Below are 57,671 nucleotides of genomic sequence, written 5' to 3'. Positions count from 1 at the left end.
TCTAACTGAACCAAAGTAGCGTGTATTTTACGCAATAATGTTTCTGTTGTCTGCCAGTCAATGCACGCATCAGTAATAGAAACACCATATTGCATATTTTCTTTTGCTTGTTCCGCACTTTGATTGCCCGCATTGAGATGACTTTCTAACATAATTCCAGTAATAGAGCGATTACCCGCAACAATTTGTTGCAAAACATCTTCAGCCACAATCGGTTGACGGCGATAATCTTTATTAGAGTTACCATGGCTACAATCCACCATAATAGACTGCTCTAAACCTGCTTTTTCTAGTTCTTGCTCACTTTGTTTAATAAAGTCTGCTTGATAGTTTGGTGTTTTTCCACCACGTAAAATAATATGCCCGTCAGGATTACCACCTGTGTGCAATAAATTTACTTGTCCTTGTTGATTAATCCCAATAAAGCTGTGTGCTTGTGAGGCTGCCTTTAATGCATTAATTGCCGTGGCTAAACTACCGTCAGTTCCATTTTTAAATCCAACTGCCATTGATAGACCAGACGCTAATTCACGATGTGTTTGTGATTCGGTGGTTCTTGCGCCAATCGCCGACCAGCTAAATAAATCAGCTAAGTATTGTGGTGTGATAGGATCTAAAGCTTCCGTTGCTAAAGGTAATCCCATTTCCCCTAAATCCAGCAATAACTTTCTTGCTAAGTGTAAACCTTTCTCTACATCAAATGTGCCATCTAAATTCGGATCATTAATTAACCCTTTCCAACCAACAGTAGTTCTTGGCTTTTCAAAATAAACCCGCATCACAATATATAGCTGATCTTTGACTTCATCTGCTAACACTTTTAGTTTTTGTGCATATTCTAGCGCAGCTGGTATATCATGGATTGAACAAGGTCCGCATACCACTAATAAGCGTTTATCACGACGATGTATAATATCCGCAATTTCTTGGCGATATTGCTCGATATTTTGTCTAAGTGGATTTTCTAACGGCAATTTAGCTTTTAACTCGTCTGGCGTGATTAATACCTTTTCATCAATAATATGAACATTATGGATACTATCTTTTCTCATTTTAAAACACCTTGTAAATTTTTATATACATAAAATGTAACGATAAAATTACACTCTTTTATTCCTAGATACAACCCCAAATTTTGTAACTTTTTACGCTTTCCATTCTATCGCTCATTTTTTTATCAATTAAGCAAAGCTTATATAAAATACGCTTGCACAATGTTAGCTAATCTTATAATATGCACGCCGTTGCTTTTAGCACTGGTTGCTAAATTAAAGTTTTACTTAAACGTGTGATTAACAATGTATCAAGTTCTTTTAATTATTTATCCACTTATTGCGATTGCTTTAATCGGTTTTATTCTTATCCAACAGGGTAAGGGTGCTGATATGGGCGCATCATTTGGTGCTGGTGCATCAGGAACAGTATTTGGTGCAGGTGGTGCAGGAAATTTTTTAACGCGCACTACAACTATTTTAGCCATTATTTTTTTCGCAATTAGTTTATTATTAGGTAATTTAACTGCTCACACAGCAAAACCAAAAGGAACTTTTGACGATCTTTCTGGTGTTGCTCAAGAAGTACAAAAAGAAAATGCGGTTAAACCTGCAACTGAATTACCTTTAATCCAAGAACAAAATCAAGATATTCCAAAATAAGAATTTCGCTCTGGTGGTGGAATTGGTAGACACGCTATCTTGAGGGGGTAGTGTCTGTAGGACGTGCGAGTTCAAGTCTCGCCCAGAGCACCAACTAACTTTTCAAAGCCTTTCGTAATTACCCGAAAGGCTTTTTTAATGCCTGTACTATCAAGAGCTTATCGCTATTTATTCTCCGTAACACTCCGTATTATTCCGCTTTAAACTGCATTTTGTTGTAACCACCAATGTAATCATGCTTTATAAAAGACCATAAATAAAATATAGTCTTTTTTATGTTTAAAATTATTTATCTTTTCACTCTTTCCCTGCTCTTTTAATCATTCTTAGGTATCTAAGCAGATGGAAACTTATCTATACTCTCTGACTCAGATCAAACTACTGTTCTCTTTTTATCGAATTACCTCTTTTCCATTATTGTACTTTTATGCGAAATTTTTTCTAATACTTCCATACGTTATTCTGTTGTATCTATATTATGCAAATCTTTAAAAATACTTTCTTAATCACAACACTATTTTACTCTTTCTCAACAATAAGCGTCGCAGATAAACTAAATATTGCAGCGTACAATTTATCCGCTATTCAATATCAACTTACCTCATTAGAAATGACTAATATTTTTACAAATAAACATTGCATTGACTGTCATTCTGTCGCAAATAACAGCCAGAATAATGATCCTATAATGCAACGTCATATCGAAATAGGTCGCAAAAGTTTTCTCACCCAGCAAATTACAGACTATCTGATGCAGCCTGAGAAAATTACGCTTGCCGATATAGCAAAGCTACAATATTTTTTAGTACATCAACAGCAAGATGAGAATGTACATAAAAATTTACCTTACCAATTAAATCAAGCAGAAATTGAGCTGTTACAACAATGGACGAACCAACAACATCAGCAAAAACTGCCTAACACAGATCCACAAACCTTTATTCAACCTATTCCAACCATGTTACCTATTGATTTTCGCAAAGTAATGATTGGTGGCATGTTGTTTACTGATAAACGGTTATCTTTGGATAATTCTATTAGTTGCTTTAGTTGTCATCTATTGGATAATGGAGGTGTAGATGGATTAGCAACCTCCAATGGAATCAATGGTCAAAAAGGTGTTATCAATGCACCCACTGTGTATAACGCTGTTTTTAATACTTGGCAATTTTGGGACGGCCGTGCAAAAACATTGGCTGAACAAGCCGCCCAGCCACCAATTAATCCGATTGAAATGGGGTATCATAACTGGCAAGAAATTGAACAGAAATTTGCACAAGATCCGCAATTTCTTGATCTATTCTTACAAGTTTATCCTGAGTTAACACAAGCCAATATGACAGATGCGATAGCTGAATTTGAAAAACGTTTAATCACACCAAATAGCCCTTTTGATCGCTATTTAAAAGGCGATGCCACTGCTCTCAATGCGCAACAACAACGTGGCTACCAATTATTTCAACAATACCGTTGTGATACTTGTCATAGCGGTATCAATATGGGCGGCAATTCTTTTGAAGTCATGGGAATTTATACAAATTATCTTCAAGATCGCAACACACCTGAAACAGCTGCCGATTTGGGGCGATATAATCAAACAAAACAAGAGATTGATAAATATCGTTTTAAAGTGCCAACCCTACGCAATATTGCGTTAACAGCACCTTATTTTCACGATGCAAGAACCAATGATTTACATGAAGCCGTTAGAATCGTTTTAAAATACCAATTAGGCAAAACGTTACCTGAAGAGCAAATTGATGATTTGGTTGCCTTTTTACAAGCATTAACAGGTGAAGTCAGGGGAAAACCTTTAACCAAGAAATTACAATAATCTAAATCTGACCTGCATTATTTAAATCAATAGTACGTATAAATAGCGGGTCAGATATTGTTATGTTGATAAGAAACTATTGTTGAATAATTCTTACTTCTAATGATTCACCTTGTTTTAAGGTTTCATCAACCCTTGCAGTTTCAACACAAAGCATAGTTTTATGCCCCTCAGTAGTCATCGCACTCGTTGTTGCTGTCCAAGGATTCCAAACGACGACATTACTTGCATTATTATGCTCTACTTCAATAAAGCGTTTATTCACTCTATCTTCAATATGATTAATACGATTTTCACCTGAATAAACATAATCAGTTTGTTTATTAATGGTCAGTGGCGATGATACTTCTATAACTTGATTTGCCACTTTATCTATACACTGTTTTGGCAAGCCAAAAATCGTCGTTTGAGCTATATCGCCAACATTAAAATAAGTATGTAATGCCGCCTGTGCCTCACTATTCTCTAATTGTGTAAATTTTACTCGACAATCTTCAGCAAAAATCATTCTAACACGCGCTATCGCAATATTATTTTCTGAATATAAGCCAAAAATTAATTTCACTTCATGTTCACTCACTTGCCAATCACTTAACACCCATTGGCTGGTCCGCGCAAAACCGTGAGCAGGCTGTTTCGCCGTGCCAAACCATGGATAACAAATTGGTATTCCTCCACGAATAGCAGTACCTGTTTTAAACGGTTCAGCTTCACTTAACCATAATAAATCTTGCAAAGCAGATTTTGGCTGCCAACTTAGTAATTGGGCACCTTGCAAAGAAATAATTGCTCGTCCTATTTCGTGTTCAATCACAATCATTGGAATTTCATTATAACGTTGCAGGGAAATATTAGAATGAATTTGTTCAACAAATTCCATTTTATTAAAAAGTGAAAAAGTCATTATCGTTAACCTCAAATATTACATTAAAATATCTGTGGCTAGGATAGATCGATTACTCATTGAAAAAAAGTTATAATCTTAAAATCCTCCCTTTTATTGAGATAGTTAAAATTTTCTTAAAAAATAGCTTGTAAAATGTCAAAACAACTACAATTACAAAAAATCTTCTCCGCTGATGGATTATTAAGCCAATCTATTTCTCAATTTCAGCCTCGTGCAGAACAAATTGAAATGGCAAATGACGTATTAGAAACGATTGAAAATCAAGCTCAATTAATTGTTGAGGCAGGAACAGGCACAGGAAAAACCTTTGCATATTTGATTCCTACCTTATTAAGTGCACAAAAAACCATTATTTCCACTGGCTCAAAAAATTTACAAGATCAACTATTTCAACGAGATTTACCTACTATCCAAAAAGCAATGGGCTTTAATGGCAAAATTGCCTTACTCAAAGGACGAGCAAATTATCTTTGTCTAGATCGATTAGATAGAATTTATCATCGTGGTTTAATTGGCGATCAAAGCCTACTCAAGGATTTTAAAGCTATTCAAAAGTGGCGTAACCAGACCAAAGTGGGAGATTTAAGCGAATGTACCGCTTTACCAGAAGATAGCGCGCTAATTCCTCAAGTAGTAAGTACTACCGAAAGCTGCTTAGGTGCAGATTGCCCTTTCTATGAAGCGTGTTTTGTACTAAAAGCACGCAAAAAAGCTTTAGATGCCGATATTGTCGTGATTAATCATCATCTCTTTTTTGCCGATATGGCAATTAAAGAAAATGGTTTTGGTGAACTCATTCCAAACGCCAAAGTGATTATCTTTGATGAAGCACATCAATTACCATCGATTGCGTGCCAATATTTTGGGCAAACATTAAGTTCTCGCCAGCTATTTGATTTATGTCGCGATTTGACTCTAGTTTATCGCACAGAATTAAAAGATATGAGTCAATTAGGCAAAGCGACCGATATTGTGCAAAAAGTAGTACAAGATTTTCGGTTAGCCTTGGGTATAGAAAATCAAAAAGGCGATCTTCGCCAACTTTTTTCACAAGAAAAAGTCCAGCAAGAGTTTCAAATTTTATACGATAAACTTGCTTTATTATTAGATGTTGCCAAAGTGGGAGAAAAACGTTCAGATACTTTAGATAAATTAATTGAACGCATTCAAGATCTCCTGCAACTCATTGCGCGTTTGCAACAAACTCAACAAGTCGGTTATTGCTATTGGTATGAAACTTTTGGCAAACAATTTAGCTTACATATCACGCCATTAACGATTGCCGATAAATTCCAACAACAAATAGAAAAACAATCTGCTGCATGGATTTTTACCTCCGCAACGTTAGATTCTGGTGATAATTTTACACATTATGCAGCAAATTTAGGAATTCATGAGGCAAAAAAGAAAATTCTACATAGCCCATTTAACTATCCAGAACAAGCGTTACTCTGTATTCCCCGTTATTTACCGCCAAGCAATCATAAAGATACCTTAGTACAATTAGGACAAATGTTATTACCAGTAATTGAAGCCAATCAAGGGAACTGCTTTGTTTTATGTACCTCTAATTTTATGATGAAAGGCTTTGCTGACTATTTCCGTCAACACAGCAAATTAAATATTTTATTGCAAGGTGAAACCAGTAAAACGCAGTTACTACAACAATTTATTCAAAATCAACATAGTGTATTAGTCGCAACCCAAAGTTTTTGGGAAGGTATTGATGTCCGAGGTGATGCGCTCTCTCTGGTCATTATTGATAAATTACCTTTTGCATCACCTGATGATCCACTACTCAAAGCACGCTTAGAGGACTGTCGCCTGCAGGGTGGCGATCCCTTTAATGACATTCAACTTCCTGAAACGATTATTACATTAAAACAAGGTGTAGGACGTTTAATTCGCGATGTTCACGATCGTGGAGCGGTAATTATTTGTGATGCAAGAATGGTTATGCGTCCTTATGGAGAACTTTTTGTGAAAAGTTTACCACCAGCTAAACGGACACGAGATTTAACAACCGTTATTCAATTTTTACAACATATTAGGAATAAACAATGACAAAACCGACTCTATTAGCGTTAGATACTTCAACGGAAGCCTGCTCTGTCGCCTTACTCTATCAAGATGAAGTAACCTATTTAGAAGAGATTGCTCAACGAACACATACGCAACGGATATTGCCGATGGTTGACCAACTGTTACAACAATCTGGTTTGCAACTCACGCAACTTGATGGTTTAGTTTTAGGGAGAGGACCTGGTAGTTTTACTGGTGTGCGGGTTGGCGTATCAGTGGCACAAGGATTAGCATTAGGCGCCGATTTACCAATCTATCCTGTTTCCACTTTAACCGCTATGGCACAAGCCGCATACGAAACTGAACAAACCACCACAGTATTGAGTGCGATTGATGCCAGAATGAATGAAATCTATTTTTCACAATTAATCTATCAACCAGTCCAACGAGAAAATATTGAATACCCTGCTTGGCAACAACTACTAGAAGAACAAGTTATTGCCCCCGAAAAATTAATTCCACAATTAAACAATACCAATGATTATTTGAAAGTAGGGACTGGCTGGGCTGCTTATCCTGTATTAGCACAAATACCAGGCAAGTTATCACAAGTAACTTTACCAGCAGCACGTTATATGCTTCCGCTGGCTCAACTCGCTTATGTAAAAAATGAAGCACTTTCAGCCACAGACATTGAACCAATTTATTTGCGTAATGAAGTAACATGGCAGAAATTACCTGGTAGAGAATAAAGTGAGTTTCTTTCTGAGCAAAAAGGGCTGTTTCTACAGCCCTTTACTTTTACTCTTTCTAGTTAATCTACTGATTTTTCTCTAAACTTAGTAAATCACTTGCCGATAATGCTGATTTATCCTCAATTCTCATCGTATCTTTTAAGCATTGTTGGCGAATTTGTTGTGCTGCTGCTATATCATCTGCTTTTTCTGCTAGATAGGCTGCTACAGTGTAATCTTGAATATCAATACAAGATTTATCCTCAGAAGCTAATACGTTACTAAAGGCTTCACGTGCCTTATCAAATTGGTTAGAACGTAGCAATAAATAACCTGTAGCGCGCGCTAAGGCAGTTGAAATTGCTGCAGACATATTATTCTTGCTCGTTTTAACTAACCATTTAACCACTTTCTCACTATTACTAACTTGTAAGCGTGCAACTTGATTAAGGAATGCCAACAAATCCTGCGATCCTATTTTTTTCATCGAGTCTAGTATTAAGGTATAGGCAGAATCATGATCATCACTATCAATTAATCGACGTACCATACCAATCACGGCATAACTATCTTGGCGACGAGAACGAGGTTGCTCTTCCCACCATTGAAGCAATCCATCTACGCCCTCTTCATTCATTTTTTCATCTAACAAGCCATCTAACACTTGTTGCTGTAATGCTTGATACTCATCGTCATTGTAAAGATCGCTTTTGGCAATTTGTGGTAATAAATTATCTAACGCAGTATAAGCATGAGAGCGTAGATAGATGGTAACAGCCAAACGTAATACTTCTATATTTTGTGGTGCTAATACCAATAAACTATCTACAGATGTTCTTGCCGTTGGTAATTTATTTTGACGCAATAAAATACGAGTTCGCGCAAGTTCTACAATCAGATTGTCAGATCCAGCTAGTTCAGTTGCTTCAATCAAATATTTATTCGCACTAAACTCATCACCACGTTGTTGCGCAGCTTCTGCTGCTTTAACAAAATTAAGAATTGGCTCAGAAGAGTGCTTTGCATTTTTACCAATGAGTTTTTCAGCTTTCGCATAATTCCCTTCGTCCATTTTTACAAAGCCTTGTAAAATTTGTTGTTGAGCTTTGCGTCTTTTACGCACTGAAAACCAATTATAAGTCCCACTACTCAAACGCATAAAACGAGTAATTGACCATTCAATGCCATAAATAACAGCAAGTGCAATCACGAAGAATACAACAAGCATGGTAATACTCATTTCAATACTATAAGTATCAGTTAAGATTCGCACATAACCCTGTTTACCTGAAATATAGGGTCCAGCAATAAAACCCACCAACAAGATAATCGCTAAGAATAATACTCTAAACATAAGCTTTTTCTCCTATTATTCTGTTTTTTCTGGTTGGTTAGCACTCGCTGCATCTATAGCATTTGGTTGGTTTTCTACAGGTGTTTGAGTTACTTCGCGCGGTTCTGTTGTTTGTTCTACCGTCGCCGTCTCTTTTGTTTCCACTTCCGCTTTATTCTCTTGTAAAATTTGAGGATTTGCTTTCATTTCAATCTTTTCAATTTTATGCGATTGTTTATGCAACATTTCATCTAAGATCGTTAAACTTTCAAAAGCGCTCGGCACATCAATAAAAATTGAAAGTTCAGATAACTCATCTAACTGCTGTAAGAAGCGCTGTACTGAAGCACTATCCGTATTAAAATAACTTCTTACCCACGAAGTTACTGCTTCCAATGAAGTTTTATATAGCTCGTTTTGTTGGCGTGGTACGGCGAGTAAAGCAATTTGCAAACGTAAGCGAATATTTTCACGTAAATAAATATCTTGATTTGGGGCTAACAGTGCTTTTTCTGTTCGTTCTCTTGGTTGAATACGAATAAAATGATTTAAAAAAGAAGTTGCCGACTTTTTCACATTGCTACGCCAATCACTAATAGAGTCAGAAAGTTCATCACTTTCTTCCACAACACTCTCAGAAGAAAGATCTAACACATCTAAATCATCAACAGAATTCGCTAATTGTGATAATTTTTGCATGATTGTATTCTGATCTACATCATTTATCTCCGCTAAACGCTTCAAATCTTTTGCGATTGCTGCTCTAACACTAATAGCTCTTGGATCAGAAACATCATTCAACACAACATCTGCATCTTTCAAAAGTAAAATTGCGGTACTTAAATCATTATCAATGAGTAATTTACGCTGTGCATTACTTAATAAAAAATCCGCTTCTGACAACAACCATTCATTTGGTTGACTTTCTGCTTTATCCGTTACAATTTTGTTAAGCTGTGATTGCAATGCAATAATCTGTTGTTCGGTAATGCCTTTATTTTGTTCTAACGTACTAAGCACATTTTTTGTTGACGCTAACTCAGTAGTAACATTTTCTAACGTAGCTTTTACAGCATCAACATCAGTGTTATTGGTATTCTCTACTGTTACGGTGTCTGCCGCTTTTAACTTTTCTTCTAATGTGGTAATTTTTTGTTGTAATTGGCTAAATTGTTGTTGCCCTAGATAATAACCTGCACCACCAACGCCTAGTGCCACCAATAACGCCAACAGAGCAATGCCTTTGCCAGTTGAGGATTTTTTCATAGGTTGAGCTGATGATGTCTCCACTGTTGTTTCTACTGTTGTTGTTTTTACAGTTTCACTCTCTTTCACGTTTTTCTCAATTTCCTCTGCATTAGTTAGAGGGTCGGATTGAACCTCTACCGCTTTTTCTGTTCGCTCGCTATCCTCTACACTCGGAGTAACCTCTTCACTTATCTCGGTATGTTTTTGAATATCAGTTTCATTATGTTGTTTTTTCATTGCTACTCCTAGTATTTATCTCGTAAATGAGGATAAAAAGACAATATTGTTTTCAACAAACTCAAATTATCTGCTTTTTCAGTAAGAATAATCTTATCTTCTTGCCAACCTGATTGCATAGCAAGTTGCGCGATACGCTTACTCACCACCAACAACTTGCAATTTAATAGCCAATTATGTTCACTTTTAGGAATAAAATCCAGTAAATACCACAAAATTTCGCCACTTGTTACAATGATAGTATCAATACCTGCACGAGAAAAAATCGTTAACTCCCCGTTATCTAATTTTTGCCAATCACGATGATAACACGCTAACTGTTCAATTTTTGCACCACGTTTTGCTAACTGTTCCGATAACAGTTCTCTCCCTGATTGTCCGCGCAAAATTAATATTTGATAATCTTGACAATTTTTTAATAGCGGTAAGTTTAATAATCCCTCACTACTTTCATGCAAAAAAGGATAAGATACTGGCTGTTGTGTAGCTTCACTAAGCAACATTGCCGTTTTACGCCCAACTGCCATATAGGCTAAATCTGAACGCCAAGTAAAACCAGTATTTTGTAATACCTGTTGAGCATAGTACACAGCATATTGTGAAACACAAATTACTTTATCAAATGGGTTTAATTGTTGCAGCTTTTTAGGAAATTGATCTAATTGCGCTCCCTTAGTAATTTTACACAAAGGAAGATGAATAGCGGCAATTCCCTCTTGGTTTAACATTGCCGTTAGCGCCTGACCCGACTCCTCTGGGCGTGTAACTAAAATCCCCATGAATTTATTCCGACATTTGTGCTAATAATTTTTCTGCACCTTGAGCCAATAATAACTCAGCAACATGAATGCCTAATTGCTCTGCTTGCTGACGAGGTGCTTTTGCCTCTGCATGTAATATCTGACTACCATCTAATGCCCCCACTAATGCACGTAAATATAACTCTTCTCCTTGCAATACAGCATAACCTGCAATAGGCACTTGGCAGCCTCCTTGTAAGCGATTATTCATTGCTCGCTCAGCAATCACGCGCTCCCAAGTCTCTTGATGTAATAATGGACGCAATAATTCATTTACCCAAACATCATCAGAACGACACTCGACACCTACTGCGCCTTGTCCAACTGCAGGTAACGATTCTTCTATCGCAATAAAGCCTCGAATCCGTTGAACCTCACCTAAACGGATCAATCCTGCTGAAGCTAAAATAATCGCATCATACTCTCCCTCATCTAACTTTTTCAATCGAGTACCAACATTCCCGCGTAAAGTTTTTAATTCAAGATCTGGACGCAAGGCTTTTAACTGACATTGGCGACGTAAACTTGATGTGCCCACTATTGCATTTTTTGGTAAATCTCCTAATGACGCGTAGTGATGAGAAACAAACGCATCTCGGGGATCTTCTCGCTCACAAATCACACTTAAATGTAATCCATCAGGAAATTGCATTGGCACATCTTTCATTGAATGAACGGCAATATCTGCTCGATTTTCTAATAGCGCAAGTTCAAGTTCTTTAACAAATAATCCTTTACCACCGATCTTAGCTAGCGGCGTATCTAATAACACATCACCTTTGGTTACCATCGTAACTAATTCAACGTGTAATTCTGGATATAAAGATACTAGCTGCTGTTTAATAAAATTAGCCTGCCATAAAGCAAGGGGACTTTGTCGAGTGGCAATACGAATAACCTTTTTTTGCATAATTGACTCTAGATTGGATTTCTTTATATTTTTATTAATTGAAAATGTCGTTATATCCTATCATTGTTGCATCATATTGTCAGTGATTAGAAAAACAATCTTCATTGAGTTTGATCAAAATTTTAACATCTCTCACCGTTTGAATATTTACCTAGTAGATGTTAAATGTTAAAGTTCCTCCACTGTAAATGAGATTGAAATATTTATCGTGGCAGAGATCGTACATCACTAATGAACAATCTAGAAGTTGCTAAGAAAAAAATTGAACAATTAGATAGTATTCGTTTAGAACGTGCTTTAGCGGGCGCGCCAAATGAATTTCAATATGTTCTTAATTTAGTTTGTGTCTTATTGCACCACAACATTCCTGAACTACCTGGTTATGTTGATGGGTCGCCTTTTGGTATTGTTAATTTTCAGTACAATCTTTATCAAAAAAATTATCTTTCATCTACACTCTCAAATACGACCTTATTTGCACTAGAACACCAACCTCAACCCCATCTGAGCTTATGTGGAGTTTATGCCATGGGCAGTTTGGGTTCTATTACACAAACCTCTTGTTCCGATTTAGATTTATGGGTGTGTGCTTCTCGTACATTAACACAACCTCAACTCGATAAATTACAACAAAAATTTAATCTTATTTGTCAATGGGCAGCTAATGTCGGTGTTGAATTAAACCTTTTTCTCGTCGATCAAGATCGCTTTCGTTCTGGTCAAGCTGTTGATTCATTGTCTAGTGATAATTGTGGTTCAAGTCAATATTTGTTGTTGCTTGATGAATTTTATCGTTCAGCTATTCGCTTAGCGGGTAGACCGCTATTATGGCTACATCTCGCTATTGAAGATGAAACACAATATGACGATACCGTAAAACAGTTAGTCAATGAAGGAAAACTTAACCCTAATGAATGGGTTGACTTTGGCGGATTAGGGGATTTGTCAGCAAATGAATATTTCGGCGCAACCCTATGGAATCTCTATAAAGGAATTGATTCCCCTTATAAAGCCGTCATTAAAATTTTATTATTAGAATGTTATTCTTGGGAGTTTCCTAATACACATCTTATTTCACATCAATTTAAATTGGATTTATTGCTCGACCGCCCTGTACATCATCAATTTGATCCTTATATCGCAATGTTAGATAAAGTAACTCATTACCTAACCCAAATGAATGATTTTGAGCGATTAGATAATGTACGACGTTGTTTTTATATTAAAGCAAGTGAGGATATTGATAAAACAGAATTAACGGGGAATTGGCGCCTTACTTTATTAATGAAATTAACACGTCAATGGAAATGGGATAGCAATACAATTCAAGAACTAAGTAAAAGAAAATATTGGAAAATTAAACAAATTCGTCGTAGTTATAATAGTTTAGTTAATTTATTAATGTGTAGTTATCGACAATTAATGGATTTTGCACGTAAATATAATATTTCTAGTGGTGGCATTATTCCTGAAGATATTAGTATTCTCACACGAAAACTTTATGCGGCATTTGAAGAACTACCAGGGAAAGTTACATTATTTAATCCTACAATCGCTACTAATATTGCAGAAGAATCACTCACATTTATTGAAACAAGTGGTCATTCTGCTATGAAAAAAGGGTGGTATTTATTAAATCAATCACCAAAAATATCCTCTTTATCCAAAAATCGTCATGTGGAATATAATCCTAATCTGAATAAATTAGTTTGTTGGGCATATTTTAATGGGCTTTTAACCACTGAAACTAAATTACATATTATTAGTCATTCTGTTTCATTAGAAACGCTGCAACAATTTGTACAAGATTTACGAAATACTTTTCCAACGGAAGTTTCTCCCGCAACAAATAATGATCTTTATCAACCATGTGAAATTTGTAATTTAGCTATCATGGTAAATCTAGTACAAGATCCAACCAAAGATGAATCATTGATAGATCACCATTTTCGTTTACAGCCTAAATATTTATTTAATAATTTAACAACGAAACAAACTAAACTGATTGGTAGTATTGATTTTACTTATCGTAATTTATGGAATGAAGTGCGCACACTCCATTTTGAAGGACCAAGTGCTATTTTTCGTGCGTTAAAAGTATTATCAAATAAAATTTATCGCAGTTCTATCCCGCTTGAATCTGTTAATGTATTTTGTTACAGCCATCGCTATCGCAATATTATTCGACGTTTTACAAATGAATTAATTGCTCGTTGTATTAATATTCAAACGAGCAACTTGATTAACAGTAATCAATTAAACACGCTGTATGTCGCAAGTGAAGTTTGGAATAATTTTTTTAACCGTGATGAATTAAAAATTACCGAAGAATTACTTTCTGAAACTGAATTAAAACCAATTTCCTGCAATGATGAACTGAAATACCCTCAGGCTATTGAATACTATTCTAATGAGGGGTTTTTACAGTTTTTCTTTGAGGATAATCCAGATAAAACATTTAATATTTACATTCTAGATGAGAGTAATCAGTTAGAAGCGTATTACCATTGTACAGGCATAAAAAGCCAGAAAATCGAAGAAATTAACCGAATCTATCGTGCAGCAACAAACGGTGAAAATAGTACACCTTTCCAAGTCTCAAAAAATAATTTTAACTACCCTCAATTTTATCAAATTAATCATATCCAAGAAAAAACTACCGTTACGCCTTATCATTCATCGATATAATTGACAACGCTTCATAAGTTAATAATTTTTAATCTAAATCAAATTTTTCTCTCACTTATTAGCAAATTTCTATATTAAAAAACATATTTTTCTTTTGCATATGGTAGTATGTGCGAGTTTTTTTACTATTCTTCCAATGGGACAAAATAATGAACAAAACAACTATTTTAATCATTGATGATCACCCTCTTATGCGTAGAGGGATTACCCAACTTTTAGAATTAGATAATTCATTTGAAGTATTAGACGAAGCCAGTAACGGTACTGAAGGTTTAGTGCTTGCTCAAAAACTTTCTCCTGACATGATTATTCTTGATTTAAATATGAAAGGTATGTCTGGTTTAGATGTATTAAAAGCCCTTCGTTTAGCTGAGATTGATGCAAAAATTGCCGTACTTACTGTTTCTGATTCACGTTCTGACATTTTTGCCTTAATTGAGGCTGGTGCAGATGGTTATCTCTTAAAAGATACTGAGCCAGATATGTTATTAATGCAGCTAAAAAAAATTGCTGAGGGGCAAGTTGTGCTTAGTGATGCAGTAAAACAACGTTTATTAGAACAACACGCTGAAAATGACCCGCTACAACTCCTCACCGATCGCGAGATGGACGTATTAAAATTAATTGCTACTGGTCTTTCTAATAAACAAATTGCTAGCCAATTATTTATTTCCGAAGAAACCGTCAAAGTCCATATTCGTAATTTATTACGTAAACTCAATGTCCATTCTCGTGTTGCTGCAACAGTACTCTATTTAGAGAATCGTAGTTTAGATTAAATCAATAGGTAGCAGATAAGATGATCTCTTGTTGTAAAAAATAAGCAAACTAGAGATCATCTCAATTAAGAAAACATTTTTTATTTGTTATAATGGCTTGCCATAACACCATAATTCCATGAGTGAGTAAAAATAGATGAAGTTTTTCTCTTTTTGTTTAGGCTTAATACTATCGTTATATGTACCGTTCTCTTCTGCGAATTGGCAACAGGTAGGTAAAGCTGAATATAATTGGGGTCCATTCCATATTTATACCGTATCACTTTTTACAGAAAATGGTACTTATAACAGCGAACAACGCCCATTATTATTACGCATAAAATTTGCTAAACCCGTTGAAGGGAAAAATTTTGCTATCTCTATGGTAAAAGAGATGGATATTGACAAAATAAATCCTAAAGAAGTTGATCAACTCAGAAAACGCCTGATTAAAAACTTCCCTGACTTCAAGCCTAATGATGTACTAAATTATATTGCATTAGAGCAAGATGGCTATTTTGTTCTTAACAATACTATTTTAGTAGAACATTTTGATCGCGCTTTTAATCATCAATTCATATCTATCTGGTTAGATTCTGAAAGTAGTTTTAAAAAACTACAACCGCGCCTCTTAGGAGAAGATAAAGATTCACAAACAAATATAGCAAGTAAACAAAATATGCCTACAAATAATACAGAATCTCGCGCTTCTGCTAATCCTCTTCTTGTCGAAAATAAAAACAATACTGAAAATAATGCAGATCTTATTGATAAAAATAATGAGAAAAAACAATCTGATAATAAAAAAACATCTCATGAAATTACAACAACAATATCACCAAGCCCAATGCCTGAAGTCAGCGCAGAAAATATGATGACAAATTCTGATAAAACAGAAATGATGAATGAACAAGCACTATTAGAGAAAAAAGTATCTCCAGTAATCAACACACAACACAGCGACACAAAACCTGAACCAACAGTATCAATTAAACAAACTGAAATGGATTCACCACAGCCTATTGAAAAAGATAAAGAAAATAATCGCAATAAACAAGAAATCGAAAAACAGTCTGAGTTAGATCAACCTACTGAACCTGCCATTGAGATTGATCCAATTATGCCCTATCAAAAACAATTTTATTGCTAATAAATTCATTACAACCCAGCTCCCTCATTACATTAAGCTAATGAGGGCGTTATTTTTTCTTTCAAAGATTTAAAATAAAAATCATCAATAAAATCATTTCGTTATAAAATTAAATTATTATTTATATCCTTTAATCAAATTTAAATATTTTTATACATTCTCTTTATTAAAACCAATATCAAATTTATAGACTCACAAAAAGTTCTTATTAAATTATCTTTTTTTGATTTTTATCAAAAATTACACACCTCAAAAGAGGTATCTTGAATATGTTATACGATAAACAATAACACAGAGTACTTATTCAAGGAGAATGATATGAAAAAATTAGCACTAGCGATTGCTACTTCTACAGCATTATTAGCAGCCTCAACCTCTGCAATGGCTCACCAAGCAGGTGATATTTTTGTGCGTGGTGGTCCAATTTTAGTCGTACCAAATACCTCTACTCATAATTATGCAGGCAATGCGCTTAATTATGATTTTGATGTAAATAGTAATGCGCAACTTGGTTTAACTGGTACCTATATGATTACTGATAATCTTGGGGTTGAGTTATTAGCGGCAACGCCATTTAGCCATGAAATCAAATTAGGTGGCACAACTATTGCTAAAACTAAACATTTACCACCAAGCCTTTATCTCCAATACTATTTCTTAAATGCTGATTCTCCTGCTCGCCCTTATATTGGTGCAGGTCTTAACTACACCACTTTCTTTGGTGAAACAGAAAAACTTAATGGTCTTTCAGATCTTAAATTAAAAGATTCTTGGGGACCTGTAGCGAATGCAGGTATTGATATAAAACTCACCGATAATTTATTCTTAAATACCTCTATTTGGTGGGCTAAAATTAAAACTAAAGCAACCTTTAAACTTAATGGAACAGCTCAAGAAACACGTGTAACGTTAGATCCAACTGTATTTTTTGTTGGTTTAGGTTATAAATTCTAATGTAATAAATTTCCTGACTATCAAGCCATAGTTTTTACTATGGCTTTCTTTTTACCTAAACAACAGTAATTGATTCTCAGCAAAATCAGCGTATAGTGATCGCTACTTTTTATCATAGTCGTTATAATAAAAGGAATAATCATGGGGAAAATTCTCTTTGTAAGCGGAATTGATACTGATGTAGGAAAAACTGTTGCAACGGGTGTTTATGCGAAAAAACTAATGGATCAGGGGTTTACCGTCATTACGCAAAAAATGATTCAAACGGGTTGTGAAACATTTTCTAACGATATTCTTGTGCATCGAAAAATTCAACAAATACCACTGACACAAGATGATCTAGATGGTATTACTTGTCCTTATCTATTTCATTACCCTTGTTCCCCACATCTTGCTGCAACATTAGAGAAGCGTCAAATTGACGATCAAATCATTACCGAAAAAACGCAACAACTTGCCAGCCGTTATGATGTTGTGTTGTTGGAGGGCGCGGGTGGTTTAGCTGTTCCCTATACGCACCAAGCAACAACATTAGATTTTATTGCCAAACATCACTACCCTTTAATTCTTGTAACATCGGGGAAATTAGGCAGCATTAACCACACACTATTAAGTTTAATGGCCTGCAAAACATATAACATTACTGTACATAGCGTGATTTATAATCGTTTTCCTGAAAAAGATCCTTTAATAGAACAAGATACCCAACACTATTTACAACACTACTTACAACAACATTTTCCAACGACAGAATTTATTTTATTAGAAAAGTTTAATTTTTAAAATTTTAGTTGACATTTTTATGATTAAACGGTATTTCTATACACGTTTTGTAGCGCAAGCTACAACAGGAGAGGCGCGGAACTCAGGTCGTTATTTTTAGGTCTGGAACCAGTGAGAAATAATCAGGGGAGTTTCGCCGAGGTAAGTAATTTTCCAGAGAATTATTTATCGGCTATTAGGGCTGAATCCCTAAGGTTGTCATCGATAAACGATGGAGAGCTTCTGAATAAGTTTTCTTAATATTTCAGTTCTCTTCTCGCTTTTCTTTCTCTTCTGTAACACACGCTTTTTTCACAACATTATTATTTAAGGAAATATTTATGTCTCATTTATCTGTTGCAAAATTTGGAGGAACTAGTGTAGCCAATTACGCGGCAATGCAGGCTTGTGCCAAAATCGTTATGGCAGATCCAAATACCCGTGTCGTGATATTGTCTGCCTCTGCTGGCGTAACCAATTTATTAGTTGCTTTAGCTAACGGTTGTGAACAAACCAAGAGAGAATCACTTCTTGCTCAAGTTAAACAGATTCAATACAACATTTTAAATGAATTAAAAAATGCCGATATATTACGAGAAGAGATCGATCGCTTATTAGACAATATTGCCTCCCTCTCTGATGCTGCTGCCTTAGCAACCTCTCCTGCATTAATTGATGAAATTATCAGTCATGGCGAAATGATGTCTACCTTAATTTTTGTTGAGGTATTACGTGAGTTAGGTGCAAACTCAACTTGGTTTGATGTAAGAACTCTCGTTGCTACAAACGATCATTATGGCAAAGCTGCACCAAATGATGAACTTACCCAACAAAATTGCGATCAGATCTTAAAACCATTAATTGAACGTGGGGATTTAATCATTACACAAGGTTTTATTGGTCGTGCGCCAAATGGTAAAACTACCACACTAGGTCGCGGTGGGAGCGATTATTCTGCGGCATTAATTGCCGAGGTCTTACATGCTAATGACGTATTAATCTGGACTGATGTAGCGGGAATTTATACAACTGATCCTCGTATCGCTCCAGCCGCACAAAAAATTGACACCATGAGTTTTGCCGAAGCCGCTGAAATGGCAACTTTTGGCGCGAAAGTGTTACACCCTGCAACACTATTACCTGCTGTTCGCAGCAATATTCCTGTATTTGTTGGATCAAGTAAAGCGCCAGAGCTTGGGGGGACATGGGTAACCCGCGATCCACAACCTCGCCCACTTTTCCGTGCGATTGCATTACGTCGCGATCAAACATTATTAACGCTGTCTAGTTTAAGTATGCTACACGCGCAAGGCTTTTTAGCAAATGTATTCAATATTTTAGCGAAATACAAAATTTCTGTTGATACTATTACGACTTCTGAAGTTAGCGTAGCCCTCACTTTAGATAAAACAGGTTCGGCTTCTTCTGGTGCAGAATTGCTTTCTAATGAATTGTTGGCAGAACTCAGTGAAACATCATCAGTAAAAGTGGATACAGGCTTATCATTAGTCGCACTAATTGGTAACGATTTACACATCGCCGCAGGCGTAGCAAAACGTATTTTCAACACGATTGCAGAATATAATGTTCGTATGATTAGTTATGGTGCAAGTACTAATAACGTTTGCTTATTAGTAAAAAGTGAACATGCTGATGAAGTAGTGCGTAAACTTCATCAGGAACTCTTTGAATAATATGATAATTAACCTCAATTAAGACTATTGCCCTTGTCTTCACAAGGGCTTTTTTATTTTTATATGGTGATTAAAATTTAATCTCACTTCATAAATTTTGTGATTGATCTCTCAATAATGAAATAAAACTTCATTTATATTTAAAAAATGATGTATAGTAATCATCAGTAAAAAGTGCTTGCTTTATACAATCATATGTATGACTTGCTACTTTTCCCAACAATCTAACTCTTATAGGAGAAACGCAATGAAATTCAAAAAGTTACTACTTGCTACACTATGCATGGGCATCTCTGCAGCAGCATTTTCCGCAGAATTTGATTTGAAAATGGGTTTAGTAGCTGGCCCAACTTCAAATGAATATAAAGCAGCAGAATTCTTTGCTAAAGAAGTAAAAGCAAATTCTAATGGCAAAATCGAAATTTCTCTTTATCCAAGTGCACAACTTGGTGATGACCGTTCAATGATCAAACAACTTGGTGATGGTGCCTTAGACTTCACTTTCGGTGAATCTGCACGTTTCCAATTATTCTATCCTTCTGCTGAAGTGTTCGCTTTACCTTATATGATTCCAAACTTCAAAGTTGCTAAAGAAGCATTATTTGATACTAAATTCGGTCAATCACTAATTCAAAAAGTGAACAAAGATTTAGGTATCACAATTTTAGCCGATGCTTATAACGGAACTCGTCAAACAACATCTAACCGTCCAATTAATAGCATCAATGATATGAAGGGCTTGAAATTACGTGTGCCAAATGCAGCAACTAACTTAGCTTATGCAAAATATTCTGGTGCATCTCCAACACCAATGGCATTCTCTGAAGTTTATCTTGCATTACAAACTAACTCTGTAGATGGACAAGAAAATCCATTACCAACTATTCAATCACAAAAATTTGAAGAAGTGCAAAAATACTTAGCTTTAACCAATCATATCCTGAATGACCAATTATATCTAGTTAGTAATGCAACACTTGAAGAACTTCCACCAGATCTACAAAAAGTGGTAAAAGATGCAGCAGTTAAAGCCGCTGATTACCATACAAAACTCTTCGAAGAGGGGGAGAATAATCTTATTGCTTACTTTAAACAAAAAGGTATGACAGTAACTCAACCTGAACTTGCTCCATTCAAAGAAGCAATGAAACCATACTACGATGAATACATCAAGAAAAATGGTAAAGAAGGTGAAGAAGCTATTGCTGAAATCAATGCTTTAACTAAATAATCTTTCCCTGCCTTAGCATTTAGCTAAAAATGCTAGGGCTTTTTTTTAACCTTAGTAAAAGATGTTATGAGGTTACCATGAAATATTTTAATAAACTTGAAGAATGGCTAGGTGGTATTCTATTTTTGATCATTTTTGTCATTCTCATTGCACAAATAATTGCAAGACAAGCCTTTGATTCCCCGTTAATTTGGAGTGAAGAGTTAGCCCGTTTACTATTCGTTTATGTTGGTATGTTGGGAATTTCAATGGCAATTCGCTCACAACAACATGTATTCATTGATTTTCTTACCAATATGATGTCAGATAAAATGAAAAAAGTGATAATATCTATCACGCAAACTCTCACTTTTATCTGTATAATTCTTTTTATTCATTTTGGTATCAAACTTTATGATGGTGCATCATTTGAGCTTGTTTCATTAGGAATTTCTGAAAAATGGTTATATGCTTCTTTACCAGTATTATCTGTCCTAATGTTAATTCGCTTTTTACAAGCCCAAGTTGAAAACTATAAAAGTAATCTTAGCTATATTCCTGCAATTGTTTTTTTAATTTTGGCAGTCGCATTAATTGGTTTAATTCTATTTGCACCTGATGTTTTCAAAGTACTACGTATCACTAACTATGTAAAATTTGGTAGTTCATCTGTTTATATTGTTCTTCTAGTCTGGTTAGTGATTATGTTTATTGGTATGCCAGTAGGTTGGTCACTATTCATTGCAACCATTCTTTATTTCGCAATGACTCGCTGGAATGTCGTAAATTCTGCTTCGGCAAAATTAGTCGATAGCTTAAATAGCTTCTCATTACTCAGTGTTCCATTCTTTATTCTTACTGGTATTTTGATGAATACCGGTGGTATTACGACTAGAATTTTCGAATTTGCTAAAGCATTACTTGGTCATTATCGTGGTGGTATGGGGCATGTAAATATTGGTGCAAGTTTAATTTTCTCTGGAATGTCTGGTTCTGCACTGGCTGATGCTGGTGGCTTAGGTCAACTAGAAATTAAAGCAATGCGTGATGCTGGTTATGATGATGATATTTGTGGTGGAATTACCGCGGCTTCTTGTATTATTGGTCCACTAGTTCCACCAAGTATCGCCATGATCATTTATGGTGTTATTTCTAACCAGTCTATTGCAAAACTTTTTGTTGCTGGCTTTGTTCCTGGCGTACTTGTTACGGTTGCATTAATGATTATGAATTATTTCGTATCAAAAAAACGTAACTATCCTCGTACTCCAAAAGCCTCAATGGAAGTCCTTTGTCGTAAATTTAAAGGTGCACTTTGGGCATTACTCACACCAATTCTAATTATTGCTGGTATCTTCTCTGGTCTATTTACACCAACAGAAGCAGCAGTTGTTGCAGCACTTTATTCAATTATTATTGGTAAATTTGTTTATAAAGAACTTACTCTTCAAACTCTTTTTAAAGGCTGCGTTGAAGCGGTTGCCATTACTGGTGTAACAGTATTAATGGTAATAACAGTAACATTCTTCGGTGATATGATCGCACGTGAACAAGTTGCGATGAAAATTGCTGAATTCTTCATTACTTTTGCAGATTCACAATTAATGGTATTGGTCATGATCAATCTACTTCTCCTCTTCTTAGGAATGTTTATTGATGCATTAGCGCTCCAATTCCTTGTATTACCAATGTTAATTCCAATCGCAATCCACTTTAATATTGATCTTATCTTCTTCGGTGTTATGACAACGTTAAATATGATGATTGGTATTTTAACGCCACCAATGGGAATGGCACTTTTTGTCGTTGCTCGTGTAGGTAATATGAGTGTAAGTACCGTAACAAAAGGAGTATTACCATTCCTTGTTCCAATCTTTACAACGCTCGTATTGATTACCATATTCCCAGAAATCATTACATTTATTCCTAACCTGTTGCTACCAGGGTAATAAACAAAGGTAAAATAAGTTACCCTAAAAAATAAATGGGTAACTATATGTAGACATAAAAAATCTGCACCTATATAGTGAATAATTAGCTCAACTTATAGGTGCAGATCATTAAAAAATAGGTATTTTTCTACTCTTTATTGCTTATAAAATAAAGCGACTTAAATCTTCATTTTCTACCACATCACCTAATGCGGCTTTCACATAGGCTTGATCAATCACGACTTTTTCACCACTCATATCTGACGCTTCAAATGAAATTTTATCCATTAAACGCTCTAAAACAGTATGTAACCGTCTTGCACCAATGTTTTCAGTTTTTTCATTCACACGGAATGCAGCTTCGGCAATCGTTGCAATCGCATCATCTGTAAACTCAACTGTAACGCCTTCAGTTTGCATTAATGCTTTATATTGTTCAGTTAACGAAGCATTTGGTTCCGTTAAGATACGCTCAAAATCTTTTGCAGTTAACGCGCCTAATTCGACACGGATTGGCAAACGTCCTTGTAATTCAGGAATTAAATCTGATGGACGAGCGACTTGAAATGCACCTGAAGCAATAAACAGAATATGATCTGTTTTCACCATACCATGTTTAGTATTAATCGTTGAACCCTCTACTAATGGCAATAAATCACGCTGCACGCCTTCGCGAGAGACATCTGGTCCACTTGTTTCACCTCGCTTACAGATTTTATCAATCTCATCAATAAACACGATACCATGCTGCTCAACAGCTTCAATCGCTTTTAATTTCAACTCTTCTGGATTAATTAATTTTGCCGCTTCATCTTCAATCAACACTTTCAACGCATCTTTGATTTTCATTTTGCGTTTTTTCGTTTGACCGCTTGATAAATTTTGGAACATTGATTGTAATTGACTGGTCATCTCTTCCATTCCAGGTGGTGCCATAATTTCTACCCCAACGGAACTGCCTGCTGCTACATCAATTTCAATTTCTTTATCATCTAGCTGACCTTCACGTAGTTTTTTACGGAAAATTTGTCGAGTATGTCCATTTGAATCCGTATTTTCCGTATTTCCCCATTGATCTTTTGCTGGCGGTAATAACACGTCTAAAATACGTTCTTCTGCGGCTTCTTCTGCACGATAACGGTTCTTATTGATTTCTGTTTGACGCACAAGTTTCATCGCCACATCAGCGAGATCACGAATAATAGAATCTACTTCTTTCCCAACATAGCCCACTTCAGTAAATTTAGTGGCTTCGACTTTAATAAATGGCGCATTTGCCAATTTAGCTAAACGGCGTGCAATTTCGGTCTTCCCTACCCCAGTTGGTCCAATCATCAAAATATTTTTTGGCGTAACTTCATGACGGAGAGGTTCTTGTAACTGCATACGACGCCAGCGATTACGCAGGGCAATCGCCACAGCACGTTTTGCATCTGCTTGCCCAATAATATGTTTATCTAATTCAGAAACTATTTCACGAGGAGTCATTTCAGACATATGCTTTATCCTTTTATTTTATCTATATATAACCAACATGATGAAGGTTATATGGAACGAATTTACCATCTATTGCGTTTTATGATTTATGATTATGGCAACTCTTCAATAGTGAAATTGGTATTGGTAAACACACAAATATCACCCGCAATTTTGAGGGATTTTTCTACAATTTCTCTTGCCGAAAGATCCGTATTGGCAACTAAAGCGCGCGCAGCTGCCATTGCATAATTTCCACCTGATCCAATCGCAAGAATTTGATCTGCTTCAGGCTGAACAACATCGCCCAACCCCGTAATAATTAATGATTCTTTAGCATCAGCAACAATTAACATTGCTTCTAATTTACGTAATGCACGATCTGTTCGCCACTCTTTTGCTAATTCAACAGCACTCTTTAATAAATGACCTTGGTGCATTTCTAATTTACGCTCAAATAATTCAAATAGTGTAAAGGCATCAGCGGTACCGCCAGCAAAACCAGCCAATACTTTATCTCCATATAAACGGCGTACTTTACGCGCATTACCTTTCATCACAGTATTACCTAATGAAACTTGCCCATCGCCACCAACAACCACATGACCGTTACGGCGCACACTTACGATTGTAGTCATAATGTTTTCCTTCTTACTCTACAATAAATCCAATGTTTCCCAATATGGGTACGTTCGACAAGGTTTCAAGTTAAAAACACAAATAAAAATATCGCCTGCAAATTGACAGGCGATATTTCTTCAATCATGATTTAAGCTATTTAGCTCTTCTTGCTTTTACTGCAGCAGCTAAATCATAAAGGACTTTTTCTGTGTCTTCCCAACCAATACACGCATCGGTAACACTTTGTCCATATGTTAATGCTTTTCCGTCAATAATATCTTGGCGCCCTTCGACCAAATTACTCTCTACCATAACGCCAAAAATATGTTTTGACCCTTGACTTACTTGGCGACATACTTCGCTACATACATCTAATTGTTTCTTGAATTGTTTCGAGCTATTGGCATGGCTAAAGTCAACCATCACATGAGGAATACGCCCACTCTTTTCAATGTCTTTGACCGTTTTCAAGACATCTTCTTCTGAATAGTTAGGACCTTTATCACCACCACGTAAAATGATATGGCAATCTGGATTTCCTTTTGTCGCCACAATCGCTGAATGACCAAATTTGGTAACTGATAAGAAATAGTGTGCTGCTTCGGCTGCACCAATCGCATCTAACGCAATTTTTACACCGCCATTCGTCCCATTTTTAAAGCCAACTGCACAAGAAAGCCCTGATGCTAATTCACGATGCACTTGTGATTCAGTTGTTCTCGCACCAATCGCCCCCCAACTCATAAAATCAGCGATATATTGTGGGGTAATCATATCTAAGAACTCGCCTGCAGATGGCACACCTAAATCATTAATATCTGATAATAATTTACGCGCCATGCGTAAACCATCATTTAACGCATAACTATTATCTAAATGGGGATCATTAATTAATCCTTTCCAACCAACCGTAGTACGTGGTTTCTCAAAATAAACTCGCATCACAATTTCTAGCTCGTTTTTTAGTGCTTCACGTAATACTTTTAACCGTTTCGCATACTCTATCGCAGCGTCTGGATCGTGGATTGAGCAAGGTCCAATCACCACTAAAAGGCGATCATCTTCTTGGTGTAAGATTTTGTGTACCGCTTGACGCGTTTCCTTTACCACTTTTGCAGCAATTTGGCTTGCTGGATATTTTTCTAATAAGGCGATTGGTGGTAATAATTGTTCTACTTTTGCAATACGAACATCATCATTTTCGATTCTAATATCTTTTTTAATTACAGCCATTGATTCACTCTCTTTTTGTATTTATGTACTACTAAAGTAGTTCAAATGCTAACATATGAATTTTTTATTTCAACTACTATTTAGTGATTATTCAAAACTTTTGCTGGTTGTAAGCGTGCTGCACGACTTGCTGGATAAAGTGAAGCTAACAAACTTAATAGTAATGTTGCGACAAAAACCAAACCAACATCACTCAGATGTAACTCACTAGGCATAAAGTCAATAAAATAAACACCATCAGATAAAATCTTGGTATGAAAAATTTTTTCAATGAGGTAAATAAGATTTGTCAGGTTTAATGCGACCAAAATACCCAATACTATTCCCCAAACACCCCCTTTCATACCAGAAAAAAGACCATACCACAAAAAAATATGACGAATAAAACGGCTATCTGCGCCTAATGTACGTAAAATTGCAATATCGCCTTGTTTATCTTTCACCGCCATCACTAATGTGGAAATAATATTAAAGCACGCAATCCCAATCACTAAAACCATCGCTAAATACATCACTGTTTTGATTAATGAAATATCTCGGTACATATAACCAAAACTATCAATCCAAGTATTTGCCATCAAACCTTGTGGATAGGTTGATAACGCAGAATAGTCAAACTGATTGACCAAAAATGGCGAGTTAATCGCCAATTCAACACCTGTTACTTGCATCTCCGTATAATTGAGATATTGCTGTGCAACGGCTAATGGAATAAATGCATAACTGTGATCGAGTTGTCCATCTAAACGCAAAATACCTGTAACTTGTAATCGATGACGTTCTGGTTGCGCCATTTTGCTCACATCATGTTCAGTTTGATCAGACACCAATAACGATACCCAATCGCCTACCTCAACGCCTAGATCTTGCGCGATTCCATAGCCAAGAATAATCCCTTCTTTTTGTTGTGAAAAGGTTTGCCAGCCCTGATTCAACACAAACTGCCCCATTGCACTAACCTGTTCCAACAACGCAGGTTCAACCCCTTTTACTTGAATAACTTTAAGCTTAGATCCTGATTCCGCTAGGGTGGTAAAAGACACATAGGGCGAAAAACCTTTCACTTCAGGATTATTGTGCAATGTTTGCTGTAATTGATGCCAATCTTCAATCGGCTGACGATCATATCCTGTAATACTAATATGAGGCACCACCGCTAAAATTCGTTGGTCAAGTTCACGTTGAAAACCATTCATTGCACTTAAACCAATAATTAACACCGCTACACCAAGCGCAATCCCTAACGTAGAAAACCACGCAATGAGCGATACCAAGCGATTTTTTTGTTTACCCCGCTGATAACGCCAACTGATTAAAAATGGTGTATTCATATATTTGCCTCCGCAGTCAATACACCATCACGCATCTGATAACGCTTTTGTAATTTTGCCGCTAAATTCAGATCATGGGTTACCAATAGAAACGCAATCTGTTTCTCGGCATTGAGTTGTTGAATCAATTCAAAAATGTGTTCCGTTGTTTTTTGATCTAAATTGCCTGTTGGTTCATCGGCTAACACTAAATCTGGGTTATTCACTAACGCTCTCGCAATCGCTACTCGTTGTCGTTCGCCACCTGATAAAGCTGATGGGCGATGCTGCAAGCGGTGTGCTAAGCCTACTGCATGCAACATCTCGGTTGCTTGTGCATACGCAGACTCTTTTTTCTCACCCGCAATTAACATTGGCATAGCGACATTTTCCAATGCAGAAAAATCTGCCATCAAATGGTGAAATTGATAAACAAATCCTAAATGCCGATTGCGTAATTTAGCCACTTGCTTATCAGACAAGCGTGATAATTGTTCACCATTTAACCAAACCTCGCCACTGGTTGGCTTATCTAAACCACCTAAGAGATGTAATAAGGTACTCTTTCCTGAACCAGAACTCCCTACAATCGCGGTTAAATCGCCACGTTGTACGGCAAAAGAGATCGCATTTAACACCGAAGTTGCTTTATCTCCCTCTTGGTAAACTTTTGATAATTGTTCACAAGCCAATAAAGCAGATGAATGTAAATTAGACATAGAATTACTCATAACGCAACGCCTCCGCAGGCTCGATCTTTGCTGCTCGATAAGCAGGATAAAGCGTAGAAATAAAAGATAAAGTTAATGAAAAGGCAATAATAAAAATAATCTGCTGCCAATCAATTTCACTTGGCAAAGCAAATCCATGTGGATTTAGCCAGAGTAATAATGGCGTTAAATAATGGGTGGCGACAATGCCCAATACTGTCCCGATCAATGTACTGAGGATACTGATCACCATACCCTGATAAATAAAAATGCGCATAATTTGCTGACGCGCTAAACCTTGCGTCTGTAAGATAGCAATTTCTCCTTGCTTATCCAAAACCATTAAACTCAATGAAGTAACAATATTGGCAATCGCCACTAAAATGATCAAGCCAACCAGTAAAGACATCATATTTTTTTCCATTTTAACTGATTGGAAAAATTCCCCTTTTTGCGCTCGCCAATCACTGATTTTCCACTCCTGATTTGAAAAATACTTCGGTAATTCAGTAATTAAAAAAGGATCTTGCAAAAATAGCCGTACGCCTTGCACCTGATCTGGTTTTAAGCGTAATAAACGCCCGACATCTTGTAAATTAGCAAAAATTTGATCATCTAAACTCCATTCTGGATAAATCGCACTGATTGTAAATAGGCGTTGTACAGGGATTCTCCCCAATGGGGTATAAACACTATTTTCAGGAATTAATAACCGAACTTTATCGCCGACAGTTAATTGATTTTGCTGTGCTAAACGTTGTCCAATAATTAAATTAAACTGATTAGCAGGCAATAGCTGCGCTATTGGTTCAATTAAAGAAGCTAATAACAAGTCATCTTGCTGTTGTCGCACACCAATTAACTGTGCAGCACTTAAACCGTTTGTACCTTGCAAAATCACTGGTGCTAGATTAATCGGTACTGCTTTATTCACAAAGGCTGGCAAATTTGGCAAGGTATTCTGTTGTGAAGAAAAAGGGTGATCTTGTGGTGTTATTATAGCTTGGGGAATATGCGATAACACATTCTGCTTTTGATAACTTTCTAGTCCGTTCATCACAGATAACACAATAATTAACGCCATAACGCCCAATATAATACCAATACTAGCGAGGCGTGTAACAAGGCGTCCGAAGCGATCACCACTTTTGGAACGCCAATAGCGTAATGCCACCATCAGTGGAACATTTACTGACATAATTTTCCTTATAATTTGTAATCAAATAACAGAATAAATCCGCTCATGCAACGTGAACGGATTTTCTATAATTCCCAATATATCAACAACCAATTACTTACCTGTTGCCACAAATTCTTCAATATTTTGCGTAACTTTATTGACTAAAGTAGTTACTGCCGAGTCAGATGCCCAAGCAATATGAGGAGTAATTAATAAATTTGGTAAACGCTTTGCCGCTTCCATTAATACATTACCTTTTTCTGGTGGTTCTTGACGCATCACATCAATCGCTGCACCAGAAAGTTTTCCTGACGTTAATGCGTCTAATAACGCTTGCTCATCAACTAATGGGCCTCGCCCAGTATTGATCAAAATTGCACCTTGCTTACAAAGTGCCAAAGTATCACGATTAATTAAATTTTGTGTTGTTTCTGTTAATGGGCAATGTAAGGTCAAAATATCTGCTTGTGCTAATACATCTTCAAACTTTGTGTAGCCTTCACGCACAATAGCTGCGCCACGATGTTCAGCATACAATACACGCATACCGACTAATTCGGCTAACCGCCCAATCTCACGCCCTAAATTCCCTCGCCCAACAACACCAAGCACTGAGCCTTTCACATCTTTAATTGGATAAGCAAAATAACAAAATTGTGAATTTTCTACCCACCGATCGGTTAATTGATCTCGATACCACCCCATCAGGCTATGGCGCAACGCATAAATCATTCCTAATACGTGTTCTGGCACCGTAACCGATGAATAACCTGTTACATTTTTTACAGTAATACCGAGTTCTTTTGCTGCCACTAAATCAACATTATTTGTTCCTGTTGCAGTAAGAGCAATCAATTTTAATTTTGGCAGTTGTGCCATGACTTCACGACTAAAAATGACTTTACTGGTTACCGCAATTTCTGCATCTTGCATTCGCTCAATGACTTGTGCTGCGGAAGTGTGTTCATATTCCACCCATTCATGTGCAAATTTCGGACGAGGAATTGAGATATGTTTTGGAATGGCTGTGCTATCTAAAAAAACAATTTTCATTACAGTCTCCTTATATCAATTTAGTAACAAAAATGCTTTCAAGATAACAATAAAACAGAGGGTTGCAAAGTAGAAATTATTAAATCAATCACTGCTGCTCAATTTCTCTTCCGTCCCTCTATTACTTGAATAAACATTAATTTGCTGTATCTAATTCAGCAAAACTTTTGACTAAATCATCTACCGCTTTCATTTGAGCAATAAATGGTTCTAACTTATCCAACGGTAGTGCTGATGGACCATCACACTTCGCTTTATCTGGATTTGGGTGCGCTTCTAAGAATAACCCTGCTAAACCAATGGCTAGCCCTGATCTTGCTAATTCTGTAACCTGCGCTCGGCGTCCACCAGACGCCGCGCCAAATGGATCGCGACATTGTAATGAATGAGTAACATCAAAAATGACTGGGCAACCTTTAGACACTTGTTTCATAATGCTAAACCCTAGCATATCCACCACTAAGTTATCATAACCAAAGTTTGTCCCTCGATCGCAAAGAATGACTTTGTCATTACCACATTCATGAATTTTCTCCACAATATTTCCCATTTGTCCAGGGCTTAAAAATTGTGGCTTTTTAACATTAATCACTGCACCAGTACGCGCCATTGCTTCGACTAAATCGGTTTGTCTTGCTAAAAATGCGGGCAACTGAATAATATCGACAACTTCGGCTACGGGTTGACATTGGTACACTTCATGCACATCAGTAATAATGTTTACCCCAAATGTTGTTTTTAATTCTGCAAAAATTTTTAGCCCTTCTTCCATGCCTGGTCCACGATAGGAATAAATTGAAGAACGATTTGCTTTATCAAACGATGCCTTAAAGACATAAGGAACATTAAGTTTTTCGGTTACTTTGACATACTGCTCACAAACTTGCATTGCCATATCTCGGCTTTCTAATACATTCATACCGCCAAATAGGACAAATGGCTTATCATTTGCAATATCAATATTGCCTAATTTAATGGTTTTATTCTGCATAAATTTTCCTTTAATTTATTGAAATGAATAAGGAATTTCTTGTAAATCTTGAAGTTGCAATTTTACTAATGGTACAACAGGATCTTCTGGGCATTGCTCAACAAAATATTGTAAATCGTGCACTGCCAAATGAAAACACTCCATATTGCCATACACCACTCCGCGATCGCGAATCTCATAAGGGTCCTCTGGCTCTTCACGTAAACGATGCTCAATTAGCGCGAGAGCTTGCTCATTTTTTCCCTCACGGATTAGCGCATTTTTCAACACTTGATAAACACGATCTTCTAGTTCCACAATATCAGCACTATCTATATATTCCGTAGTTAATTGTGTTCCAAAACCTAAATACCCTTCTAACCACGTTTTTAATAAATCATGCGACACATACTTGCCGTCCCATGGATTAATAAATGCCACTTCATCATCTACATCTGCTCTGAGTAAGAATTGTGTTGGAAAGTTGACGCCTGTAATCGGTAAATCATATTGCCCCGCTAAAAATAACACCATTGATCCTAACGCAGCTGGTGTTCCCTCTTTTGATTTAAACACACTTGATAACATCAAATTAGATGAGTAGAAATAAGTTTCTCGATCACAAAAAAACCCTTTTTCTCCATAAAAAAACTGCAATAGCAAATGAATCCGCATTTTCACATCAGTTTCACCATTAAAAAATAGCGCTAACTCTCTCGTTAAATGCCCCATTCGTCCATAAATACTGCTTTTTTTAAAATTAGGATCAACGATCTCATTTAAACGTACAATTTGTTGAAAAAGGTATTTTTTGCTTGCGACTCGGCGCTCATATTCTAATGCAATTTCTTCTGGCATTTTTTTATTCATTCTTGTTATTATCCATTCCATTGTGCAAAGGTAACACGTTGATTACCACCATAGTCTTTGATTGTTTGCACATTTTGCCAATGATATTGTTGAAATAATGTTTGCACTATCTCGGCTTGTTGCCAACCATGTTCAATCAACAACCAACCCTGTTGCTGAATAAATTCACTCGCTGTTTGAATAATATGCTCAATATCTGCTAAACCATCATTTTCTGCTACCAATGCCGATAATGGTTCAAAACGCACATCACCCTGCTGTAAATGAGGATCATCTTTTGCAATATACGGTGGATTACTCACAATAAGATCAAACTTCTTATTCTTAGATAATGCAGCAAACCAATTACTTTGGATAAATTCGACTTGTGATAACTGATTTCTCGCTGCATTTTGTTTTGCTAACTCCACCGCTTCGACAATCCTATCTACACCAAGTATTTGATATGTTCTATTTTGCTGTTGCAATTCATAGGCTAAGGCTAACGCTATCGCCCCTGTTCCTGTACCTAAATCCAATATTGCTAACTTTTCTTCTGCAGTAAACTGCTGAGCGATTAACGCCAATGCAGTTTCAACTAAACACTCTGTATCTGGACGAGGAATAAGCGTCTTATCTGATACCGCTAAATCTAATGTCCAGAAGCCTTTTTCACCAACGATGTAAGCAATGGGTTCCCCTTGTAAACGTCGTTGGACAAATTGATTTAAGATTTGTAATTGCTCAACAGATAATAATGTCTCCGCAAAAGCCATCAGTTGAGCCGATGACTTCTGTGTAACAAATTGTAATAACATTTGTGCATCAATCTTAGCATCAGGTACCGTTTCAATCACACATAGTTGTTGTATCGCCTGCTGTAGCCAATTTTGATAACTTAAGGCAGAATTACTCATTTTCTGACAAAGCAGCCAGTTGTTCTGCTTGATATTCCGTAATAATAGGTTGAATTAAATCATCAATTTTGCCGTTCATCACTTCGTCTAAACGATATAGCGTTAAGTTGATACGATGATCCGTTACTCGACCTTGTGGATAGTTATAAGTACGGATTTTATCTGAACGATCGCCAGAACCTAATAAACTACGGCGTGTATCGGCTTGCTCAGCTGCTTTACGCTCCTCTTCTGCCTGTACTAAACGAGAAGCTAACACAGACATCGCTTTTGCTTTATTTTTATGTTGTGAACGTTCATCTTGGCACTCCACTACGATCCCTGTTGGAATATGAGTAATACGTACTGCAGAATCCGTAGTATTAACGTGCTGCCCACCTGCACCAGATGAACGATAAGTATCGATCCGTAAATCAGCTGGATTAATTTCTGGTAAAGCAGATTCTGGTAATTCAGGCATCACAGCAACCGTACAGGCAGAGGTATGGATACGCCCTTGTGATTCCGTTTTTGGTACACGTTGCACACGGTGTCCACCAGATTCAAATTTCAACTGTCCATAAACACTCTCACCACTGATTTTTACAATGATTTCTTTATAACCACCTTGCTCACTCTCATTCGCGCTTAGCACTTCTGTCCGCCAGCGTTTGCTTTCTGCATAACGGCTATACATTCTGAATAAATCACCTGCAAAAATACCTGCCTCATCACCACCTGTTCCTGCACGAATTTCTAAATAACAGTTATATTCATCATTAGGATCTTTAGGCAGCAATAAAATTTGTAATTGCTGCTCGCTTTCCTCAATTCCCACAGTACAAGAAGCGATCTCTTCTTCCGCCATCTCTTTCATACTCGGATCATCAAGTAAAATTTTCGCCTCTTCTAAATCGTTATTTAACTGTTTCCAACGAGAAAAACATTTCACGACATCTTCTAGTTGCGCATACTCTTTTGAATATGCACGAAACTTTTCTTGGTCATTGATTACTGAAGGATCACCAAGCAGTGCTTGCAACTCTTCATAACGTTCATCTAAGGTTTCTAATTTACTAATAATTGAGGCTTTCATCATGCACCTTTGTTGTTATTGTCAATATATGCTTCAGTCAAAAATCCGCTTATTCTAACGAAAAACCTAACAATGAAAAAGACGATAGAAAAATTTATTTTTTCCTAACTAAGAATGATTATTGTATAACTTGATTGAATATTATCTTCATTAACATTGAATTGCCCCTTATTGATTCACCCTTTATTGTTCTGTCATCTCTAATCAAACGATCTTCTCACAGCTCGTAATCTTATGACGAAATAGTTACTATTGCGCGCAAAAAATGAGCTATTGGTCTAAATATAGACTTAAAGTGTAAAAAAAGGATTACATTGTAAAAGGTTTTTTATAGAATTTGCCCGTCATTCACAATTAGCGAGACATTTATAATGAAAAACAAAACGTTAGGCAGTTCTCTCATTGTTGCGGGAACAACCATTGGAGCAGGCATGCTAGCAATGCCATTAACCTCTGCCGAAATGGGGTTTACTACCACTTTATTATTGCTCTTTATTTTATGGGTATTACTTTCTTATAGTGCTTTACTCTTTGTAGAGGTTTATCAAAAAGCAGCACGCAAAGATGCTGGAATCGCAACCTTAGCCGAACAGCATTTTGGTCTCATCGGTCGGCTCTTAGCAACCCTTTCTTTAGTCATCTTTATGTATGCTATTTTAACCGTGTATTCACTTGGTGGTGGTGATCTGTTCACGCCTTATTTCACTTTTGCTGGAGAACACGCTAACACCTTAGCTATTCTTGTATTTGTGGTTTTATTTGCCATTATCGTTACTATTGGAACAAGTGCCGTTGATGGTTTTACACGCCTCTTATTTATTGCAAAATTAATTGCGTTTGGATCGGTATTATTCTTAATGTTACCAAAAGTTACAGTAGCTAATCTTGGCGCAATGCCGTTACATCATTTCTTAATTATTTCTGCAAGCCCTGTCTTCTTTACCTCTTTTGGCTTCCATGTGGTTATTCCAAGCATTAATAATTATTTAGATGGCGATATTCGCCGTTTACGTATTGCCATTATTGGTGGTACTGCTATTCCTTTAGTTGCTTATATTCTGTGGCAAATGGCAACACATGGTGTATTTGAACAATCACAATTTGTGCAAATTATTCGTAATGATCCAACATTAAATGGCTTAGTTGAAGCTACGTATCAAGCAACAGGTAGCCTCTTTATTAGCTGGATTGTGCGTACATTCTCAGTACTCGCTTTGATCACCTCATTTTTAGGTGTTTCTTTAGCATTAGTAGATTGCTTAGACGATCTGTTAAAACGCATTAATATTAAGGCTTCTCGCATTAGTCTAAGTTTGCTTACTTTTGTGCCAACTTTGTTATTTGCAATCTTCTATCGTGATTTTTTAGCTGTACTCACTTACGCAGGGCAAATGTTCACGTTTTACGGTCTAGTGCTACCAGTCGGTATGGCTTGGGTCTTACGTAGAAAATATCCTGATTTACCTTATCGTGTCATCGGTGGTAATCTCGGATTATTCATTGCATTATTATTAGGACTGCTCATTATGAATGTGCCATTCCTAATTTCCGCTGGTTATTTACCACCAGTTGTAGGCTAGCCTATTCATTGCTTACTAGCATTTTTGCGATAACAATATTTATCACATTTAGTAATAAATAATGAAATAAGAAACCACTTTTTGACATGATTGACGCTAACTAAGCATCAAAAACAAAAAGTGGTTTATTTATTTTTCAACTCGCTAAGGCTAACAACTCTTTTGCATTGGCTAATGAAGTTTGTGTAACTTGACTTCCACCTAATAAACGTCCAATTTCCTCAATTCGCTCATCATTATTTAATAGCATCACTTTGCTTTCTGTCTTACCCGCTTTGCTAAACTTCTCTACTTTATAATGTTGATGCCCATGTGAGGCAACTTGTGGCAAATGCGTAATACATAAAATTTGTACTTTTTCACCTAATGTACGCAGTAACTTTCCAACAATACTTGCCGTTGCACCACTAATTCCCACATCAATTTCATCGAAAATAATAGTAGGTACAGCACTTTTATCTGATGTTAATGTTTGTAACACTAATGCAATACGTGATAATTCACCCCCAGAGGCATTTTTATGTAATGGTTGCGCTGTCTGCCCTAAATTACTCATCAGCATAAAGGTTACTTGATCAAAGCCATTTACCGTAACTTTTTCTCTATCTATTGAACATTGAATATCAAACTCAGCATTTTCCATTGCCAACTGTTTAATTTGTTGAGTAACCGATTTTGCTAATAAAATTGCCCCTTGTTGGCGACGCTCAGATAATTGTTGTGCAATTTGTAATACGTTTTGATAGGCTTGCTGCTCTATCGCAATTAAACATTCTTCACCATCAATATAATCAGCTAATTGAGTATATTCTTGTTTCAGTTGTTGATGGTGATTCACTAACTCAGTTACCTCAACTCGATGTTTTTGAGCTAACTGCAATGCTTGCTTAATACGCATTTCAGTGTGGACTAATAACTCAGGATCATCTTCAATACGATAAGCTAAATGTTGTACTTCTGAAAATGCCTCTTGGATATAAATTTGCGCTTGTTGTAACAGCTGTTGTGCATTATTAAACTGCTCATCAGCTTCAACTAATTCATCTACATAATGGGTTGCTTTATTTAATAAATTCTCAATATTGGCAGTTTCATTTTCTGCAAGTAATTGCAAGACAGCTTGTGAACCTCGATTTAACAGATCACTATTCGCCAACCGCTTTTGTGTACTGTCTAACTCTTCAAACTCACCTGCTTTTAAAGCAAATTCATTTAACTCTTCAATTTGGTAATGTAACAACTGTTTTCTTGCTTCATTTTCCGCACATTTTTGCCGAAATTCGGCTAAATTACGTTGCTGTTTTTTCCAATGATAAAACCGATCAGATAATTGCTGTAACAAGCTCTGATTATGACAAAATGTATCTAATAACTGTAATTGATATTCTGGTTTTAGTAGCCGCTGTGAAGCGTGTTGCCCACTAATTTGAATTAATAATTCTCCTAATTCTCTTAATTGTGCTGCAGGAACAGGTTGATTATTAATAAAACCTTTCGAACGTCCATCTACATTAATAGTACGGCGTAAAATACATTCTTCTGGATTATCTTCATCATTCAATTCATGCGCTTTTAACCACTGCTGTGCAGCGGGATTATCTTGAAGCGAAAAAACCGCACTAATATCAGCTCTTCCTTCACCAGAACGCAACATACCACTATCAACACGCTGCCCTAAACAGACTTCTAACGCATCTAATGCAATAGATTTGCCAGCCCCTGTTTCTCCTGTAACCACAGACATACCACAGGCAAAATCAAGTGTAAGCCGATTTACAATCGCAAAATTATTAATTTGTAATTGAGTAAGCATAAGAAACCCTCCAATACTGTATAAATATCAGTATATACTGTTTTTTTATACAGTAAAGTATTTCTTTGCTAATTTAGAATAATTTTTTTAGCCAACCTAATTTCGAACTCAAGATGTTGTAATAATTATAATCTTCTAAATGCAATAATTTCATGCGTAGATCACTCTTCTTTACCACAATCACATCATCAATACAGAATGGAATATTGACTTGACTATCACAGCTCACTTCCAGTTGTCGGATATTATATTGAGCAAAACGGAAATGTAATTTACTGTCGCCATCTACCACTAATGGGCGAGAGGAAAGCGTATGCGGAAACATTGGCACTAAAGTAATCGCATTTAATAATGGCGTCAAAATTGGTCCACCAGCAGACAGAGAATAAGCGGTTGAGCCCGTTGGCGTGGCAATAATTAGCCCATCTGAACGTTGTGAAAAACAGAATTTATCGTTGATATAAACTTGGAAATCAATCATATGCACAATTTTTGCTGGGTGAATAACCACCTCATTAATCGCTTGATTTGCGGCAATCACTTCTCCATTACGCACCACATTCACATCTAACAAAAAACGCTCTTCAACAAAAAAGACTCCTCGATCTAAACAAGCAGAAAGTTGTGCATATACTTGGTCTGGGTCAATATCAGTAAGAAAACCTAAATTGCCTCGATTGATGCCGATTAATGCCGTGTTATAACGTGATAATACTCTTGCTTTCCCGAGCATATTGCCATCACCACCAATCACAATTACAAGCTCCGCCGCGGCACCAATTTCCTCTAACGTTGCAATATGTTGCGCATCTAACTTGAGTGCTTGTCCCACTTCTGGCTCAACTAAAACGTGATAACCTCGATGACGAAGCCAGATAAATAAATCTTGATGCATTTGCAAACGATCATCATGGCGTGGTTGTCCAACCACTCCAATCGTTCTAAATGAACGGTGCAATGAATGACGATGCTCCTTTATATTAAACTCTTGCATAACAATTACCCAGTTGATACTGTTTCAATCCTTGAATTGCGCCAAATGAGGCATATATTAGCACAACTTTTGTCGATAAATTTGACTTAATCACTATCTGAACGTGAATAATTAGCGGCAATAGTGTTTTTTTGTTAAACTAGCTGATGTTAAAGCATCTATTTGATTTTGGAGAAAACTATGTCTGAACAACAAACAGCAAATGAAGAAAAAGTAATGGCAAACGAAGAATTACAAGATACAACGACTGAAAATCCTCAACCAGAAAACATTGCTGAAGAAACTGATCCATTAACGGAAGCCCTCGCGAAAATTCAAGACTTAGAAAGCCAATTAGAAGAGGCAGCAAAAAAAGAACAAGATATTTTATTAAGAACACGTGCAGAAATTGATAATATTCGTCGTCGTACCGAAGCAGATGTTGAAAAAGCACATAAATTTGGGTTAGAAAAATTTGCTAAAGAAATTTTAAATGTTATCGACAACTTAGAACGTGCAGCCTCTACCCCCAATACCTCTGAAGATGAAAGTGTAAAAGCACTATTTGATGGCGTAGAACTTACCTTAAAAGACCTACTTTCTACCGTTGCTAAATTTGGCATTGAACCTGTTGGTGTAGTTGGTGAAACGTTTAACCCAGACCTACATCAGGCTATTTCAATGCAGCCAGCAGAAGGCTTTACCACCAATCAAATCACCACAGTATTGCAAAAAGGCTATTTATTAAATGGTCGGGTTATTCGCCCTGCAATGGTGATGATTGCAGCATAATTATATAATTTAATTAGGAAAAATAGAGGATTGGGTAGTACTTGCTCAATCCTTTTAATTTTCTATCAAGAATTCAGCATTTCTCCATCTAAAAAGGTTTCTTTTACCCTTACTATCTTCCCCTCCTCTTTCTTCTACCCCCTTTGCCCTTTGCCCTTTGCCCTTTACCTTTCTTCCCTTGCCGTAAGGCGCGGGTTTGAACGGCAAGACTGGTGGCTGTTTGGGGAGGATATGGTGTGTTTAAAAATTGAGGTTTTTTAAGCATGTCCTTTCTTATAGGCACATCGCGTGTACATATAAGAAAGGACAGCTTTCGCTGTCCTTGTTGGTTTAGTAGTCAACACCTCTTAAACTTTGGATTAATCTGTCTTTGCGGAGGACTCTATTTCTGTCCTTTCCTGCGACATTCTCTATCCCGTTTAACTTACTACGCTCTTTGAAGAATGCAGTGATTGCCTCAGCATCTTTGATGTTGAACTCTGCATACGGTATTTCCATCCCATGCTCAAACTTCCACTTCCCTGTAGCTAATGCCTCTGGGCATGGAAAAGATACCTTGTCAGGGTTTATCTTACCTTTCGCCTTTTTTGCCTCGTCGTCACGGATTCTATCCTCATTTCTGAGATTCTCCTGTTCCATGAATCGGAGTAAGTTTTTGATGGCAGGTGCACATTTATCACGCACCGCTTTCTTGGTTTCGAGCAATTCATACTCTTCTTTCAGAGCATCTATTTGCTCTGAAAGTTTTCTTATATCGTTCGCATATGGGCGTTCGTCCGGATTCGCTGGGTTTAGTCTTCTAAACTCTTCTTCCTCTAAATCACGAAGCTTTCTCCACCCATATCCTTGAGTTGTTACGCATACCGCATAACCATCTTTTTGGTAAACCTCTTCGGTTTCCTCACCGAACTTGAATTCAGTGCTTAATATTTCCGCGTTCAAGCGTTTCCATGCCTGTGTCGCGGTTGATTTCTTATGGAATACGACCGCGTTGATACAGTCCTTGACTAACCCCCATGCCTTGAAACGATATAGCGCTGGGATGTCCACGTCATCAATGGACGCTTTTCCTCCATTTACCACCGGCGCATGACCTGTATGGTCTGGGAGTAGGACTACATCTAATGTTGGATACGCCAGTTTGTACCAATCTTGTCCCCCTTCCGGTGTCCCGAATAAGGCTACTGAATATATATCGTCGAACACAAATTCGATTTTTCCATTGGCTTTTCGCAGCCATTCAAGGGCATTTGACACATTGTCCATAGCTCTTTCGATGTCTCCGCCTACTATGGCGATGATGTCATCATCACTCAAACCCTCATAGAGGATGCTATTAAACCCTTCTACAAGTTGGGTACGGTAGATGTCCCGTACCTCTTTTTTGGCTTGTGTCCAGCCATCTCTATCTACGTTGCGTTGTTTGAACGCTGCATCCAAGTGGTTTAGAAGCTCTATCATGTGCTCTTTGTTGTTGACAGGGTTGTTGAATTGGTTTATTGTGTTCATAGTTGATACCTCGTTATTTAATAAATTATTTATTGAATGTGTATTGACTGTTTGTTCACCGCTAGGTGCAACTAGCGGTGAACTTTTAATTTCAGTAGTCATATAAAACTCCTTATAGATTACCTAAGTTGAGCTGGAGTAGTTCCCAGCTTTCTTCTTCTCTCATCATGTCGATAAGAGATTCCATTGACACCTCACACCCGAATTCCCATTCAGGTTGATTGTCATACTCGCCGTCTCCGAATTGATAGACGGCACCGTATTCACTGACAAATTCCATGTCAGCGTCAATCTCAACAGCGTTGTTGCTGTTAATCATTAATTCGATTTCGTTATTGGTTTTCATATTTGTTTCTCCTATAAAAGTGAAAACCCTGCACGGGATTGCGCAGGGTTACGTTTTCAATTACAATCAAAGGTATCAGTGGGGTGGATGGCTACACCCCACTGGTCTGATTATCAATACATCTTAATCAAGATGTATCCTGTTATAATCAGGGCTATCAGGATTCGCAACGTTTCGTCCATGATAGTCTCCTTTGGTTGTTGCCCTACGCTTAACGGTGTAGGGCTTCCCGTTGTTTAGCACGTTGCTAAACACATCAGCTACTGCTATGGCTGGCAGTAGCAAAGACATAAGGCATAGGCGACAATAGCAAAGACATACACATACTGACCTATGCCTTTATAATTTTTGGCAGTAGGTTCAAAAGCCTAAATTTGACTTTTTGTACAGAAAAAGCAAAAGGAACAGGCACCCACTTTTCTGCGCGCCACCCATATAAAATGAAATATTTCCCCTGACACATTTCAAACGACATTCTTCAACCGTCATTTTTCAAATGGCATTTGTTGACTTACTAATGTCATATGTCGGATAATCTATGAAAACGGAGGGTAAATTATGAAAAAGACAGTGATAAGCGCTGCATTGCTTGCTACGGCGGTAGCAGGACACTCTACGGCTGCAACACCGCTACGAGATATTACAGAAAGCATCACATCTGTTCGCCAACTCCTTGACTACAACGCTGATATTGAACAAATATTTATCGCTGTTGACCGCCTTACACAATCACTCGGTACTGTAAACGCCAAACTAAAAGCGAGTGGGTATAGAATCAACGACGAAAGGTTTGAGTTACTATTATTAGCAAGAGAGCTTATCAAGGTATCATCGAAGTCGGTTGTTGATAAGTATGAAGAAGAAATATATACCATCTACAATAAACGTTATCGTGCGTTCTCTAGTGCGGTATTCCAATTTGACACTACGATATATAAAATCCGTGAAAAGAAAGGGTTAATAAAGACCGTCAATGTTGAAGGGCTATCATTAACAGAAGAAGATTTACTAGAAGTATCCAAAGCGGCTATCGAGAACACAAAACGGTATGAAAATCATCACGCTTAACCAGCATTTAACCTCGTTCCCCAAAATAGATGTTTTTGCACGTGGTTTGGCATTGTTCGAGGAATCTGGTAAGCAAACATACCCTAGTTTTCTCGGGCATTATGGTGATTTGAACAATAACGCTGGTGCGAAAGACAGTCAAATTGAGAAACTGCATATTGCACTATCCGATGCTGACTACAATCTAAAAACATGGCGCTCACCTAACGGTTATCACCGCACTTGTGATAATTTTCTTGTTTATGTTCGTCATTACTTCCACGATGAGTATTACCAAATATTAGACATTGTTACACCTAATGCGCATACTAAAATTGACAGTATCGTACATGTCATCATCGATTACGCAGAAAAGTTCCATTCACTAGAATTGAGCAGTCTCAAAACGCTCCCGTTCTATACCGTTAAAGGGTATAATTCGACGAGTAGCATATGAAAGAATTCAATCATTTCTTGAAAGGGTTTGGTTCAATAATTAACCTCACACCTGCGACATCTAAAAAGACCTTAGTCGGTAATAAACCCGACCCATACAAATACACCTATGAAGCCTGGAAAATGACAGGTGCCCTCATGCGCCAAACGATGTCACAAATCGACCAAGAAAAAGACAATCCGAATTTCAAATAACCCTTTTATGTGATCGAAGTCTGGTTTTAGAAAAACAAGAATTGATTTCCCGAAAAATTTTTATAAAAATTTCTCTGAGGACTTTTACTTATGGAGAGATTTTATGGGTCTTTTAGGGTGGTTAAGAAACACTCTTGGTTTTGATGACCTAAAGAAACAATCAGATGCCGCTATTGCAGCATGCGTCGATGTCATACACGATCTTGAGAAAATAAACAAAGAGCTAAAAGAAAAGGTTGAACATTACGAGTCAGTCACACTACCCCATCTAAAAAATAGGATAAGCGGATACACAAACCGTGATATACCCGAGCTGCAAAGTAAAATTAAAAAATACGAAGAACAGATAATACCCGACATGCAGAAAAAAATAGATGAATATTATAGTAATATGAAACGGTATGAAGATGGTGTTGACGGAATTATTGATTCTTATGTTGAAGATAATAAAAAGCTAACACACGACCTGTATATTGCAAACTGTAAAGTTTCTTCACTCGAGACAAAGCTAGCATCTATGCAAAGGCGTTTTCAGCGTGCTCTCCTACTTCTTGTTACTGGAAAAACGAAAAATCAGGTAGACGAGATTGAAGAATTCATAAATTCCCCACTAAACCTGAATGATGTGAATGAACCGTACATCACAACACTTGCTCATGTCAATACTAGAACAGCATTTAAGATGCGACATGATAGAAGACCCCTTCACATTGATTATCCGTATAACAATGAATACGAGGATGCCGATTCTGATACTTATTCTGTATATAACACTGATGAAGATTCGCATTACGAGTTCGGAAAATACGAATTGTATTTGTGTGTTCTTGGTTCTGACTATATCGACTGTAGCTACGCTCAATACGCAGAATACATTGATGAAATATTTTATATACCTTCTGATGTTTATGAAAACGGTTATGAGGCGATTAGATATGAAATACATAAACAGATAGCTGATTGCGATTCTGATTTGGGTCTTCCAGAAGACTTGAGAATAATGAATGAAGACGATTTTAAAAACGCGTACTATTCAAACTAAAATACTGAAGGAGATTCTATGGAATACATAAGCACCTTACTGCTCGATGACATATACGATTTTATTGATGAGGTATTCGACCCCTCTGATAAACTGGTATTTGCCACCCTTGTCGACAACGAAAAACTTGAGAATGTGCATAGGGTGCAGAAAATAGAAACTGGCGATGATGGTGTTACCAAATATATCATCGCAGAAGATGGTATTCGTTTCACATTAGACAATTTTCTACTCAGTAAAGACCCTATTGCCGGAGTATCAGCAGAAGCACTTCCTAAATATGAAAAGAAACGGGCTGAGTTAGCAGCGATGGGGTATGACAAACGCAAAAATAAGCGGTTTACACTCGAGGATGAATTGGATTTTAAGGCTATGGAGGAAATCGAAGAGGCAAATAGAGAAGCTGAACGACTGTTAGAAGACTCTATGTACGACCAGATATACGGGCCAATCGACCGTAAAATCAAAGAATATGAAGAATTGTGTGATAATGCCCCCCCAAAATGGTCTCCCAGACGATGAAATTGATGAAGGGCTTAGGGCTCTTGATGATGACTTGTTCATAAAAGACGGCGAAGTTATAGTCAGAGTTGAAGATATTACTGATAAATATAAACATGAACAGTCGCTTTGGAGGTTTAGTATTCCGAAAGAAATATACGAGCAGCCTGACAAATCCAAAAAAGTTGAGTATATAGAAAGTCGCATCATGGACCGTTTCGCGTATGAAAGTGATGTCGGAATAACGATCCGCCGTTTTTGTCATGCTTTTTTCGTTAGGATAGCAACAAAGGTTAAAGTGAATGATGGTTTCGATTATTTATTCGATGACACCATAGACGATAGCTTTACGTACAGCAAAGAATTAAAGCAGTGCATAAAAACATATTTTAACAACCATAATACACCCATAACGAAAGACAGGATTAACCATATAGCTTGGTATCTAAAGCTCTTACATCCGTCGTCATACGATAAATTATATGAACACATATACTTGACTCCGCCGTATGACATGATAAGGCTTGACGAATAGAACAACAACCCCATTGCTAAATAGCAGAGGTGTATTATAGTCGACTAACCCCACATAAACAAAAACCCCGCTAAATGGCGGGGTTTCCGTTTCTTATTACCGCAAAGTAATGTAATCGCTTTTGATTTAACACATTTCAGTGTTCATCTTTTCAACACACAGAGCCTTTTATCGGCTCTGACATATTGATTGGATTCATCTTGCTCTACTCTTTAACGGAATGTCAATAAAAAGAAAAACCCTCATCTGTTGCCAGTGAGGGGGGGGGGGAGTATTTATTTATATCTAAAGTCATTTAGTTAGTTAAAAAGTAAAATTATTCTTTTTGCTTTTCTCTTTTTCACAATACTTGCACCACAACCAATATCCATTAGAATAGAACCTCTTTCTTACTCAGCTAGGAACCTATCGTGATTAATCAAACAACTTTACGCCTTGCGCTAATTTCAGGAGTAACGCTATTATTTGTTGGTTGTGCAACAAATGAGCAATTTACTGCGCCAGAAGTTACGCTACCGCATTCCAGTCCTGTCTGGCAACAACACCAACAAGCAGTAAATGCTATCAATCATTATGCGGCAGATGGTCAATTAGGTTATATTGGTAACAATAAACGTTTTTCTTCTTCATTTCATTGGCAATATCTTGGTAAACAGCATTACCGCCTATTTTTCTCTTCCTTACTTAGCCGTAGTACATTAACGATTGAAAAAACAGCTAATAATACAGTGATTTTTGATAATAACGGAAATCACTACGCCAACCAAGATATTCACCAATTATTACAAGATGTGATTGGCTTTGATTTTCCTGTGGAAGAGTTTCCAAATTGGATCAAAGGTTTACCGAGTGGAACACAAAACTATGTAATCAATCAACAAGGCTTACTGAGCCATTTTACTTATCAATGGCAAGGCGAAAACTGGCAAGCTCAATATCTGAATTATCATCAAAGTGTATCGCCAACATTGCCTGAAAGTTTATTAATTAGTAGCCCTAGTAAAAAATTAAAAATTCAAATTAAAACGTGGAAATTTTAATGAAAGATGTAACTTCTTGGTTTAGCAAGAGATTTCGTTTTCCTTGCCCAGCAAAATTAAATCTCTTCTTATATATTAATCAACGTCGTCCTGATGGTTATCACGAATTACAAACTTTATTTCAATTTCTGGATTATGGCGACTGGTTAACTGTTAGTATTAATCCCACTGGTGAAATTATTTTGCCAGATCAATTAGATGGTGTTGCATTAGCAGATAATCTTATCTATCGGGCAGCTAAATTATTACAACAAACCACACAATGTAAATTAGGCGCTACTCTGCGTTTAGAAAAGCATTTACCGATGGGAGGAGGTGTCGGCGGTGGATCATCTGATGCCGCCACGACTTTAGTTGCCTTAAATTTTTTATGGCAAACTAATCTTTCTATTCAGCAGTTAGCTGATCTTGGTTTACAGTTAGGTGCAGATGTACCAATTTTTATTCATGGTAAAGCGGCTTTTGCTGAGGGAGTTGGAGAAAAAATTACCTATTGCCTGCCAGCAGAAAAATACTTTGTAGTTTTAAAACCAGATGTTTCCATCTCGACCGCAAAAATATTTCAAGATCCAAACTTACCTAGAGCAACACCAAAACGATCTTTGGAGAGTTTACTTTCTGCTGTTTATACAAACGATTGCGAAAAAGTTGTGCGAGATCATTATCCTGAGGTTGAACAAGCTATTCAGTGGTTGGTACAATATGCACCGACCCGTTTAACTGGGACTGGCGCGTGTATTTTTGCCGAATTTGATTCTCAAGATCGTGCCTTAACCGTATTTCAACAACGCCCAGCTAACTTAACAGGGTTTGTTGCAAAAGGGGTAAATGAATCGCCTTTATATCTTGCCCTAAAAGAAATACAGAAAACACTTTAGTGGATTGTTTTACAATCTGAATATTCAATCACCAATACTGAGGTTTACAATGCCTGATATTAAGCTGTTTGCTGGTAACGCAACACCAGAACTAGCAAAGAAAATTTCTGAACGTCTTTATACTTCTCTTAGTGATGCAATCGTTGGTCGTTTTAGCGATGGCGAAATTCAAGTGCAAATCAATGAAAATGTTCGTGGTTCCGATGTGTTTATCGTGCAATCCACTTGTGCACCAACCAATGATAATTTAATGGAATTAGTTGTGATGATCGACGCGTTACGCCGTGCTTCTGCTGGTCGTATTACTGCAGTAGTGCCTTATTTTGGTTATGCTCGCCAAGATCGTCGTGTCCGTTCTGCACGTGTGCCAATTACAGCAAAAGTCGTTGCAGATATCCTCTCTAATGTTGGCGTTGACCGTGTATTGACTTGTGATTTGCACGCTGAACAAATTCAGGGTTTCTTTGATGTTCCAGTAGATAACGTTTTTGGTTCGCCTGTATTAATCGACGACATTTTGAAAAAACAAGATTTAGAAAATCCAATCGTGGTTTCTCCAGATATTGGCGGTGTGGTGCGTGCGAGAGCAGTTGCTAAATTATTAAATGATACCGATATGGCGATTATTGATAAACGCCGTCCACGTGCTAATGTTGCTCAAGTCATGCATATTATTGGTGATGTGGCTGGTCGTGATTGTATCTTGGTCGATGATATGATTGATACTGGTGGCACCTTATGCAAAGCAGCAGAAGCCTTAAAAGAGCGTGGGGCAAAACGTGTATTTGCTTATGCAACCCATGCGGTATTCTCTGGTGCAGCAGCAAAACATATCGCAAGTCCTGCATTAGATGAAATTGTGGTAACGGATACGATTCCACTTCGTCAAGAAATTATTGCCTTAAATAAAGTAAGAATATTAACATTGTCTGGTATGTTGGCAGAAGCTATTCGCCGTATCAGTAATGAAGAATCTATTTCTGCAATGTTTAATTAATTTCTTTTTTCAAAAACCCTGCTTTATAGCAGGGTTCTTTTCTTACTAGCCTATTCCAATAATAGCAAAAAATCTGCTACGGTATGGAATGATCCAAATAACAAAATTAAGTCTGTTTTACCACTCTGATTTAACGTATATTCCACACCCTGTAACATTGATGTTACTGCGATAGAATTCAGGACTTGATCATTTTTTTTGGCTATCACATTTAGTTTACTTTGTAACTGCTCTGCTGATTGTCCTCGCTCTCCTGCTAATGGTACACACACCCAATCGGCAATAAGTGGTAACAGCGGTAATAAGACCCCTTCTGCATCTTTATCTTGTAATACGCCACATACCGCATAAATCTTGCTGTAATTCCTTTTTTGCTGTTGTAACTGAGAGGCTAAATAACGTGCTGCGTGTGGATTATGCCCAACGTCCAGCACAATTTGTGGCATTTGTTTCGCATCTAAACCAAAACGTTTAGCCAGTTGCTGGCGTTGTGCCACATTTAAAAATTGAAAACGCCCCGCTAATTCTACTGTTGCCAAACTTTGTCGAATTATCTGTGCTTCAATGTTAAACGGTAAAAATTGCAATGCAGCTAACGCAGTAGCGGCATTTTGCAGTGGAATATGACAAAGCGGTAAATCCTGCCAACTTTGCTGATGAGATTGCCAATGCCAACTATCTTGATTTAGTTGATAGTTAAAATCTTTTCCTCGATACAATGTTGGGCAATGTAATGCCTGTGCGTGTTGTTTAATTGATTCTGGGCAATCAGGTTCCCCGACAACCAGCGGTGTATTTTTGCGACAAATGCCCGCTTTCTCAAAACCGATCTTTTCTCGGGTATCTCCAAGAAACGCCACATGATCAATATCAATCGAAGTAATAATCGCTAAATCAGTATCGATAATATTTGTTGCATCAAGGCGTCCCCCTAAGCCAACCTCAAGAATAATCACATCTAATTGCGCCTGTTGAAATAGCCAAAGTGCCGCTAAGGTACTAAATTCAAAATAAGTTAATGATGGGGTACGTTGTTGTTCAATCGTCGCAAATGCTAAGGTATGTTGTTGATCATCAAGTTCTTGTCCTTGAATACGCACTCGTTCGTTATAACGTAAAATATGTGGCGAGGAATACACGCCAACACGATAACCTGCATTAAGTAAGATAGTTTCTAATAATCGGCAGGTTGTTCCCTTACCGTTCGTCCCCGCTACCGTAATCACAAACGCATTGGAATGTAATAAATCTAATTGTTGGGCAACATGTTTAATTCGCGTTAACCCCATATCAATATTTTTGCTATGTAAATGTTCTAAATAGCTTAACCACTCCCCTAATGGTGAATTTACGTTTAAATCTTTCTGTATCATACCGTTATCCTTAGTTTGTGCTTGCGTATCATAGTGAATATTGCCTAAAATCGCCAGCTGTCATTAATGATTTCTTGAAGAATAAGGATAAAACCATTATGTCGTCTTTACTAATTGCTATTCTGTGCAGTGTCGCAGTGAGTGTATTTTTAAAAATCGCACGCAGCCAACAAATTATGATTTCACAAGCGATTGCCTGTAACTATCTGATGGCAAGTACCCTAACCTATTTTGTGTTACAGCCTGATTTTATGGGGTTATCATTTAGCGATGCGATTCGTCAAAATGAACATAGTGCAATTTTTCTCTTACTTGGATTTCTCTTACCAACAATCTTTTTAGTGATGGCAAAAGCAGTAGAAATTAGTGGTATTGCTCGTGCAGATGCGGCACAACGCTTATCGCTATTCTTACCCATTCTGGCTGCGTTTTTGTTTTTCCACGAAACCTTAACACCACAAAAAGGCTTGGCGATTTTTTGCGCTTTCCTTGCTTTATTTGCCTTAGTATTTAAATCAAGCCACCAAGCACATAGCGGCAATGGAATCAAAAGTTTCTTATTCTTGGTTCTCGTTTGGTTTGGTTATGGTGTGATTGATATTCTCTTTAAACAAATTGCAAAATTTGACGTTGCCTTTCCATTTGCGCTATTTACTTCTTTTGTGATTGCTGGCTGTTTTATTTTTGCCTATTTAATTTTTACCAAAACACGTTGGCAAGGGAAAAGTATGCTGGCTGGGTTAGTACTAGGGGGATTAAACTTCCTCAATATTTTGTTCTATATTAAAGCGCATCAACAATTAAGCGAAAATCCATCGCTGGTGTTTGCTGGCATGAATATTGGGGTAATGATCTTGGGGGCAATGATTGGTCTAGTTGGCTTTAAAGAAAAACTGAATAAAATTAACTTTATTGGTATTGGGTTAGGGGTTGCGGCGATTATTTTGTTGTTAGTGCCTGTTTTATAAAAATAAAATGGCTTCTCATATTGAGAAGCCATTTCTAATTATTTCTTCGATTTCTTAATAAATTTCATCAATCTTCTACGTTTACGCAACTGATTTGGCGTTAATGTATTCCGTTTCCCCGCATAAGGATTTTCCCCATCTTGGAACAACAGACGAATTGGCGAACCAATAATTTGCAAACTACGGCGATAATAATTTGATAAATAGCGTTTGTAAGAGTCTGGCAATTTATCAACTTGGTTACCATGGATCACAATAATTGGTGGGTTATGACCACCTGGGTGAGCATATTTTAATTTAATTCTTCTTCCCGAAATCATTGGCGGTTGATGTTCATCTGTCGCCATTTGCAAAATACGAGTTAACAATGAGGTAGAATAGCGTTTGGTGGCTGATTGATAAGCTTCCGTAACAGAATCAAATAAATTCCCCACACCGCTACCATGCAAGGCAGAAATAAAATGCACTCGTGCAAAATCTATAAAATCTAACCGACGATCTAGTTCAGATTTAATATTATCTTTGATCTCTTGAGTTAAACCGTCCCATTTATTAACAACAATCACTAACGCACGCCCTGCATTTAAGATAAAGCCTAATAATGAAAGATCTTGATCTGAAATACCTTCCCGTGCATCGATTGTCAGTAACACCACATTTGCATCTTGAATCGCTTGTAACGTTTTAATCACTGAAAATTTTTCAACAGTTAACGTTACCTTGCCACGCTTACGTACACCAGCGGTATCAATGATCGTATATTGCTGCCCATCTCGCTCCATAGGAATATAGATACTATCCCGTGTCGTACCTGGCATATCATATACCACGACCCGATCTTCTCCTAAAATACGGTTTGTAAGCGTCGATTTTCCAACATTCGGACGCCCAACAATCGCAATTTTAATTGGCTTATCTTGCTCTTCTTCCTCTATGCTTTCCTCAGCCTCTGCTAAAGAGAGTAACATATCCTCATCTTGCTCAAACGCAAAATCATCTTGCCACGCTTCGTCAGCAACGTCTTCAGCTAAATTCTCTTCTGTTTGATAAGGAGCTAATACGTCTTGAATTAATTGTGTAACACCGCGCCCTTGTGATGCCGCAATTTGTGCGATTTCACCTAATCCTAATTGATAAAATTCAGCAACGTGTGAATCTGCATCAATGCCATCAATCTTATTAGCAACGACAATGGTTGATTTCTCACGACGACGTAAATATTGTGCAATCCCAATATCAGCTGGCGTTAAACCTGCACGCGCATCAACCAAAAACAATACAATATCTGCTTCATCAATCGCCAATAGCGATTGTTCCGCCATTTTTTCTTCAATCCCCTCTTCTGAGCCATCAATCCCGCCAGTATCGATCACAATAAATTCCATACCATTTATTTGACCTTGACCATACTTGCGATCGCGTGTCAATCCAGGGAAATTTGCGACAAGTGCATCACGACTACGAGTTAAACGGTTAAATAATGTTGATTTACCAACATTGGGGCGCCCTACAAGCGCAATGACAGGAGTCATAATCACCTCAAACCTTTCAATTTTCCAAAAATGTCGCACATTATAGCTGATTTCTTGATGAATCCTAACCTTTTATCAAGATTTCTGCTCTCCTATTTGTTGATAAAGTAATATAAATTCAGTTCATCATATTCTTAGCTAAATTTAGATTTAGGTTTCACCCTAAAAGGCGCCCCACTAACATTTATAGAGATTAATTATCAAAATTAGGTTTACCAAAAAACTAAGGGTACTTATTCCTAAGTACCCTCATATTTAATTTATATAAACTGATAAAGCAGTTTTATTTTAAACTACCTACCATATCTTCAGGACGAACCCATTCATCAAATTGCTCTGCGGTAACAAACCCTAAGTTAATCGCTTCTTCGCGTAAGGTTGTACCATTTTTATGTGCAGTTTTCGCAATTTTCGCTGCTTTTTCATAACCAATATGGGTATTTAATGCAGTAACCAACATTAATGAGTTTTCTAATTGCATTTTAATGCGTGGATAGTTTGGCTCAATACCAACTGCACAGTGTTCATCAAATGAAATGCACGCATCGGCTAATAATTGTGCAGATTGTAAGAAGTTATACGCCATCACTGGTTTAAATACATTTAATTGGAAATGTCCTTGTGAACCAGCAAAAGAAATAGTGGTATCATTCCCTAATACTTGCGCACATACCATCGTCATCGCTTCACATTGGGTTGGGTTCACTTTCCCTGGCATAATAGATGAACCAGGTTCATTTTCAGGAATTAAAATTTCACCGATACCTGAACGTGGACCAGAAGCTAATAAACGAATGTCATTAGCAATTTTATAAAGTGAAACCGCTAATTGTTTTAATGCTCCGTGTGTTTCAACAACGGCATCGTGAGTGGCTAATGCTTCAAATTTATTTTCTGCAGTAATAAATGGCAGACCTGTAAATTGCGCAATATACTCTGCAACTTTTACATCATAACCTTTTGGTGTATTTAACCCCGTACCTACTGCGGTACCACCTAATGCCAGTTGTCTTAAATGCGGTAACGTATTTTTTAATGCTTTCAAACCAAAATCAAGCTGTGCCGCATAAGCAGAAAACTCTTGACCTAATGTCAATGGCGTTGCGTCCATTAAATGTGTACGTCCAATTTTTACCACATCAGTAAATTTCGCCGCTTTCTCGGCAAAGGTTTTTTGTAAACGTTCTACTGCTGGAATCGTGGTTTCAACAACTTTTTTATATGCTGCAATGTGCATTGCAGTTGGGTAAGTATCATTAGAAGATTGCGACTTATTCACATCATCATTTGGGTGAATCACACTTTTTTCACCTAATTTTCCACCATTTAATACGTGTGCACGATTTGCTACCACTTCATTCACATTCATATTTGATTGTGTACCAGAACCAGTCTGCCAAATAACAAGTGGGAATTGATCATCTAATTTATTTGCTAAAATTTCATCACAAGCTTGGGCAATGAGATCTCTTTTTTCAATAGGAAGCACACCTAAATCATGGTTTGCATATGCAGCTGCTTTTTTTAAATAACCAAATGCTTCAATGATTTCAGCTGGCATAGAAGCGGCTGGTCCAATTTTAAAGTTGTTACGTGAACGTTCAGTTTGCGCAGCCCAATATTTATCTGCTGGCACTTTCACTTCACCCATAGTGTCATGTTCAATTCTAAATTCCATAAGATTGACCTCTAATAATTAATTATAAAAAGTAGAAAAATTGTAACACCCAAGAGGTACAAATTAAATTTCTGACACAATGAAAATTTTTATTTTATGACGTAGATCATAAAAATAGAATTCGATAATAAAGCTAATGAGTATTTTATATACAACTTTTTATCGCTTTTTGTACCATTATTTATTAGACGTTTAGATGTTTAACTTTCTAGATGTTTAGACATCTAAAATTTCTTGACTTTATTCCCTCTGATCGCTAACTTATCATCTCATTAACAAAAAATAATGCTATTTTAGGAAATCAAATGTCTGCGCAACAACTTATGCTATTTACAAACTCCGCGCTTACTCTTACCTTCGGTGGTTCACTAAAAAACATTACTGTCTGTTACCAAACATATGGCAATTTAAACTCACAAAAAAATAACATTATTTTAATTTGTCATGCGTTAACTGGCGATGCTGAACCTTATTTTGCGGATAGCCAACAAAAAGGTTGGTGGCAAAATTTTATGGGACCTGGCATGGCATTAGATACCGATAAGTACTTTTTTATCTGTTCAAATGTATTGGGTGGCTGTAAAGGAACAACAGGACCAATGAGCATTAACCCCGAGACAGGAATACCTTATGGCGGCGATTTCCCACAAATTACGATTCAAGATATTGTAAAAGTACAGAAAGCATTACTTGATCAATTAGGTATCACTCATTTGCACGCCGTGATCGGTGGATCATTTGGTGGTATGCAAGCAACACAATGGGCAATTAGTTATCCCGATTTTATGGATCATGTGGTTAATTTATGTTCATCTCTTTATATGAGTGCTGAAGCGATTGGTTTTAATCATGTTATGCGCCAAGCTATCGTACAAGATCCTAACTTTAATCAAGGTCATTATTACCAAGGCAACCCACCTGCTCAAGGTCTAGCAACAGCAAGAATGTTAGGAATGCTCACTTATCGAACCCATATCCAGTTGACTAAAGCATTTGGGCGAGCAATTAAGCAAGAAGGTAATTTTTTAGGTGATTATTTTCAAGTAGAGTCTTATTTAAGTTACCAAGGGAAAAAATTTTTAGAACGTTTTGATGCTAATAGTTATTTACAACTCATGCGCGCCTTAGATTTATATGATCCTGCGATTGGTTATAATAATGCAGTTGAAGCCTTATCAAGGATCAAAGCCAAATACACGTTAATTGCCGTAACAAATGATCAATTATTTAAATTAGTTGATTTAGAAAAGAGTCGTCAATTATTAGAGAAAGCAGAGGTCGATCTTTATTACAATGAAATTACTTCTGATTTTGGTCATGATGCTTTTTTAGTTGATTATGAATTTTTTGCCCCAAAAATCCGTCGTGGGTTAGGAGAAATGGTCGCATAGTACCATCTCTCCATAATCAACATTATTCTTCTAACACCACTTTTGCGATATAGCCTAATTGTCTATATTGTTGTGCATAATCAATCCCATAGCCTACGACAAATTCATCTGGAATCGTAAATCCAATCCAATCTACATTTACCTCAACTTCTCGCCGAGAGGGTTTGTCTAATAAAGTACAAATCGTTAATGAGTTAGGTTCCCGTAAAGACAAAATTTGCCGTACTTTATCTAAGGTATATCCTGTATCAATAATATCTTCAACGATTAAAACGTCTTTCCCCTTAATATCCCCCTCTAAATCTTTCGCAATTTTTACATCATGATTAGTCGTCATACTGCTACCATAACTTGATGCTGTCATAAAATCTACTTCTACTGGTAACTCAATTTCTCTCACTAAATCTGCCATAAACATAAATGAGCCACGCAACAACCCAACCACATATACCCCTTTACTTTGTTTATGTTGATAATAGTGGGTAATTTCCTGTCCTAATGCCTTAATTCTTGAATGTATTTCATTTTCTGGAATTAATGTTTCAATATGATGCTTCTTCATTATTTTCTCCTACTCTTACCATGACAACAAACTGCGCTACTATACCGAAAATCAATACAATAAAAAATAGACAAACCAAATTCTTTCCAAGTAACCCAAACTTGCACTTAATCAAGCATTCCAATAAGATCCTTATTCTCAACTTTTACTCACTTGGAACACCCCATGAATCATCTTATTATTTATGCACACCCTAATGAACAAAGTTTTAACCACGCCATTTTAGATGAAATTATTACAGCCTCTAAACTTGCTAATATGAATGTAATCATTCGTAATCTTTATCAACTAAACTTTAACCCTGTTCTCACTTGGCAGGAGTTTAACCAAATCAATCTAGGCAACCTCCCACCTGATATTCTACAAGAACAACAATTTATCACCCAAGCAGATCTAATCACTTTAGTCTATCCTTTATGGTGGCTGGGGTTTCCTGCAATTTTAAAAGGTTATTTAGATCGGGTATTAAGTCATGGGTTTGCCTACGAAACAAGTGCAACAGGGAGTCGTGGCTTATTAAATAACAAAAAAATGTTACAATTCATTACCTTAGGAAATAATACTCAAACATATCAAGAAAAAGGTTTCTTGACAGCTTTAGAGACAACACTCATCAATGGTTTATTCAATTACTGTGGTATTACTGATATACAACATCATTTCTTTGGGGATATTCACATCATTGACGATCTAGCTAGAAAAGCGCTTTTATCAAAAGTGAAAAACGTTATTGCACAATATAGTTAAATAAGTCTCTTACCTAATCACTTAACGAACAGGTTATTATTATGAATAGGTATTTTCAACTATTTATTATTATTGCTAGAAACTCTCTCACCTATCTGGATACACTTGACCAAATATAATTTTACAAGTTATTATTACATTGTTTACTGTTCTACTAAATACTATCTAGCTGGGGTAATTTATGATTAAGCAATTATTATCTGACACCGACAACGTCATTAAGATGTATTCTGAAGACTTTCCTAATATGCCTTTAGATCAAATCATCTTAGTGCGTTTATTATTTAACGTTAATAGCAACTACCTTGAACATCGAAATCATCTACTTAAAGAAGTTGGACTAAACCACACACTTTTTGAAGCATTAATCGTTACCTATCTCCAACCTAACCATGAAATCCAACCTTCTCGCCTTAGTGAAATTTTAGGTTCTTCACGTACCAATGCAACTCGAATTTCAGATGAACTGGTCAACAAAGGCTGGATTGATCGCATTACCGTCCCTGAAGATCGTCGCTGTTTTAGTTTACGTATCAATGATAAAGGGCATGAATTTTTAAAAGAGATTTTTCCTCATCAATGGGAGTTAATGGGATCTATTTTTAGTGCTTTAACAGACAAAGAGATTCAAACACTTCGCCGTTTATTACTTAAACTTTCTCGACGCTTAGAAGAATACAATCTTCAACATAGAATATAATCCTAATATTTAAGGTCATAGATATGTCAGAGATTTCCGAACAAGACAAAAAAAATAGTGTTCGTCATAAAACCAGAAGGAAACATCTTGTTTCCTTTGTTGTTTTATTATTAATTATTTCAATCATTAGTTTTGTTTATTGGCTCTTTTTTGTCAAAAATTTCACTGAAACTGATGACGCTTATGTTACAGGCAACATCATTCAAGTCTCCGCCCAAGTATCTGGTAGTGTAGCTAAACTAAATACAGAAAATACTGATTTAGTGAAGAAAGGCGATGTGTTACTCCAACTTGATGATACTGATGCTAAACTTGCACTTTCGCAAGCAAAACATACACTCGCTGACGTCGTTCGTAAAACTAACCAGCTCGTTTTTACTGAAAAACAATTAAGCTCATTATTAGAAGCCAAAAAAATTGCACTACAACAAGCAGAAGAAGATCTTGCCCGCCGACAATCTTTAAATAAAACTGGTGCTGTATCAAAAGAAAGTTATCAACACGCAATCGATGCAGTAACTATAGCCAAAAGTGATCTTGCTGCAGTCCAAGCACAGCTTAATGCAACTAAAGCACTATTGTTAAATACATCTATTGACCAGCAACCCAATGTCATTCAAGCTGCGGATAATGTGCGTCAAGCATGGTTAACCTTACAACGGACAAAAGTTATTAGCCCAGTTACAGGCTATGTAGCCAAACGTAGTGTGCAAGTAGGAGAAAGTATCAAAGCAGGTTCTCCATTATTAGCTGTTGTTCCTTTAAATCAAATTTGGCTAGAGGCAAATTTTAAAG

The 57,671-nt window shown here is 36.8% G+C and carries 52 protein-coding genes, 1 tRNA gene and 1 riboswitch (2 of these 54 running past the window's edge); of the genes, 28 read left to right on the top strand and 25 right to left on the bottom strand.

The genetic code is table 11. The features are described from left to right. Positions 1-1,052 carry the 5' portion of a 3-deoxy-7-phosphoheptulonate synthase gene (locus tag ACFFHK_RS01295; protein WP_382368121.1) on the bottom strand. It extends 7 nt beyond the left edge of the window, so 1,052 of the gene's 1,059 nt are visible here — the first part of the coding sequence; its start codon is at positions 1,050-1,052; its stop codon lies beyond the left edge, outside the window. 246 nt (positions 1,053-1,298) lie between these two features. Between ACFFHK_RS01295 and secG the strand changes: the two genes are divergently transcribed. The 3 genes from secG (at position 1,299) to ACFFHK_RS01280 (ending at position 3,489) form a co-directional block, all read left to right on the top strand. Next, on the top strand, positions 1,299-1,655 hold the full coding sequence (secG, locus tag ACFFHK_RS01290) for a preprotein translocase subunit SecG (protein ID WP_382368118.1): 357 nt from the start codon (positions 1,299-1,301) through the stop codon (positions 1,653-1,655). A gap of 7 nt (positions 1,656-1,662) precedes the next feature. Further along, positions 1,663-1,748 (top strand) — tRNA-Leu (locus ACFFHK_RS01285). A 385-nt stretch (positions 1,749-2,133) separates the two neighbouring features. Continuing rightward, complete coding sequence (locus tag ACFFHK_RS01280) at positions 2,134-3,489, top strand: cytochrome-c peroxidase (RefSeq protein WP_382368115.1); 1,356 nt, start codon at positions 2,134-2,136, stop codon at positions 3,487-3,489. Positions 3,490-3,565: 76 nt separating this feature from the next. Here ACFFHK_RS01280 and ACFFHK_RS01275 read toward each other — a convergent pair whose 3' ends face one another. Then, positions 3,566-4,393 (bottom strand): D-hexose-6-phosphate mutarotase, encoded by an 828-nt coding sequence (locus tag ACFFHK_RS01275; RefSeq protein ID WP_382368112.1) that lies wholly within the window; start codon positions 4,391-4,393, stop codon positions 3,566-3,568. Positions 4,394-4,528: 135 nt separating this feature from the next. On the opposite strand from ACFFHK_RS01275, the gene yoaA reads away from it, so the two are divergent. Both yoaA and tsaB read left to right on the top strand, forming a co-directional pair. Further along, on the top strand, positions 4,529-6,460 hold the full coding sequence (gene yoaA / locus ACFFHK_RS01270) for a DNA repair helicase YoaA (RefSeq protein ID WP_382368109.1): 1,932 nt from the start codon (positions 4,529-4,531) through the stop codon (positions 6,458-6,460). After that, positions 6,457-7,170: a tRNA (adenosine(37)-N6)-threonylcarbamoyltransferase complex dimerization subunit type 1 TsaB gene (gene tsaB, locus ACFFHK_RS01265; protein WP_382368106.1), complete on the top strand. Its 714-nt coding sequence runs from the start codon at positions 6,457-6,459 to the stop codon at positions 7,168-7,170. The genes yoaA and tsaB overlap by 4 nt, the downstream gene beginning before the upstream one ends. A gap of 67 nt (positions 7,171-7,237) precedes the next feature. Here the strand turns inward: tsaB and ACFFHK_RS01260 are convergent, their stop codons facing one another. Genes ACFFHK_RS01260 through hemC form a run of 4 tightly spaced genes read right to left on the bottom strand, consistent with a single transcriptional unit; the run spans position 7,238 to position 11,680 of the window. Continuing rightward, positions 7,238-8,506, bottom strand: coding sequence for a heme biosynthesis HemY N-terminal domain-containing protein (locus tag ACFFHK_RS01260; RefSeq protein WP_382368103.1), 1,269 nt, complete (start codon positions 8,504-8,506; stop codon positions 7,238-7,240). Between the two features lie 15 nt (positions 8,507-8,521). Next, complete coding sequence (locus ACFFHK_RS01255) at positions 8,522-9,970, bottom strand: uroporphyrinogen-III C-methyltransferase (protein WP_382368100.1); 1,449 nt, start codon at positions 9,968-9,970, stop codon at positions 8,522-8,524. Between the two features lie 8 nt (positions 9,971-9,978). Next, positions 9,979-10,749 carry a uroporphyrinogen-III synthase gene (locus ACFFHK_RS01250; RefSeq protein WP_382368097.1) on the bottom strand — a complete coding sequence of 257 codons (771 nt, stop codon included), beginning with the start codon at positions 10,747-10,749 and terminating at the stop codon, positions 9,979-9,981. Between the two features lie 4 nt (positions 10,750-10,753). Beyond that, positions 10,754-11,680 (bottom strand): hydroxymethylbilane synthase, encoded by a 927-nt coding sequence (gene hemC, locus ACFFHK_RS01245; protein ID WP_382368094.1) that lies wholly within the window; start codon positions 11,678-11,680, stop codon positions 10,754-10,756. Positions 11,681-11,911: 231 nt separating this feature from the next. On the opposite strand from hemC, the gene ACFFHK_RS01240 reads away from it, so the two are divergent. The 8 genes from ACFFHK_RS01240 (at position 11,912) to ACFFHK_RS01205 (ending at position 22,845) form a co-directional block, all read left to right on the top strand. Then, on the top strand, positions 11,912-14,368 hold the full coding sequence (locus ACFFHK_RS01240) for a class I adenylate cyclase (protein ID WP_382368091.1): 2,457 nt from the start codon (positions 11,912-11,914) through the stop codon (positions 14,366-14,368). 149 nt (positions 14,369-14,517) lie between these two features. Further along, positions 14,518-15,147: a response regulator gene (locus ACFFHK_RS01235; RefSeq protein ID WP_382368088.1), complete on the top strand. Its 630-nt coding sequence runs from the start codon at positions 14,518-14,520 to the stop codon at positions 15,145-15,147. A 136-nt stretch (positions 15,148-15,283) separates the two neighbouring features. Beyond that, complete coding sequence (locus ACFFHK_RS01230; protein ID WP_382368085.1) at positions 15,284-16,276, top strand: hypothetical protein; 993 nt, start codon at positions 15,284-15,286, stop codon at positions 16,274-16,276. A 318-nt stretch (positions 16,277-16,594) separates the two neighbouring features. Then, positions 16,595-17,230, top strand: coding sequence for an OmpW family outer membrane protein (locus ACFFHK_RS01225; RefSeq protein WP_382368082.1), 636 nt, complete (start codon positions 16,595-16,597; stop codon positions 17,228-17,230). A 141-nt stretch (positions 17,231-17,371) separates the two neighbouring features. Beyond that, complete coding sequence (gene bioD, locus ACFFHK_RS01220) at positions 17,372-18,013, top strand: dethiobiotin synthase (protein WP_382368078.1); 642 nt, start codon at positions 17,372-17,374, stop codon at positions 18,011-18,013. 60 nt (positions 18,014-18,073) lie between these two features. Further along, positions 18,074-18,243: riboswitch (Lysine riboswitch) on the top strand. A 90-nt stretch (positions 18,244-18,333) separates the two neighbouring features. Next, positions 18,334-19,686, top strand: a complete 1,353-nt coding sequence (lysC, locus tag ACFFHK_RS01215; protein ID WP_382368075.1) for a lysine-sensitive aspartokinase 3 — start codon at positions 18,334-18,336, stop codon at positions 19,684-19,686. Between the two features lie 247 nt (positions 19,687-19,933). Further along, a complete protein-coding gene (locus ACFFHK_RS01210) occupies positions 19,934-20,917 on the top strand; it encodes a sialic acid TRAP transporter substrate-binding protein SiaP (RefSeq protein WP_382368072.1) in 984 nt (327 codons plus the stop codon). A 77-nt stretch (positions 20,918-20,994) separates the two neighbouring features. Further along, a complete protein-coding gene (locus tag ACFFHK_RS01205) occupies positions 20,995-22,845 on the top strand; it encodes a TRAP transporter large permease (RefSeq protein ID WP_382368069.1) in 1,851 nt (616 codons plus the stop codon). 144 nt (positions 22,846-22,989) lie between these two features. Here the strand turns inward: ACFFHK_RS01205 and hslU are convergent, their stop codons facing one another. From hslU to prfA, 11 genes are all read right to left on the bottom strand, one after another. Continuing rightward, entirely contained in the window at positions 22,990-24,324 is a 1,335-nt protein-coding gene (gene hslU, locus ACFFHK_RS01200) for an ATP-dependent protease ATPase subunit HslU (protein WP_382368066.1), read from the bottom strand. Positions 24,325-24,416: 92 nt separating this feature from the next. Further along, complete coding sequence (gene hslV, locus ACFFHK_RS01195) at positions 24,417-24,941, bottom strand: ATP-dependent protease subunit HslV (protein ID WP_065233529.1); 525 nt, start codon at positions 24,939-24,941, stop codon at positions 24,417-24,419. A 136-nt stretch (positions 24,942-25,077) separates the two neighbouring features. Next, entirely contained in the window at positions 25,078-26,157 is a 1,080-nt protein-coding gene (gene aroG, locus ACFFHK_RS01190) for a 3-deoxy-7-phosphoheptulonate synthase AroG (protein WP_382368062.1), read from the bottom strand. A gap of 80 nt (positions 26,158-26,237) precedes the next feature. Next, positions 26,238-27,488 carry a lipoprotein-releasing ABC transporter permease subunit LolE gene (gene lolE, locus ACFFHK_RS01185; RefSeq protein WP_382368059.1) on the bottom strand — a complete coding sequence of 417 codons (1,251 nt, stop codon included), beginning with the start codon at positions 27,486-27,488 and terminating at the stop codon, positions 26,238-26,240. Next, positions 27,485-28,198 carry a lipoprotein-releasing ABC transporter ATP-binding protein LolD gene (gene lolD, locus ACFFHK_RS01180; RefSeq protein ID WP_382368056.1) on the bottom strand — a complete coding sequence of 238 codons (714 nt, stop codon included), beginning with the start codon at positions 28,196-28,198 and terminating at the stop codon, positions 27,485-27,487. Before lolD ends, lolE begins: the two co-directional genes overlap by 4 nt. Further along, the gene (locus ACFFHK_RS01175; RefSeq protein ID WP_382368053.1) at positions 28,191-29,375 is read right to left on the bottom strand and encodes a lipoprotein-releasing ABC transporter permease subunit; all 1,185 of its coding nucleotides are present in this window, start codon (positions 29,373-29,375) and stop codon (positions 28,191-28,193) included. Before ACFFHK_RS01175 ends, lolD begins: the two co-directional genes overlap by 8 nt. A gap of 93 nt (positions 29,376-29,468) precedes the next feature. Further along, positions 29,469-30,410 (bottom strand): 2-hydroxyacid dehydrogenase, encoded by a 942-nt coding sequence (locus ACFFHK_RS01170; RefSeq protein WP_382368050.1) that lies wholly within the window; start codon positions 30,408-30,410, stop codon positions 29,469-29,471. Between the two features lie 136 nt (positions 30,411-30,546). Beyond that, entirely contained in the window at positions 30,547-31,401 is an 855-nt protein-coding gene (kdsA, locus tag ACFFHK_RS01165; RefSeq protein WP_382368047.1) for a 3-deoxy-8-phosphooctulonate synthase, read from the bottom strand. A gap of 15 nt (positions 31,402-31,416) precedes the next feature. Continuing rightward, a complete protein-coding gene (locus ACFFHK_RS01160) occupies positions 31,417-32,238 on the bottom strand; it encodes a SirB1 family protein (RefSeq protein WP_382368044.1) in 822 nt (273 codons plus the stop codon). Between the two features lie 20 nt (positions 32,239-32,258). Then, positions 32,259-33,146 carry a peptide chain release factor N(5)-glutamine methyltransferase gene (prmC, locus tag ACFFHK_RS01155; RefSeq protein WP_382368041.1) on the bottom strand — a complete coding sequence of 296 codons (888 nt, stop codon included), beginning with the start codon at positions 33,144-33,146 and terminating at the stop codon, positions 32,259-32,261. Further along, the gene (gene prfA, locus ACFFHK_RS01150) at positions 33,139-34,221 is read right to left on the bottom strand and encodes a peptide chain release factor 1 (RefSeq protein WP_382368925.1); all 1,083 of its coding nucleotides are present in this window, start codon (positions 34,219-34,221) and stop codon (positions 33,139-33,141) included. Before prfA ends, prmC begins: the two co-directional genes overlap by 8 nt. A 371-nt stretch (positions 34,222-34,592) precedes the next feature. On the opposite strand from prfA, the gene ACFFHK_RS01145 reads away from it, so the two are divergent. Further along, entirely contained in the window at positions 34,593-35,801 is a 1,209-nt protein-coding gene (locus tag ACFFHK_RS01145) for an aromatic amino acid transport family protein (RefSeq protein ID WP_382368038.1), read from the top strand. Between the two features lie 136 nt (positions 35,802-35,937). Here ACFFHK_RS01145 and recN read toward each other — a convergent pair whose 3' ends face one another. Beyond that, positions 35,938-37,614 carry a DNA repair protein RecN gene (recN, locus tag ACFFHK_RS01140; protein ID WP_382368034.1) on the bottom strand — a complete coding sequence of 559 codons (1,677 nt, stop codon included), beginning with the start codon at positions 37,612-37,614 and terminating at the stop codon, positions 35,938-35,940. A 73-nt stretch (positions 37,615-37,687) separates the two neighbouring features. Next, entirely contained in the window at positions 37,688-38,608 is a 921-nt protein-coding gene (locus tag ACFFHK_RS01135) for an NAD(+) kinase (RefSeq protein WP_382368031.1), read from the bottom strand. A 180-nt stretch (positions 38,609-38,788) separates the two neighbouring features. On the opposite strand from ACFFHK_RS01135, the gene grpE reads away from it, so the two are divergent. Then, complete coding sequence (grpE, locus tag ACFFHK_RS01130; protein ID WP_382368028.1) at positions 38,789-39,379, top strand: nucleotide exchange factor GrpE; 591 nt, start codon at positions 38,789-38,791, stop codon at positions 39,377-39,379. A 330-nt stretch (positions 39,380-39,709) separates the two neighbouring features. On the opposite strand, the gene ACFFHK_RS01125 is transcribed toward grpE, so the two are convergent. Together ACFFHK_RS01125 and ACFFHK_RS01120 are read right to left on the bottom strand one after the other, a co-directional pair. Beyond that, positions 39,710-40,990: a hypothetical protein gene (locus ACFFHK_RS01125; RefSeq protein ID WP_382368025.1), complete on the bottom strand. Its 1,281-nt coding sequence runs from the start codon at positions 40,988-40,990 to the stop codon at positions 39,710-39,712. Between the two features lie 10 nt (positions 40,991-41,000). Beyond that, positions 41,001-41,234: a hypothetical protein gene (locus ACFFHK_RS01120; protein WP_382368022.1), complete on the bottom strand. Its 234-nt coding sequence runs from the start codon at positions 41,232-41,234 to the stop codon at positions 41,001-41,003. A gap of 558 nt (positions 41,235-41,792) precedes the next feature. Between ACFFHK_RS01120 and ACFFHK_RS01115 the strand changes: the two genes are divergently transcribed. The 8 genes from ACFFHK_RS01115 (at position 41,793) to ACFFHK_RS01080 (ending at position 47,925) form a co-directional block, all read left to right on the top strand. Beyond that, the gene (locus ACFFHK_RS01115; RefSeq protein ID WP_382368019.1) at positions 41,793-42,302 is read left to right on the top strand and encodes a hypothetical protein; all 510 of its coding nucleotides are present in this window, start codon (positions 41,793-41,795) and stop codon (positions 42,300-42,302) included. Positions 42,303-42,354: 52 nt separating this feature from the next. Then, the gene (locus tag ACFFHK_RS01110; protein WP_382368016.1) at positions 42,355-42,738 is read left to right on the top strand and encodes a type II toxin-antitoxin system YafO family toxin; all 384 of its coding nucleotides are present in this window, start codon (positions 42,355-42,357) and stop codon (positions 42,736-42,738) included. Next, positions 42,735-42,932 (top strand): hypothetical protein, encoded by a 198-nt coding sequence (locus tag ACFFHK_RS01105; protein ID WP_382368013.1) that lies wholly within the window; start codon positions 42,735-42,737, stop codon positions 42,930-42,932. Before ACFFHK_RS01110 ends, ACFFHK_RS01105 begins: the two co-directional genes overlap by 4 nt. A 103-nt stretch (positions 42,933-43,035) precedes the next feature. Beyond that, positions 43,036-43,974 carry a hypothetical protein gene (locus tag ACFFHK_RS01100; RefSeq protein WP_382368010.1) on the top strand — a complete coding sequence of 313 codons (939 nt, stop codon included), beginning with the start codon at positions 43,036-43,038 and terminating at the stop codon, positions 43,972-43,974. A gap of 18 nt (positions 43,975-43,992) precedes the next feature. Continuing rightward, positions 43,993-44,496, top strand: a complete 504-nt coding sequence (locus ACFFHK_RS01095; protein WP_382368007.1) for a hypothetical protein — start codon at positions 43,993-43,995, stop codon at positions 44,494-44,496. A gap of 924 nt (positions 44,497-45,420) precedes the next feature. Further along, positions 45,421-46,050, top strand: a complete 630-nt coding sequence (gene lolB, locus ACFFHK_RS01090; protein WP_382368004.1) for a lipoprotein insertase outer membrane protein LolB — start codon at positions 45,421-45,423, stop codon at positions 46,048-46,050. Further along, a complete protein-coding gene (gene ispE, locus ACFFHK_RS01085) occupies positions 46,050-46,928 on the top strand; it encodes a 4-(cytidine 5'-diphospho)-2-C-methyl-D-erythritol kinase (protein WP_382368001.1) in 879 nt (292 codons plus the stop codon). Before lolB ends, ispE begins: the two co-directional genes overlap by 1 nt. A gap of 49 nt (positions 46,929-46,977) precedes the next feature. Then, a complete protein-coding gene (locus ACFFHK_RS01080; RefSeq protein ID WP_382367998.1) occupies positions 46,978-47,925 on the top strand; it encodes a ribose-phosphate pyrophosphokinase in 948 nt (315 codons plus the stop codon). Positions 47,926-47,975: 50 nt separating this feature from the next. On the opposite strand, the gene folC is transcribed toward ACFFHK_RS01080, so the two are convergent. Beyond that, the gene (folC, locus tag ACFFHK_RS01075) at positions 47,976-49,298 is read right to left on the bottom strand and encodes a bifunctional tetrahydrofolate synthase/dihydrofolate synthase (RefSeq protein ID WP_382367995.1); all 1,323 of its coding nucleotides are present in this window, start codon (positions 49,296-49,298) and stop codon (positions 47,976-47,978) included. A 98-nt stretch (positions 49,299-49,396) separates the two neighbouring features. On the opposite strand from folC, the gene ACFFHK_RS01070 reads away from it, so the two are divergent. Further along, positions 49,397-50,266, top strand: a complete 870-nt coding sequence (locus ACFFHK_RS01070) for an EamA/RhaT family transporter (RefSeq protein ID WP_382367992.1) — start codon at positions 49,397-49,399, stop codon at positions 50,264-50,266. Between the two features lie 38 nt (positions 50,267-50,304). Here ACFFHK_RS01070 and der read toward each other — a convergent pair whose 3' ends face one another. Then, positions 50,305-51,798: a ribosome biogenesis GTPase Der gene (gene der, locus ACFFHK_RS01065; RefSeq protein ID WP_382367989.1), complete on the bottom strand. Its 1,494-nt coding sequence runs from the start codon at positions 51,796-51,798 to the stop codon at positions 50,305-50,307. Positions 51,799-52,081: 283 nt separating this feature from the next. Then, entirely contained in the window at positions 52,082-53,476 is a 1,395-nt protein-coding gene (gene fumC / locus ACFFHK_RS01060; protein WP_382367986.1) for a class II fumarate hydratase, read from the bottom strand. A gap of 305 nt (positions 53,477-53,781) precedes the next feature. Between fumC and metX the strand changes: the two genes are divergently transcribed. After that, positions 53,782-54,867, top strand: a complete 1,086-nt coding sequence (metX, locus tag ACFFHK_RS01055) for a homoserine O-acetyltransferase MetX (protein ID WP_382367983.1) — start codon at positions 53,782-53,784, stop codon at positions 54,865-54,867. Between the two features lie 22 nt (positions 54,868-54,889). Here the strand turns inward: metX and hpt are convergent, their stop codons facing one another. Further along, positions 54,890-55,429 carry a hypoxanthine phosphoribosyltransferase gene (gene hpt, locus ACFFHK_RS01050; RefSeq protein WP_382367980.1) on the bottom strand — a complete coding sequence of 180 codons (540 nt, stop codon included), beginning with the start codon at positions 55,427-55,429 and terminating at the stop codon, positions 54,890-54,892. A gap of 165 nt (positions 55,430-55,594) precedes the next feature. Here hpt and ACFFHK_RS01045 point away from each other — a divergent pair, with 165 nt between their 5' ends. From ACFFHK_RS01045 to ACFFHK_RS01035, 3 genes are all read left to right on the top strand, one after another. Next, complete coding sequence (locus ACFFHK_RS01045) at positions 55,595-56,176, top strand: NAD(P)H-dependent oxidoreductase (protein WP_382367977.1); 582 nt, start codon at positions 55,595-55,597, stop codon at positions 56,174-56,176. Between the two features lie 181 nt (positions 56,177-56,357). After that, the gene (gene mprA / locus ACFFHK_RS01040; RefSeq protein ID WP_382367974.1) at positions 56,358-56,876 is read left to right on the top strand and encodes a transcriptional repressor MprA; all 519 of its coding nucleotides are present in this window, start codon (positions 56,358-56,360) and stop codon (positions 56,874-56,876) included. Between the two features lie 23 nt (positions 56,877-56,899). Then, positions 56,900-57,671, top strand: partial view of an EmrA/EmrK family multidrug efflux transporter periplasmic adaptor subunit gene (locus ACFFHK_RS01035; protein WP_382367971.1) — the 5' portion only. The gene runs 395 nt beyond the window's last position; the window shows 772 of its 1,167 coding nt (coding positions 1-772); the start codon lies at positions 56,900-56,902; its stop codon lies beyond the right edge, outside the window.

The sequence above is a fragment of the Gallibacterium trehalosifermentans genome (assembly GCF_042433055.1).
Lineage (GTDB): Bacteria > Pseudomonadota > Gammaproteobacteria > Enterobacterales > Pasteurellaceae > Gallibacterium > Gallibacterium trehalosifermentans.
The sequence above is the reverse complement of the archived record's forward strand: the minus strand, read 5'-3'. Positions and strand labels throughout refer to the sequence as shown.

What these genes read in the sequence shown, in the direction of transcription:
- ACFFHK_RS01260 (WP_382368103.1), bottom strand. Translation starts at nt 8,506, where the DNA reads ATGTTTAGAGTATTATTCTTAGCGATTATCTTGTTGGTGGGTTTTATT.
- mprA (WP_382367974.1), top strand. Translation starts at nt 56,358, where the DNA reads ATGATTAAGCAATTATTATCTGACACCGACAACGTCATTAAGATGTAT.
- ACFFHK_RS01280 (WP_382368115.1), top strand. Translation starts at nt 2,134, where the DNA reads ATGCAAATCTTTAAAAATACTTTCTTAATCACAACACTATTTTACTCT.
- yoaA (WP_382368109.1), top strand. Translation starts at nt 4,529, where the DNA reads ATGTCAAAACAACTACAATTACAAAAAATCTTCTCCGCTGATGGATTA.
- hpt (WP_382367980.1), bottom strand. Translation starts at nt 55,429, where the DNA reads ATGAAGAAGCATCATATTGAAACATTAATTCCAGAAAATGAAATACAT.
- fumC (WP_382367986.1), bottom strand. Translation starts at nt 53,476, where the DNA reads ATGGAATTTAGAATTGAACATGACACTATGGGTGAAGTGAAAGTGCCA.
- ACFFHK_RS01105 (WP_382368013.1), top strand. Translation starts at nt 42,735, where the DNA reads ATGAAAGAATTCAATCATTTCTTGAAAGGGTTTGGTTCAATAATTAAC.
- folC (WP_382367995.1), bottom strand. Translation starts at nt 49,298, where the DNA reads ATGATACAGAAAGATTTAAACGTAAATTCACCATTAGGGGAGTGGTTA.
- ACFFHK_RS01135 (WP_382368031.1), bottom strand. Translation starts at nt 38,608, where the DNA reads ATGCAAGAGTTTAATATAAAGGAGCATCGTCATTCATTGCACCGTTCA.
- prmC (WP_382368041.1), bottom strand. Translation starts at nt 33,146, where the DNA reads ATGAGTAATTCTGCCTTAAGTTATCAAAATTGGCTACAGCAGGCGATA.
- ACFFHK_RS01145 (WP_382368038.1), top strand. Translation starts at nt 34,593, where the DNA reads ATGAAAAACAAAACGTTAGGCAGTTCTCTCATTGTTGCGGGAACAACC.
- ACFFHK_RS01160 (WP_382368044.1), bottom strand. Translation starts at nt 32,238, where the DNA reads ATGCCAGAAGAAATTGCATTAGAATATGAGCGCCGAGTCGCAAGCAAA.
- ACFFHK_RS01100 (WP_382368010.1), top strand. Translation starts at nt 43,036, where the DNA reads ATGGGTCTTTTAGGGTGGTTAAGAAACACTCTTGGTTTTGATGACCTA.
- secG (WP_382368118.1), top strand. Translation starts at nt 1,299, where the DNA reads ATGTATCAAGTTCTTTTAATTATTTATCCACTTATTGCGATTGCTTTA.
- kdsA (WP_382368047.1), bottom strand. Translation starts at nt 31,401, where the DNA reads ATGCAGAATAAAACCATTAAATTAGGCAATATTGATATTGCAAATGAT.
- ACFFHK_RS01170 (WP_382368050.1), bottom strand. Translation starts at nt 30,410, where the DNA reads ATGAAAATTGTTTTTTTAGATAGCACAGCCATTCCAAAACATATCTCA.
- lolD (WP_382368056.1), bottom strand. Translation starts at nt 28,198, where the DNA reads ATGAGTAATTCTATGTCTAATTTACATTCATCTGCTTTATTGGCTTGT.
- grpE (WP_382368028.1), top strand. Translation starts at nt 38,789, where the DNA reads ATGTCTGAACAACAAACAGCAAATGAAGAAAAAGTAATGGCAAACGAA.
- ACFFHK_RS01125 (WP_382368025.1), bottom strand. Translation starts at nt 40,990, where the DNA reads ATGACTACTGAAATTAAAAGTTCACCGCTAGTTGCACCTAGCGGTGAA.
- tsaB (WP_382368106.1), top strand. Translation starts at nt 6,457, where the DNA reads ATGACAAAACCGACTCTATTAGCGTTAGATACTTCAACGGAAGCCTGC.
- ACFFHK_RS01250 (WP_382368097.1), bottom strand. Translation starts at nt 10,749, where the DNA reads ATGGGGATTTTAGTTACACGCCCAGAGGAGTCGGGTCAGGCGCTAACG.
- hslU (WP_382368066.1), bottom strand. Translation starts at nt 24,324, where the DNA reads ATGTCTGAAATGACTCCTCGTGAAATAGTTTCTGAATTAGATAAACAT.
- ACFFHK_RS01175 (WP_382368053.1), bottom strand. Translation starts at nt 29,375, where the DNA reads ATGTCAGTAAATGTTCCACTGATGGTGGCATTACGCTATTGGCGTTCC.
- ACFFHK_RS01210 (WP_382368072.1), top strand. Translation starts at nt 19,934, where the DNA reads ATGAAATTCAAAAAGTTACTACTTGCTACACTATGCATGGGCATCTCT.
- ACFFHK_RS01240 (WP_382368091.1), top strand. Translation starts at nt 11,912, where the DNA reads ATGAACAATCTAGAAGTTGCTAAGAAAAAAATTGAACAATTAGATAGT.
- ACFFHK_RS01275 (WP_382368112.1), bottom strand. Translation starts at nt 4,393, where the DNA reads ATGACTTTTTCACTTTTTAATAAAATGGAATTTGTTGAACAAATTCAT.
- aroG (WP_382368062.1), bottom strand. Translation starts at nt 26,157, where the DNA reads ATGGCTGTAATTAAAAAAGATATTAGAATCGAAAATGATGATGTTCGT.
- ACFFHK_RS01095 (WP_382368007.1), top strand. Translation starts at nt 43,993, where the DNA reads ATGGAATACATAAGCACCTTACTGCTCGATGACATATACGATTTTATT.
- ispE (WP_382368001.1), top strand. Translation starts at nt 46,050, where the DNA reads ATGAAAGATGTAACTTCTTGGTTTAGCAAGAGATTTCGTTTTCCTTGC.
- recN (WP_382368034.1), bottom strand. Translation starts at nt 37,614, where the DNA reads ATGCTTACTCAATTACAAATTAATAATTTTGCGATTGTAAATCGGCTT.
- lolE (WP_382368059.1), bottom strand. Translation starts at nt 27,488, where the DNA reads ATGAATACACCATTTTTAATCAGTTGGCGTTATCAGCGGGGTAAACAA.
- ACFFHK_RS01120 (WP_382368022.1), bottom strand. Translation starts at nt 41,234, where the DNA reads ATGAAAACCAATAACGAAATCGAATTAATGATTAACAGCAACAACGCT.
- der (WP_382367989.1), bottom strand. Translation starts at nt 51,798, where the DNA reads ATGACTCCTGTCATTGCGCTTGTAGGGCGCCCCAATGTTGGTAAATCA.
- hemC (WP_382368094.1), bottom strand. Translation starts at nt 11,680, where the DNA reads ATGCAAAAAAAGGTTATTCGTATTGCCACTCGACAAAGTCCCCTTGCT.
- ACFFHK_RS01230 (WP_382368085.1), top strand. Translation starts at nt 15,284, where the DNA reads ATGAAGTTTTTCTCTTTTTGTTTAGGCTTAATACTATCGTTATATGTA.
- ACFFHK_RS01205 (WP_382368069.1), top strand. Translation starts at nt 20,995, where the DNA reads ATGAAATATTTTAATAAACTTGAAGAATGGCTAGGTGGTATTCTATTT.
- ACFFHK_RS01255 (WP_382368100.1), bottom strand. Translation starts at nt 9,970, where the DNA reads ATGAAAAAACAACATAATGAAACTGATATTCAAAAACATACCGAGATA.
- ACFFHK_RS01070 (WP_382367992.1), top strand. Translation starts at nt 49,397, where the DNA reads ATGTCGTCTTTACTAATTGCTATTCTGTGCAGTGTCGCAGTGAGTGTA.
- ACFFHK_RS01225 (WP_382368082.1), top strand. Translation starts at nt 16,595, where the DNA reads ATGAAAAAATTAGCACTAGCGATTGCTACTTCTACAGCATTATTAGCA.
- prfA (WP_382368925.1), bottom strand. Translation starts at nt 34,221, where the DNA reads ATGAAAGCCTCAATTATTAGTAAATTAGAAACCTTAGATGAACGTTAT.
- ACFFHK_RS01045 (WP_382367977.1), top strand. Translation starts at nt 55,595, where the DNA reads ATGAATCATCTTATTATTTATGCACACCCTAATGAACAAAGTTTTAAC.
- ACFFHK_RS01080 (WP_382367998.1), top strand. Translation starts at nt 46,978, where the DNA reads ATGCCTGATATTAAGCTGTTTGCTGGTAACGCAACACCAGAACTAGCA.
- bioD (WP_382368078.1), top strand. Translation starts at nt 17,372, where the DNA reads ATGGGGAAAATTCTCTTTGTAAGCGGAATTGATACTGATGTAGGAAAA.
- hslV (WP_065233529.1), bottom strand. Translation starts at nt 24,941, where the DNA reads ATGACTACAATCGTAAGTGTGCGCCGTAACGGTCATGTGGTTGTTGGT.
- lysC (WP_382368075.1), top strand. Translation starts at nt 18,334, where the DNA reads ATGTCTCATTTATCTGTTGCAAAATTTGGAGGAACTAGTGTAGCCAAT.
- ACFFHK_RS01235 (WP_382368088.1), top strand. Translation starts at nt 14,518, where the DNA reads ATGAACAAAACAACTATTTTAATCATTGATGATCACCCTCTTATGCGT.
- ACFFHK_RS01115 (WP_382368019.1), top strand. Translation starts at nt 41,793, where the DNA reads ATGAAAAAGACAGTGATAAGCGCTGCATTGCTTGCTACGGCGGTAGCA.
- metX (WP_382367983.1), top strand. Translation starts at nt 53,782, where the DNA reads ATGTCTGCGCAACAACTTATGCTATTTACAAACTCCGCGCTTACTCTT.